The following is a 56614-nucleotide window of genomic DNA, read 5'->3' on the forward strand; positions in this document are numbered from 1 at the left end:
GACAAAAGAAAGTTCGGTCAAATAAGACAAAAGATAAATGTGAGGAGAATAACAGCAGCACTCACAAGAGCAATACTACACAACTTCTCAATGAAACACCTTTACAGCTGATTTTTGTCCCAAAGCCCCTGCATTCAATAAGAAATAAATACTGCCTTGAACTAATTCTTTTAAAGTGGTTTAATATATGGCAAAAAAACCCGCAACTGAACTAAGACATGTAGGCATTGGAAGGCTGCCTAGAACAAAAGCTGTTCCAAGCAGGGGAATGGCTGAATTGGGAATGGAATATTGGAAGACTCCTCTCACAGTAAAGATAAGGCGTTGGCCTAAGACACTTGAACCAGAAAAATTCGAGAAAAGAAAGTCTGAAACTTTAGGAATCAAAAGAGCAGTAACTAGAGAAATGCATATTCAAGGAAAAATAGAAAAAGAATTAATGAGAAACAGGCAAATAATCAAGAAACTGTTGTTAGATCGAAGAATAACTTCCCCTAAATTATACAGCAACAAAGAAATTCGAATAAAGGCCGCAAATGTCTTGGAAAAACAAATAAAAAGCATTGGAAAAATTGACGATAAATATAATAAAAAAATGGCTGAGGCAAGAGACTCAATAAAAAAAGCAATTGAAGCATTAAACAAAAACATGGTTGGAACAGCAAGAGACTACATTAAAAAAGCAGTAATTGGTTTAAAGGAGAGAAATATCAACTTAATTGATATGACGAGAATAGAGAGAGAAAGGGAGTTCCTGCTAAGAGCAAAAGACTTAGAGAATGCAAGAAATGCAAACAGCCAAGCATTAAATCTCATAAAATATAATGTCATAAATCAACTGCAAGAAAAAACTGTAATCCCAGAATCTCTGAGGAAAGAATACACAAAAAAAATCAGAGAAGCCATCACAAAAATAAGACCTCAATTAAGAAAGGAATGGATTGAAGAAATGAGCAGGATAGGAGAAAAAGAGTTCAGAGAAGAACAATTGCTTAGGCATGAAAAAGCAACAAGAATTTACAGGCATAGAACAAGAGGATTCTACTACCCTGAATACATCCAAATAAGAAAAAACATGTGGTACATACTTCAAGCAGTAAACAGGGGAGACATTAAAGCAGTTTTCAAATACTATGCTGAAGTACAGAAAAGATTGAATGCAATAAACGAAGAAATTAAAAATAGATTAGCATTGCCTAAAAATGCATGAAAAGAAATGATTTGAATGCCGTCGTTGATTCAAAGGGGAATTGCAAGAGAGGCTGGAGGCAAGCTTAAAATAACTGATTCTGCACTCAAAGAAAGATTCTGGCGCATTGCAAGGCTTCAGAGCAAAAGAAGAGCAAAAGAAAAAGCAAAGCATATTTCTTGGGGCAAGCAACTCCTCTTTCCATTGCTTGACATTGCCCTCAATAGAATCAACTCAGGAAAAAAATTTGACGCAAAAGAAATGTTCATTGAATACAGAAGCAAAGGCGGCAGAGCAGGAATACACCAATTCATTCATGCAATCGATTTATTCAAAAACGCCAAAACAAAAGAAGAATTGTTTCATTTAATGGAAAGGCACAGGACTTTCAGTGATGCAGCCAAAGACTATTGGGAAAGACTTCCAAAAGAATTAAAGATGTCAAGGTCAGGGCAGTTAGCGCAGGCGAGAATTGAATGGTGGGAGAACCTCTCCTTAGAAGAAAAAGAGGGATTAAAGAGAAAAATACTGGAAAGGCAAAACCTTTCATTTAATAGAATTGCCCTAGAAACAAGAGAAAAGATAAGGAAAGCAGTTGAGTTAGACAATAAAATCAAATTCATTGAAAACGCAAATTTTGCAGGAAAATTAAAGCATTATCCTGGCATTCCAGAATTAATGCGTTCAAGCTGGGAGGCAGCATATGCCAAAATGCTGATGAAGGCAGGAAGAACCTATATTTACGAGCCAATAGGCTTTCCGATGATTGACCCACGCAATGGAGCTATAATTGCGTATCACCCGGATTTCATTGAATTCAAGCCATTAAAAGAAAAGGGTTTTAGTGCAAGATTCACTGAAGTAAAAGGCTTCCTGACAGATTACGGACTAAAAAAAATTGAATTATTCAAAAAGTATTATGTTGATAATGACCTGAGTGGCTTGAATGAAGAGCAAAAAAGAAGGATGAGGCATTATATTAAAAGTCAAAGAAACCTTTTGTTTTCATATTACAGGATTCCAGTAAACCAGAAAATAAATTTTTCTGTTGTGGGAGAAAAGGCGTGGAACCCAAAAACAATGGAATTCAATAACAGGAAAGGATTAATTGAAAGAATAATAAATAGGTTTCCCGAGCTAAAAAAAGAAGTTTCCTTGATTCCCTCAAACACGCAGCTGGAAAAAGAGTCAAAGAAGGCCTCGAACGGGAAAATTAAGCTGAAAAAAGTTGAAGAATCAAAGGGAAGAACAAGGATTGGCAGAAAACAAACAAGAATATTCCAAGCGGGTGTAGCAAATCTCGTAGATAAATGCACCAATTCACTTATAACTATGTTGAATTCAGTGCGCTGGACAAAAAAAATAGAACCCCGTCAAATTGAATTGTGGGTGATGGCCCTAATAAAATTTTATGATTTGATGAGCAAGAAAGAAAAAAGATTCTATTTAAATCGTTTAAGAGAAGAAGCAGCAATAGCTGATACGCCGGCAGTTGTTTTGACTGGGTTAAGCCTTACAAAAGGGTTATGTAATCTATTTGAACAAGAAATAAGACACAGAGAAGAACCTTACATAAAAGAGGTAACAAAGCAATTAGAAATAATAAAAAATAATTGCGATAAAATTAACTCTGATATTAAAAACACTGTTAGCAACGAAACCTATGTAATCCAATATAGGATTGCACAAGGCATATCAAAGATGTATGAAGAAAGCTTAAAAGAAAAAGAAGAGGAAATAAAATGATTTCTTTTTCTGTCATAATTCCTGCATTCAATGCAGAGAAAACAATTGCAAGAACATTGGATTCTGTTCTGGCGCAGAAGGGAAAGGATTTTGAGGTTATTGTAGTAGATGATGCAAGCACTGATGGAACCAGAAGGATTCTTGAGGGATACAAAAAGAAAATTAAGATAGTTCGCAATGAAAGGAATAAGGGCAGGAGCTATACAAGGAATTCGGGGGCAAGAAAAGCAAGAGGGAAAACAATAGTATTCCTTGATAGCGATGTTACTGCGGAAAAGGGATGGCTCAAGAAACTGGTTGAGCCTTTTGAAGAAGAAAAAGAATTATTTGCAGTGAGCGGAGAGGTTTGCGGAACAAGTGACGGAAGCATTTCATCTGATTTCTTCTGCTTTGCGATTGGGGCATCAAAATTTCAAGGATATAATGTGGCGTTCGACAGGAAGAAGTTTCTTGAAATGAAAGGCTTTAATGAGAAACTAAGAAATTTCGAGGACCCTGAATTAACATGGAGGGCATTCAATAAAGGCCTTAAATTAAAGAAGGTTGAAGCAAAAGCATTCCATCAAGCGTATCATTTCACTGAAAGAATAAAATCAAACTTCTATTACGTTTTCTATGATGCAGCAGTAATAAAAAAATACTTTTATTCAGTAATTGAAAATTTAAGCAGTTTTGTTTTTAATGCGCCAAACAATCTGAGGCAGACAGTGGGCTTTTATGTGCTCTTCATTGCCTCACTGCTTCTTGCAGTTCTTTCGCTAATTGCCACGGAAAACATTTTTTCCCTGCTATTTTTTTTCCTGCCAAGCCTTTTCGGCGAGGTAAGAATTATTTCCTTGAGAAAAAGAGTTCAATACAAGAACAATTTTGCTTTGATTATGTTTTACGCTTTCTTTGCGTTGCTGGCTTTCTCTTTGGTGAAAGGCTTTGTTTTCCTTTACGCTTTGATTTACTCGCCTAAAATTTGAACTATTACTTCCCTGTTCCTTGGCCTGACATCCAATTCAATGAATGTAATCTGCTGCCAGGTGCCAGTTGCAAGCCTTCCTTCATTAAATGGAATGACAAGGTCTGTTTTAAGGAGGGAGGAGCGAACATGACTATGACCATTGCCGTCCTCCCAGGCAAGCTGATGTTCATAATGCCCTTTTTTTGGAATAATTCTTTCAAGAAAGCTCGGGAAGTCTTTGAGGAGGCCAGATTCAAATTCTATTGTGGTTAAGGCGCAGGTGCTTCCCACAGCAAAGAGGCAGGCAATGCCTTTTTTTAATTTTGAATTAGAGAGAATTTTTTCCAGTTGGTCTGAAATATTGGTTAATTCCAATTCCTTTTTTGTGTGGAGCTTAATTGAATCAGAATAAACCTTCATTTATTTCACTTTAATTAATCTTCCAAAAGCATTACTGGAATGCCGTCTTCAATTTTGTATTCGCGCTTGCATTTGACGCACTTGAGCTTGTTTTGTGCCTTCAAGTATTTTAGGTCTGACTTGCATGCAGGGCAGGCTAATACTTCCAATAATTCCTTGCTTAATTCTTTGTGTTTTTCTTTTTTTGCTTTCTTCATTTCCTTGCCTCCAGAACTTCCCTGTACAATGATTCAATTTTCCCTGCAATTATTTGTGCATCGAATTCCTTTAATGCCTTATGCCTTGCATTCCTGCCTAATTCTCTTGCTTTGCCTTCATCTTTGAGGAGCGCCTTAATTTTCTGCTTTAATTGTCTTGCATTCCCTTTCCTGAATATTAGCCCGTTTTTTTCATTGTCTATCTGGTCTCTTATGCCGAAGGCGTCTGAGGCGATTACAGCGCAACCTGAAGCCATTGCCTCTAATATTACTACAGGCATTACCTCGAAATAGGACGGAAGGACAAAAATTGAGGCAGAAGAGAAAAGTGCGGGAAGTTCCTTGTGCGGCACAAAGCCAAGGAATTTTGCTTTGATTTTGTTTCTTGAAGCCAATTGCTCTAAGGCCTTTCTTTCAGGGCCTTCGCCTGCAATTATTAATTCATAATCTTTTTCTGCTTTCAATGCGTTCAATAGGAGGTCAAGGCCTTTTTCTTTTGCCAGCCTTCCAGCAAAGAGAATCCTGTTTGGAATCTTTTTTTTTGGGGCAAAAATTTTTGTGTTCACAAAGTTTGGAATGAATTCAACTTTCTCTTTCTCCCGGACTTTGGATTGGATTATTTTTTTTATTTCAGAGCTCAATGCAATTATCCTGTCTGCTTTATCATAGACTTTTTTCTGGGCTGAATCAAATAAGTGCGTGAAGAAAGTCCTATGAAAATCCATACCTGGCAGGTTGTACCAATTATGCTCTGTGTACACTAAAGGCCTTAAGCCGAGGAAAGGCACTGCTGTGAGGGCGTAATGGCAGTGAATTATTTGGCCTTTTACAAGGGATTTTTTTGTGTGGCAGTTCAGCATTGAAGTTAAAGTATGAAGCCTTTCATTTCTGATCCAGTTGAATCCTATGTTCACTGAATTTGAAATTGAGCTGTGAGATGCAAATAATTGGCTTTCATGGCCTCTTCTTTTGAGTGCTTTGATTAATTCGAATTCTAATACTTCAATGCCTCCTCCTTTTGGGGGAAAGCAGTCAATTACTGTTCCTGTACTCACAAAAGTGATTTTCATTTCAGTCACTTGACTCTTTTCTCGTATAATTCTTTTAGTATCCTCACAATCATTGAGCTTACAATCAATTGGACTGCAATTGAGATGAAGAGCAGGCCTGTTATTGGGACAATCCAATGGAATCCAGGCCTTGTGAAGAAAATTATTGAGAGGCCTGCAATGAATAGAATTAATCCAATTACGATGTAGCGTGTGAGGAGGAATCTATCGTAAGCCCACTTGTAGGCTATTGCTGTGTGCAGTTGGTCATATAATAATTTCACTATGAAGTTTGCGAGAAAGCCGAAGAATATAAGGTTGACTCCAATCAAAAGGAATGCTATAATGAAAATAATTCTCCTTAAACCGAATTCAATGAATGGCACAGAATTGAAAATCAAGGGATGAAATAATGAGAGGCCTATTGCAATGAAAATTATTCCGAGGCCACCGAACAACCTGAAAGGATTGTATAATTTGGTTATATCAAGGATTGAAAGAAAGAATTTGAGGCCGTGGCCCACACTGCTTAGTTTAGAGGAGCCAATCCTGCCCTTGTAAGGAATTGCCTGAAATAAAATATTCCAGCCTTCATGGATTGCCTTTGTGGTCATTGCAGGCGTGAACTCCAAGCCGCCTGGAAGCGAAACAAGTTTTGGAATCAATTTTCTTTTGAAGACCCGCATTCCAGAAGCAGTGTCTTGTACTTGCCCTCCACCCAAAAGCTTCAGCATTAATACAAAGAGTTTGTTTCCGTAAAGCCTCTGCTTAGGCATTTTAGTGCCTTTCCCGAGCCTTGAGCCTATCACCATGTCTGCATTCTTTTTCTGCATTACCTGGACTAATTCATGCAGTCTGTTTATTGGATATGTTGCATCTGCATCATAAAATGCAATTATGTCTCCCTTGCTATGAGAGAAGCCTGTCTTGAGTGCAGAGCCGTAACCGGAATTTTTTTTGTGGGAAATAATTTTTACGCCTTTGCCCCTGAATTTCTTTGCTTTTTCTGCTGTTGAATCAGTGCTTCCATCATCAACCACAATAACTTCTGCTTCTCTTAATGGAAGAATTGCTTTTATTTTTTTTGTTTCAGTCAGGGTTTCTTTCAGGGTTTTCTCTATTGCTTTCTCTTCATTAAAGGCAGGGATTACGACAGACAATTTCATTTATTATTTTACCCCCAAAATAATTTTTCAGCGATTCATTTTAATATTAAATCAGCGTAATATTTAAAGAATTGTTTAAAAGTGTTAAAAATTGCAGAAGCCAATAATTGAATTAAAAAATGTGGTAAAGGAATTCCACAGCAGGATAAGGCCTCATTCTTCCATGGATGTTTTGTTTCCAAAATACAGGACAAACATTGCAGTAAACAACATTGGTCTGGACGTGTTTGAAGGAGAAATCTTTGGATTGCTTGGGCCTAACGGCGCAGGAAAAACCACCCTGATTAAATTAATTACAGGCATACTTTCTCCAACAGATGGAAGTATTTTAATTGAGGGAAGTTCGGTAGACAGCAAAAAGAGGGACATGGGCTTAATGCTGGGCTATGAAATGATTTATTACAGGATTACAGGCTATGACAACCTCAAGTATTTCGGGAGATTGTATGGAGTGCAAAAGCTTGAGGACAGGATTGTTGAATTAAACAATCTGTTTGGATTAAAAGAATCACTCTTTGATTACGTTGAAAACTATTCTATTGGGATGAAGTCAAAGCTTGCGCTTGCAAGGGCTTTGATCCATAACCCTAAAATTCTTTTTTTGGATGAGCCTACCTTAGGCTTGGATCCTAATATTTCACAGAAAATAAGAGAGGAAATAAAGAACATGAAAAAAACTGTGATTCTTACAACGCATTACCTAGATGAAGCCCAGGAGCTCTGCGACAGGATTGCTTTAATGAGTGAAGGAAAAATTATTGCCTTGGAGAGAAAAGAAAATTTCGGCAAGATAATTGAATTGTTCTCTTCTTTGGGGGAAAAATAATGAAAAAGTTTGTTCTTGAAGTTTTTGCCATAATGGTAAAGGAATTAAGGCTTGCGATAAGATTTAAGTTGGGCTATTTCCTATCCAACCTCGTGAATCCTGTGATTGGAATGATTCCGGTTTTCCTTATATATTATGGGTTCCTTCATTACAGTGGAGCTCAAAACTTTGCCGACATAGGTTTAAATAATTACATAAACTTTCTTGTTTTTGGAATACTCGCACATGCTTTTTTTGCTGTAGGGGTAACAACTTTTTCTGCTAGGTTCAAGGAAGAAAAATACTGGAAGACTATTGAAGCAATATTTGTTGCCCCGATAAATTATGTTTCCATAATTATTGGAGCCGGCTTGAGCGAACTGCTAAGACTCACCCCCACAATGTTTCTCTTTTTGGGCATAGCAAGCATTTTTATTTCTCCAACACTAATTACTTTTGTTCTTGTTATAATAATTCTTCTTTTAATGTTTCTCTTATGCTTGAGCGTTGGCTTGATTAATGGAAGCATTGGCTTAAGCAATGAAAATTACGATCCCTTGTTCAACTATTTCTTTGCTGGCTGGTCTTTGATAAGCTGTTTCATTTATCCTATAGGCATTGTACCAAAAGAGTTCCAGTTCATTATTTTGGTTAATCCAGTGTATCATGCAGTCAATTTCATTAGGGTGGCATGGATCAACAATGTTCTCTTATGGGATTCATTGATTTACTTGATTGGTTTTGCATTGATAATGCCAATAATAGCTGTTACTGTATTCAAGTTTGCCTGGAAGAGGCTTGGAGTGCACGGTTATTGAATTAAACCTTAAATACTGGTCATTGGAATAAATTAATCAGCATGAAGATATGCATTGTTTCCCTTTTTTATGAGAGAGATTACGGCCAAGGCCTGTGCGTAAAAGAAACTGCAGAAAATCTGGCTGAATTAGGCCATGAAGTTCTTGTACTGCACGGGCAGAGAAAGGCTTCAAAGCCTAATAACAAGAATATCAGGCTGCATTACATTAAGCACTCAGAGGCACCTGGCTTGAACATGGTTTCCTTTGCGTTCAATTTAAGGAAAAAAGTATATGAATTGAACAGGAAAGAAAAATTTGATTTGTTTTACCCTCAATCCTATGAGTTCGGCTTGGTTGAATTCAAGGAACTTAAAGCTCCTGTTGTGTACCACGCGCGGGGGACAGTGAAAGGTAACATTGTACACAGGCCCAAAACAAATGCTTTGAATGAATTGTTGCGCTCCATATCAATGCCTTTTTTTGTCGGCATGGACAGGAAATGCTACAGGAATTCTTCATTTATAATTGCTGATTCAAGGAAAGTGAAAAAAGAAATTGCAGGCTATTACGGTGTAAAGCCTGAAAAGATTTTTGTTGTGCCTGACGGGATTGACCTCAAAGAATTCAATCCAAAAATTAGTGGAAATAAAATCAGGGGGGAGTACGGCTTGAAAAGCAGCAGGGTAATGCTTTTTGCAGGCCGCATGGTGCCCCAGAAAGGCCTGCAGTATTTAATCCAAGCAATGCCCTCAATAGTTAAAAGAATTCCAAACGCAAAACTGTTGGTTGCAGGGGCAAATACTGCTGAACCTTACTGTGAAAAAATAAAAAAATTGGTTGAAGAGAGAGAATTAAAAGAAAAAGTTGTTTTTGCAGGCTTTGTTGAACACAAAAAAATGCCTGAATTCATTGCTGCAGCCGACGTGGTTGCTGTGCCTTCAACCTATGAGCCATTCGGGATAATTAACCTTGAGGCAATGGCCATGGGAAAGCCTTTGATCACAACAAGCGCTGTAGGCTCAATTGATGTAGTTAAAGGCTACGCTGAGATAATCAAGCCGAATTCAGTCAAGACAATTTCAAGGGCTGCAGTAAAAATTCTTTCAAGGAAAATTTTTAAGGCAAAGAAAAAAAACTTGAAAGAATATGAGTGGAGAAATTCAACAAAAAAAATCTACAAAATTATAAGGGAAGAATTATTTGCCAAGCAAATACTTTAATTTCAAATAAATTGCAGCAATTACTGCTTCATGAATGCCTTTGTGCTTTTTAAGGAAAACGTAATTGCTTTTAATAGTGTTTTCTTTAATGTATTCAAAGCCTTTTTTGTTTATGGCTCCGCCTTGAAAGTGAATTATTGAAGCGCTTGGAACATATAGGGTAAGAAGGCCTTTCTTCTTCGCCCTATAACAATAATCAACCTCTTCATTGTAGGTCTCAAAGCCTTCATCAAACAGGCCAATTTCTTTTATTGTCTTTCTTTTTATTAAAAAGCATGCCGCGCAAACCCAGTCAACAGCAAAAGGCTCATTTTTTTCCTTTAACCTGAAACCAAAAATATTCCTTTTAATAAAAGTTGAGAAGAAAGGGAAATAACCGAAAGTGAATTGCACTGAATTGTCTTTGTTCAAAAGCCTGCAGCCTGCAATTCCTGCCTTGCTGTTGCATTTCAGTGCAGAAATCATTCCATTAATTGAATGAGGCAGAAGCAAAGCATCAGAATTGAGAAACAAAACAAAACTGCCTTTGCTTTCTTTTATGCCCTTGTTCAAGGACTTTGAGAAACCCAAATTTTTTTCATTAGTTATTAATTTAACCTCCCTGAATTTTTTTTTAATCATTTCAACGCTGTTATCTCTTGAGGCATCATCAACCACAATTACTTCGTGAGAGCACGAGGGGGCATTCTTTTTTATTGAATTAAGGCATTTCTCCAGGTAACCTTTTGTATTGTAATTTGGGATTATTATTGAAAGCTCCATAATAGGAATTCTTGTGCTGGATTACTTTAAAAGACTAATCAAAACAAATTTTTATATGGAATTAGAGGAAGTAAATTGCCCGCTGTGCGATTCTAAATACTACAAAAAAATTTTTTCAGCAAAAGACATAAACAGCGGAATAAAAGGAAGATTCAGTTATGTTAAATGCAGCAACTGCGACCTTGTTTTCATGAATCCAAGACCAAAGAAAAAATTCATTCCCTTGCTTTACCCAAAAGATTATTATGCCTACAGCGAAAAACCCTCAAACTTGAAGCGTTCATTCAATTCTTTCGTTTACAGAAAAAAGCAAGAAGCTTTAAGGCTGTTTTCACAAGAAGGATTTTCATTAAGAAAAATAATCAATTATCCATTCTATGCCCTGCTCAAAGAATTTGACCATACCTTTATTGCATTAAAACAGAAAGGCAGTATACTGGACGTAGGTTGCGGTACAGGAACCTATTTGCTTGGCTGGCGAGAGCAGGGCTGGAATGTTACAGGAATTGAATTAAACAAAAGTGCAGCAGAATACGCCAGAAAAAAATAATTCTTCATAAGGTGGTTTTTGATGAATAAAGCCTTAACCTTTAATCCAATAATTGTCTTTCTTACCATAAAATAAAAATTTTTTGATTTATCTGCCAAGGTAATTGAGCCAACCTTCTCTGCGCTTGTAATTGAATCAACCAATCTGAATTCCCTGAATTTTTTTGAGCCCAAAATAATTTCATTAATTACTTTTCTTGGACCTCCAAACATTAAGGTGTCATGGAATGCTATCGTGCCTCCTTCAATCAAATGCTTGGACCAACTTAAAAAATCCTTTTTTGCGAATTCATATTTATGGCTGCCGTCAACGAAAAGAAGCTCTATTGGTTTATTCCAGCCTTTTACTGCTTCCATTGACTCTTTAACAATAGGTATTACAATTCCATTCAATTTTGCCTTCTGAATGTTTTTATTGAATTCACTTAAAGTATTCACTTTGCCGTAAACGTCTAGATCTGCGCCTGCATTGTGCGGGTCTATAGCATAAACCTTTGTTTTAGTGCCCTGATTTGACCCAAAACCAAGCCACACTGTAGATTTGCCCTTCCATGACCCTATCTCCACTATTACGCCTTTCCCAGTGCAGACCTTTGCTTTATTGTAAAGGAATTCACCTTCTATGTCGCTCAGCCAGCCGTCAATTTTTCTTGCAAGTAGTTTGACTGAATTAATATTATTATTTATTTTCCCTTCCTTTGGTTTCTTCATTATAAACTTTTATCATATTATTTGAAACAACATTCCAATTAAGTAATCTATTAAATTTATTTTTTGAATTTTTTTTAAGTTTTTGTAACTTTTTTCTGTGAGCAAACAATAAATTAATCTTTTCAGCTAATTCAATTGAATTGCCCGCCTTAAACAGAATTCCATCTGTTTTATCTTCAATTAAATCCTTGAAGCCCCCTATCCTTGAAGCAAGAATTGGAATGCTTGCACTCATGGCTTCTGTTACAATGGTGCTGCAGGGTTCAGGCCAGAGAGAAGGCAGCACAATTAAATCGCTTGCAGGAATGAATTTTCTTCTCACTTCCTTATTGGGAACCTTATAATGAAAATACACTTTATTTAAAATCTTTTCTTTATTAACGTAATGCTTTATTTTTTTCAAATAATCTATATCATAAAAATTGTAAATTAAATGAAGTTCAACATCATTGTTTTTGTCTAGAATATGTTTCGCTGCCTTCAGTAAAACCATTGCTCCCTTTTCCTCTAATAATGATCCTATGAATGTAATTATCTTATTTTTTTCATTCCACTTCAAAGCCTTCCTTGCAGCCATTTTGCTTAAGTCTTTTGCTTTAGAACTCACGTTTGGAATTACTTTAATGCGAGCTTTTTTGTTCAATTTAATTGAATTTTTTACATCAGAGCTTACAGCAATCAAGGCGTCACATTGCTCGGCCAAATTTCTCAATATGTATTGCTTTAATTTGATTTTTGTGGTCCCTTGGTTGAGGCATCTTGAGCAGCGTTTTGCATTGGAATAATCTTTTTTTGTGCATACTCTGCCTTCAAAGTATCTTCTCCCCTTAATGCAGTTAATCCAATTGCCGTGGATTGTTGTAATTGCTGGTATTCCATAAAAGAATTTTGCTGGAATGCATGCAGCTAGAGTGAACGGACAGTGGGCATGCAGTAAATCATAGTTTTCTTTTTCCATTAACTGGAAAAGCTTTTTTGTTAAAGGCCAAATCATCATGCTTCCTTTCAGTGCAAGGTCACTGTTATCTTTTAGTCCTGCTTTTACTCGGAAAATATTTATTCCATTAATTTCTTGTTTTTCCCTGAATTTTTTTAAGCCGACTTCTGTAGTCAGAACATCTGCATGTATCCCTTTTGCTTTTAATTCCTTGGCTAAATTGAATACGTGCTGTTCAATGCCTCCAATAGCAGGAGGAAAAACAGGTGTTACTAATAATATCTTCATCTTTTTTCAATCTTCCCAGAGCAAAGCCTGCAGATTTCAAGGTTGAATAAGCCTTTCCTTATGCCTCCCCTAATTTTTTGTAATTTTTACTTTTCCAAATGTCCATTAATTTATTTTTTTTCAGGTCACCTAAAACATGCTTGCAGAAATAATCGTTGCAGCAGAGGATGATCTCGCCCTTCCAGTTTATTACAATTGAAGTTGAGGGAAAAGAACAGAAATTAAATTTTTTGGAATCTAATTTCAGCAAGCCGCCTCTGTTGAATGTGAATGTATCTTTGTCGCCAAATACCCTTACAGTAATCCTTTTCTTTTCTTTTTCATTTAGAGAATTCATTAATCTTTTCAAGCCACTGCCTAATTCCTTGCCGTGTTGAGTGACAAAAAAATTGTCTGCACCTGACTTAATGAGCTCATCAAACAATTTTCTGTCCAATAAGTCTCCATTAGTGTAAATGCAAATAAAGGCTTCAGGCAATTTCTCTCTTGCATAATTTATGAGCAATGGAAGCCTTTCATCAAGTAATGGCTCATTATAAAAGTGGGGTGAAAGCCTTCCATTGAATTTTATTCGGCTTAATTCACCTATTATTTTCTTGTAGAGCCTTAATTCCATTGAATGTCTTCCTCTCCTGTAGAGGCTGTTTGGACAGTAAAGGCATTTCCTGTTGCATTCTGTGTTTGTCTCTATTTCCACTGCATCAAACATGTCCAATGTCCTGTATTTGAGTAACCTGTTGGCTCCAAGCAATACTTTTGCTTTTAATTTATTGAAATCAATAAGCAAATTCATTTTAATTCCCTGTAAACTTTCAAGTAATTTTTTGCTGTCTTACCCCAAGAAAACCTCCTTGCTGTTTTCAGGGCATTTCCACCCAACCTTTTTCTTTCACCGGCATTATCACGTAAGTACACTATTTTTTCCTTTAATTCATTCTCATTGAATGGATTGAATAGTAAGCCGTTTTTTCCGTCCTGGATTAATTCAGGAATTCCAGATACATTTGCTGCAATTACTGCCTTACCGCAGGCCATTGCCTCCAATACAACCAAAGGAAAGGGTTCATAGGTTGAAGGACAAACAAGGAAAGAGCATTCCTTGAATTGCCTTGCTAGTTTTTTTCCTTGAAGCCATCCAAGCAACTTAATTTTTTCTTGCAAATCGCTTTTTTTAGTGAATTCAATTATCTTTTGTTTTAGTTCGCCGTCTCCAATTATATGCAATCTTGCTTGTGCTCCTTTGATTGCTTTCAGTAAGTTAAATGTGCCTTTTCTTTGGCTTAGCCTTCCAACAAACAAAATGTAGCCTTCGTCTTTGCTTGAATAATTAAATAAGTCTTTGTTGAATCCGTTGTAAATTACTTCTGGCTTTTTTGATAAAAAATAATCTTTCTCAATTTCAATTGCAGTAGATTTACTTATGGCAATTATTCTTTTTGCCCTTTGATAAGAATACAATTCCAAGAAATAGGAATTAATCAAACGTTTTATTGATGAAAAATAAAAATTTTTTTCTTTTAACAATGTCTTTAATTCGCTTAAGGCACTGCCATTAGAGGTAATCAGCAATTTGTTTTTTGGCAAGAAAAAAGAGATTCCAGCAGAACACGAATGAATTACATCAAATTCTTTTCTTTCGATTTCTTTTGGAATTCTTTTAATAAATTCCAAAAACCCCACAGAACTTGAAGGGGAATTATTTAATTTAATTCTTTTTACTTCAAATTTTTCTTCTTTAATTTTTTTGCCTAAATCCATTGTAAAAACTGTCACATGGTGCTTTTCTGATAATTCTTTTGCTAGATTGTAGGCAAGCATTGTGCCACCCCCAGAAGAAAATGGCGGGAAACGGTCATTTACAATACATAAATTCATTTTCTCGCCTTCAAGACAAGATTTAAGGAAAGCGTTGGAAAGATTTTTGCAAGAATTTTTTCAAGAAAGTAGAGTGGAGCCACTTCAATTTTATCTGAAAGCCTTAATAAGTCTGCCTTTCTCTCTTCAACCTTAAATCCTTTCTGCTTTAACTGCTTTTCAAGTAATTCCATTGTGTATGCTCTTATGTGCCCCCCGCCTTTAGTGTAATCCAAATTCAATGGCTTTTTTCCCATCAGCAAAAGTATTCTGTTCGGCAGTGAAGCAGTGTTTGGAGTTGAGATTACAAGGAAGCCTTTTGGCTTAAGTATTCTGTGCAATTCATTCAAGAAATTTTCTGTGTCAAAAATATGTTCTATTACATCTCCAACTATTACTCCATCAAAGAAATTGTTTGGATAAGGAAACCTGCCTTCAAAGTCAAATTTTTTGCATTTAATGCCTTTTCTTTCGGCTTTCCTTATTGAATCTGAAATATCGCAGCCGTAGGCATTCCAGCCCTCTTTTTTGAATTCTAATGTAAAGCTTCCATCTAAGCAGCCTACATCGAGTATTCTGCCCTTCTTTTCTGTCTTCACTAAATCAAAAACCACTTTAAGCCTTTCATTTGAAAGCATGTCAGGGCTTAAATTTTCATATCTTTTGCCCTGAAATTCTTGTGCTTTAATAATATTCACCCGTTTTTTGAGCTCACTTCATTAAAAAATTCAATATATTTTTTTGATATGGCCTTCCAGTCGTAAAACCTTTCTATTTTCTTTTTTGCATTAATGCCCATTGCTTTTGCTTTTTCAGGGCTTTCAAGCATAAAAATTATTGCATCAACCAATTTTTCAATGTTGCCCGAAGGAATTTTAATTCCAACTTTTTCGTCTACAGCCTCTTTAATGCCGCCCACATTTGAAACAATCACAGGCTTAGAGCACGCCATTGCCTCAAGCACTGAAATAGGCATTGGGTCAAAAAGTGAAGACAAAACATACATACTGCACGAATGAAGTAGTGCTTTTTTCTCTGTGCCTTTCTTCCATCCAAGAACTTTTACTCTTTCAGTTAAATTTAATTTATGAATCTCTTTTTCAACTGCCTTTCTCATTGGACCATTGCCTGCAATCAAGAAGAAAGCCTTGTGCCTTTGAAGAACTTTTCCTGCAGCCCTTACAAAATCAAGGGGAGCTTTCTGAAGTTCAAGCCTTGCCATGAACAATACAATTGGCCCGGGAAATACCTTTTTTATTTTTTTTATTTCTTTTCGCGTATTTTTATCCAAGGAAAATTGCTTTGAATTCACTCCGTTTGGAATTGCCTTTGCCAGTGCCCTTGTTTTACCATTAAATTCTTTTTTTGATTCGTTGTTCACAAACACAATTCCATCTGCCTTTTTAAGGGAATTCAACTGAAAGAGGTAATCGATTTTAACGCCAATTTTAGTGTACTCAGGCAAGGGAATAAAACCATATTTTATTTTAAACATGCCAAACCACGGCGTGAACTGAATCCTTTTTTTTAAGTCATCTTGCAACATGACAATTTTAGGTATCTTTAAGTCGCCCAAAAAACAAATGGATTCAGGGAATGAACCAAAAATAAGGTCTATATTCATCTTTTCAATTATTTGCCTTGCTTTGGCGCTGAATAAAATTTTATTGAATGCCCCTGAAGGATAATCTGTCACGTGCGCCGGAGTGCACTTGATTGCTTTCAAATTTCCAAAAGAGCCATTCTCATTCAGTACAATTATCTCGTGACCTTGCCTTTTCATTTCATTGACTAACTCAAAATAGCAGGGCGAAACAATCTCATTCAATGATTCTCTAATCAAATAAGCTATTTTCGTTGAAAATCACCTCAAAACAATTCCCTTAATAAATCTGTTTAATTTAAGCGAATTTTTCTTTAAATCAAAATCTTTTTCAGCGATCTCACAAGCTTTATTTGAAAGTTTCCTTCTGAAATTTTCTGAAAGCAGTGAATTGATTTTTTGAGCATTTTCTTCACTGTCTTCACTTAAAACAATTCCAGCACGTCCTGCCTGTTTGATTGGTCCTGACATTTCAGGAACAATTACTGGCAGCCCGGAAGCCATGTATTCAGAGATCTTTACCATAAAGCTTGCGTCGCCCAAAGGCAGATTAAATTTTTTGAGGTAGACACCAGCCTTGCAGTAGCTCATTAAAGGTATTACCTCTCCATCAGGGATTTTTCCAATGAATTTTACTCTTTCAGCAACCTTCTTTTTTTCTGCAATCAAAAGCAATTTTGGTGTTGGGTTTGAATTTATAATCAAATTAACTTCCTTGGAGGTCAATGCAAGAACATCAAAAAACCTTTCAAGTTCTTTTCCGTCTGCAGTTGAACTAAAATAAAGCAGACAGAATTCAGGCAAATAATATTTTTGTTTTATGAAATTATTTCTTTTAATTTTCCTAAATTTTTGTGTATCAACGCTTGGGGGAAATGCAAGGAATTCATTGCTAACATTATATTTTTCTTGCAATATCCTGTCCTGGGCTTTGCTTAAGGTGACTATCCCATCGCATTTGTTCAGTTCATTTAAATGGGCTTCCTTTGTGGAACCAGCAAAAAAGGCAGGGAAAGAATTCCTTTCAGTTATGCCTTCAATCCTGTAAAAAAGCTTTATGCCTTTCTCTTTTGCCTTCATTCTAATATGCTTTAGGTGTGCTGATTCCTTTAATGTGAAGGGCTGAGGAAGCCTGTACCAAAAGTTGTCTCCAGTGCAAATGAGGTTGCAGACAAATAATGCATCAAAATTTTTCTGATTTATTATTGCATCAACATTTTTTTTGACCAGGTGATTGGCTACAGGAATTGTTTTAATTTGAGTGAAATATTTAAAAGACCCCGGAGAGTGCATTTTTATTCCTTTTAATTTGCCGTGCGCAATGCACTCAATTTGATTGCCTGCTTCTTTTAATCCGTAAATAAATCTCTTGCAGTAGACGGAGTCGCCTTGAAGTAGACTGAAGTTCACTCTCTCGAGAAGAAACAATAAATTCATTCAACCACTATAATAACCTTGAACCAAAAAAGAATAAAAATCACTGCACAAGCGATTTATAAAGCGCAAGAAATTTCCTTGAATTTTTTGCTATAGAATGGTATTTCACTATCCTCCGCCTGCTTTTTCTTCCCAAAGCCCTGCACAAGATTTTGTTGTCAATCAAAAAAGAAATTTTTTCTGCAAGTTCATCAGAATTTCCTGCAGTGAAATGCAGTTCAAGCGGGGCTATTTCAGCCATTCCCTCAACCCTTGAAGCAATTACAGGCTTGCCGCAGGACATTCCCTCAAGCAACACGTAACACGCAGACTCAGAGAAGGAAGGCACCACAATCAAGTCAGCTTCATTGTATGCATGAATTAAATCTTTCTCTTTAATAAAGCCCAAAAAATTAATTGAATGCTTTTTGTTTTCTTTAATGCTTTCAATTATTTTTTTGTGGTAAGGAAGTTCTTTGTTGAGTCTGCCTCCAGCTACAGACAATTCAATGCTTTCATTCAATTGCTTTAATGCTTCAAGCAATACCTTCAATCCTTTTTTTGGTTCAATCCTTCCAACATACAGTAATCTTTTTTTGTTTTGCTTGAAAAACATTTTTTCTTTTGTTTTAATTGGCTTGAATTTGCTTGTTTCAATGCTTTGACGTACGAGCAAACAATTCTCTTTCCTGCCATAATAGTTCTTTATTAGTTCATTCAGAGTAAATTTTGAGTTGGCAATAATTTTGGCTGAATTCTTCAATAAACTTTTTTCTGCATTGAAAACAAGCGTTCTATCCAAAAACATGGAATCAATGCCAAAAACAGAAAAAGCGCCTTTCAATTGTTTCGAAGCAGGAGAAACCACATCAGTCATAACAGGAATTTTGCCTTCCTTTGCAATGTAATAGGCATCCAGCGAAGACAGCGGCGCCTCAATTAAATCACACCCTATTTTTTTTGATTTGTCATAAAAGTTTTTCGCGAATGCAAGGTTTGTTGTAATACAACTGAGTGGCCAAAAAGAACCTTTTGCACCATCAATTCTGTGAAAAAAAATTCTATTGTTGTTCTCGATATCATCACAGCAAAAAACATTCACTTCAATCTCTTTTTTCAAGGCATTGATCAATGTTTCGTAATACCTTGCAATTCCCCCTCCAAAACTATCTTGTTTCAGGGTTCTAACCAGAAACCCTATCCTCATTTTTTTGCCTCTCCTTTAATTCGCATACACAGAAGATTGTTTCAGTTAAACCAAAAAAAGAAATTATGCTGTGAAGGAATCCCTTAAAAGGGTTTTTCCTTATAATGCCGTAATCATAAACTGTAGGGAACTTAATTGATTTCACCCTGAAACCTGCGTCATTCAAAACCATAGAAATGCTTTTTGAATCAAAATGAAACAAGTGCTCTTGGGGTGAAAGCAGATACCAGTCCTTTCCTTTAAATAACCTGAAGATGCTGTTAAAATTGGGGACGTCAATTACGATTATTGAGTTCTTGTGCATAAAATTCCTTAATTTTTTTAATAATACAGAAGGCTCCTGTATGTGCTCGAAAACAGACTGCATGAATACGACATCAAACTTTTGCTTTGGCAGTTCATCTAACGAGGGATAAACCTTCAAATTAAATTTTTTTTTTGCCTTTCCCGCCATTAACCTTGAAGAATCAACGCATGTTACCTTCCAGCCTTCTTTTTTTGCATTGAAAAAGAATATGCCTATCCCGCAGCCAAAATCCAGCAATTTCCCTTTCTTAGGGAAAATTTTGTTCAGCTCGTTAATATAATACAAAGCAATCTTCGAAAACAATTCAACCCTTCCGGAATAATAATCATATTCTTCTGAACCGTAAAAACTCCTCAACTTCTGAAGCGAAGGCTGAGGGAAAGAAAAAACAAGCCCGCAACGGCTGCACTTGGCAATGCTTGTTCTGTCAAACCGCACTCCCTTAAGCCTTCTTTTGCCAAACTCATAAAAAATTTTGCTGTCAATTGAACCGCAGTAAGTGCAGCAGACCCTGTTTTCTGTTTTGTTGAAGAACTTGAATTTTAATGCCTTAAAATTTTTAAGCAGGCCAAAGTAGATGACAACAAAACAAAAATACGCCGCATCAAAGTTCCTGGGAATTTTTTTCTCTGTAATAATCTCTCTGAACTTGTCATAAGAAAGCATTATTAACTCAAACAGCATTTTCTGCAGAATAAACAAATAATCTTTTTTTGATAACTCTATTGCATTTATTTCTGTATAAAAATTATTTTTTTTAAAACACTCCCTCCAAGAAGAGTAAGTGAAATGAAGGAGGGGTGCCGAAAGAGAACCTGTTTTTCCTTCTACCTTTACTGCTTCATGAACCTTGCCTGCAAAAAAACCCTTGGTTTTTTTAAATAATCTTACGTGCCTGCTTATATAAAAAGGCCTGTTTCCAACAAAACTTTTACGCGAAATAACAAAGGCATCACTGCCAGATCTTGGCGAATTGATTGCTTCAAGTATTTCTTTCTTTAAATCATCTGAAACAACTTCATCTGCGTCAATGCTTAAAACCCATTCACTTTTTGCCTTTGAAATTCCAAAATTTTTGGAACTCGAATAATCAATAAATTCTTTAAGGAAAACCTTTGCTCCAAGGCTCTCTGCTATATGCACAGTGTCATCACAGCTGAAGCTGTCCACTAAAATAATTTCATCTGCCCAGGAAACGCTTTTAATGCAGCCAGCGATTTTTTCTTCTTCATTTTTTGTTATTATTACAGCCGATAGACTCAAAAAAATCACTTTTTTTCAGCCAAAATAATTATAACAGAACTGAACTGTTTTGCTAAAATGCAGGATAAAAGATTGCTGAAAACAAGAACCCCGTTATAAATAAAGGCTCTTAATGTTTGAAGGGAAAAAGAAGGATTATAAAGTCTTGTTTCAGCGCCAATTCCTTTCACTTTTATTATTCTAAAATTGCTGTTTTCAATCAAGGATTTAAGCTCCTTTAAAGAAAAAAAACTTATGTGGGTCGAGTGCCCAAAAGCACTACTTAAACTTAATCCTTTCCTGTAATATTGCTTGAAAAAATAATTTGGCCACCAGTCTTTATTTGGAGTTGAAATAATCAGCCGGCCGCCTTTTTTTATTATTTTTTTTGTCTCTAAAATAAATTTTTTTGGTTCAGGCAGGTGCTCTAAAAGTTCTCCGACCAAAACCAAATCAAATTTCTGGCTTAATTTTCCTGAAAAATTTTTGCTTAAATCCAGTTTTATTACATTGAAACCTTCCTTGGAAAGATTTTTTACTGCTGTCTGACTGTAGTCCACCCCATACAAATTATAAAATCCCATTTCCTTTAATTTCTTTAAAAAGACGCCATTGCCGCAACCCAAATCAATAACCCTGGCCGCCTTATTTCCGCCAGCCATAGACACCATTAAATTAACCCTAAAACTTTCTTCTGCAATCCAGTGCTTAGCCCACCACCTATCAAAAAAAATTTCATCCTTATTCACTGCATTACTCAAGCCAATCACTTAATTTAGTTTATTAAAATACCAGACAAATTTACTTACCTGCCTTTCAAGAGCGAATTTTTCTTCCGCTGTTTTTCTTGAATTCAAGCAGAAGGCAGTTCTCTTGTTCTCGTCTTCAATTAATTCGTGCATTCTCATCGTAAGCTCTTTTTGGTCTCCCTGCTTTACAACAAAACCATTCCGGTTGTTTTCAATTATTTCCCTTGTTGCCCCTGCATCAAATGCAATGCAAGGTGTCCAGCATGCCATTGCTTCTATTAACACTAACCCGAATGCTTCATTTGAAGAAGGCAGCACAAGAACAGAGGAAGTGCTCACCTCTCTTATTAATTCGCTTCTTGAAATCTGGCCTTTAAACAAAACCTTTCCTTTTAGGGAATAATCCTTAATCATCTTTTTTATTCTGAGAAAATAGTCTCTGTGTTCTTTATTGAATTCCCCTTTAGGTCCAATTACAACCAAAACCCATTCAGGATTCTTTGCATTAAATTCTTTCATTGACTCAATCAAGTAATGCAATCCCTTGTGCTCAAGGAGCCTTCCAACAAAAACAATCTTTTTTTCTTTTTTCGGAATTCTTACAGGAAATTCTTTCAAGTCAAGAGAGTGATGAATTGCAACAACCTTTTTCCTTGCCGAAGAAATTTTTCCAGTAATTTTATTCTTGATGAAGTCTGACGGCGTTATAACCAAGTCAGCTGATTCAATGCTCTTCTTGGCCAGCCAGTCAAACAAAAAGCTTTTTCCTCTAACCCAAGGATTGTGATTGAATTCATGGTAAAGCAAAGGGAGCCTCTTAACCTTTGCCAAAAGAAATGCTGCGGGAAGCACTGAACAACCACTAAAATAAACCAAATCAAAATCTCTTGTTAACGCACTAAAAAAAACAAACAGGTTGAAGATAAAACCATTAATTCTTCTTGCTGGAAATCTTACAACACGCAAATTTTTTAATTGAATTTTTTCATTTCTTTCAGTTAAAACAGAATAATAGGTTATACAGTAACCTTTCTCTGAAAGAACTTTAGCCAATTCAAAAGAGAGATACTCGATTGCCCCTCCTTTTCGGGGTGGAACACCAAGGTAAGGAGTTCCAATCATGCAAACCTTTTTCATACAACCAATCTAATTAAGGGCAAAAAAATTCTTTAAACAAACAGTTAAGGCTGCATTCTTGCCAGATCAGCTGACCTGATAAGGTATGCATTGACCTGTTCATTTCTATAAACCAGTTTACCTATCCCCCCAATCCTTGCCATGTCATCGCATCTTATAAGCAAATAATCAAAATAGATTTCTTTTGGTTTGCCATAAGAGCAGGGGACAATATAATCTGAGGCGGGATTTACTTTAATTATGTTCTCGCTTTCATTTACTACAATCAAGTTTTGCCCCAAAAATTTCTCGTTAGAAAGATACTGCCCTAACTCAACAGATGATTCACCATAATAATTGTTTGCATAATAGCTTATCCCTGTATAACCTACAAGCATAAATAAAATTAAGAAAATTAACAGAAAGCTTCTCTTGAACAAAGCAATCAAACACACACTAAAACTCAAGGTAAGCATTTCAAGTGTTGCATGAACACCTTCCTGGAACCTTATGACAAGCAAGCCGCCTGCAAGCATAATTACGGCCAGACTGTAAATTAATACATTCTTATAATTAGATTTCTCTAAAAAGAAAAACAACAATAAAATGACCAAAACAAATAAATAATAAACCAGCCTGTGATAGAATTGCCTGAAACCAAAAACAGCTATATAAGAAGAAATGAAATCTCTGATCCTGCTTGAAGGAATTATGTAAATCAAAGGGGCACTAAAATTCCTTAAGCTTTCCTCTGAAATAACTGCAACCTCCTGTTTTTTAGGCGGCTCAATCACTATTGCCTTTGCTCGAACGATCTGTTCCCCTGAAACAGGCTCTGCAGTAATTGTTCCCTCCGCCATCACAGGCTGCTCCTGCTGGAATCCAGGAATCCTTTCAGAAGAAACCTCCAGAAGATTAATTGAGGTAAGATAAGTAAAAACAAGCAATACAAACAAGCCCAAGGTAACCAAGTCAATCAAATACATCTTCTTCTTTATTACCCCAAAAAAGAAATAAAACCAGACAAAAAAACCGAACAAAATCAGGGAAAGATATAAAGTAGTGAGATTAATGTATACAAGCAATACCATAAGCAAAATTAAAAGTATCCTGGAAGAATTGCTCTTTAAATATTTCAAGTAAATGTAAAGGAAAACCATAAGCAAACCATATTTTCCAATCATTTGAGGGGCAAAATGCAAGTTCATCAAAGGGAAAAAAGCAATTAAAGCAGCAAGCAACCCTGTTCTCCTATCAGATAAAAGAGATGCAATCAAATAAATTCCAATAAAAATCAATAGAACGAAAAGCAGCTTCAAAGCAAAAAATACTTCAATAACAGAAGTGCCAAGAAGCTTTGCAATTATCGCCAAATAATAAAAGTAAACAAAACTTACATTCACATAATTCCCTGCCCCAAAATCTGAAGGTTTATATAATCCTGTCTCAAGAGCTCCCAAGTTCTGCAGATGGCCTCTTTCGTCGCCAATGGGAATCCTAAGCGTTAGAGGGATAGCAGAAGCAGCGATTACCGCAAGCAAAGCCAACCAGAAAACAGTATATTTCTCTTTTATTACTGCATTAACAGCTGAACCAAAAAATATGCCGAAGCCAATATAATAAGGCAAGGTCAAGTTAACACCCAAAGAAAAGTCCTGATTCCAGAAAGAGTGAAACAAGAGAAAAGAAGAAAGACCAATAAAAGGAAAATAATATTTTGATTTTGATTGAACAAAAAAAACGATTAAGGCAACAGCAAAAGCAAACAAACCCAAGAGCACTTTCTGCATTACCCCGCCGAAAAAAAGCAGGTCAAGGAACTGCATGACAATTGCAGCAAAAAACAATGGCAGCAAATACTTTGATGCAATCCTCCTGCCAATTGACTCCCTTAAATTATAAATCCTTGATTTTAATGACATCAAACTCCACCAGCGCTAACGCTATAATAATTATAATAATGGCAAAACCGAGGTACGGGCTGTAATCAGTTCTGACCACAAAAGAAGTGAAATAAAAGTCGTTCTTGTCTGCATCCAGCACAACCTTCACCAAATAATTCCCTGGCCTGGCATTAATTAAAGTGATTTTATGTTCTTCTCCGGATTGAACGCTCAACGATTGGTTATCAAAGAAAGGGCAGGTGGAAGGCTTGCATTCAACCAATTCCTTCAAATTATAGTAAGCGTAAATGGAAATCTTCTGGTAAGGCTCATCTGCATGCATGACCAGTTTACCGTTAGGCACTGAAACAAAAGGCTCAATGCTCACTTCAGCGCTCACAAAACAAATAAATAAAACAAGAAACAACAAGACAAAAAATTTTTTCATTGCAGGGCCCACCTCACGTAATGAATGCCCAAAAGAATCACACAAGGAAGCAGTGAAGCCTCCACAATTGTCCCCCTGTCCAAAGGAAAGCCAAGCAAGGTCTGCAAGAAGAGTGTACTAAAAGCAATGAGACCCATGCTCAGGAAAACACTCAAAGCAATTACCTCAAATATGTTCATCTTCTCAATTATAAGGCCTGCAAGAAGATAGCCTGGAAGAAAGAGGGCAGTGGCAACATAAAATAGGGGGCCGAAAAAAAGATTGAAATACAAGCTAAGGGCAGTCAGGATAATCCACAAGAAAATCCAGAAATACCTGTTGGTTTTCTTCAAGAACAGCAAAAAATTCTTGTAATTCATAATCCAGTAAAGAATATGCTTAAACTATTTAAATTATTTCTTATTTATAGAGTCAATTCTTTGATTGTACCAATCTTTGCGAATTGTACCAAAAAGCCTTTATAAATACGCAAAAGCATTATATGCAGAAAGAGGCTTTATCTCTCCTCCATTTCACCTCACATTTTTGCCCTCTTTCTTTTTCTTTTTTATCCTCTTTCTTTAAATTCTTTTTCAACTCTAAATTAATTAACCTAATCAAAGGAGGAATTAATGTGGAATGGCATTGGTGGGACATGCTAAGGCCTGTAACAGAACACGCGGAAGCCTTGGACATATATACAAGATACTTAGTTCTAATTTTTTCTTTCATAATTTTTGTAATAGCACTAAAAGCATACTTGAAGAAGAAAAACCAGAAACTGCTCTTAGTGCTAACAGCATTCACTTTATTCTTTGTGAGAGGCCTGCTGAGAGTTTTAGACTTGTACTTGAGCCCTGGAGACTTCTTCTCAAAGGCATCACAAAACGTATTCGAATTATTAATTCTATTGGCATTGGTGATGGCAATCTTCCGCAAGTAAAGGTGCTCCAATGCAATACCAAGACGAACTAGAACAATCACTGCAGCTGGAAACAAGAAAAAAATTGTATGAAGCAATAGAAGAAAACCCAGGCCTGCATTTCAGAGAGCTTCAGAGAAGGGTGAACCTTGCCACAGGCAGCCTTCAATACCATCTTGAATTCCTCCAGAAAAAACATTTAGTGAGAATAGAAAAGCAAGGAAAATTCAACAGATACTACACTGTAAGGGGAAGGCAGTTCGGAGAAGACAGCAAACTCATGTCCATCCTCAGGCAGGAAAGCATGAGAAAAATAATTGTTTTTTTGCTCCAGAAAAAAGGTGCAAACAACTCAAAAATAGCAGAAAACATAAGCCTCTCGCCCTCAACAACCTCATCCCACCTAAAAAAACTGATTGAACTGAATTTAATCCAAAAGAAAAAGAAAGGAAAAGAGAAAGTATACTACATCACAGAACCAGACAAGATAGCCTTAATGCTTGTTGAGTACAAGAAAAGCTTCCTGGACGAAATGGTGGAAGGGTTTGCAGACATCTGGCAGCAACTATAAAAACAAAAAAAGAATTTATAAACATTTTACACTAAACTTTCATATTAAAAAGAAAAATGCCCTGGTAGCTCCAGCAGCCTTTTAAGAAAAGGCTGGCGAAAAGCTATCAGGCGAAAAACAGGCAAAGTGCCCTGGTAGCTCAGTGGTAGAGCAGCCGGCTGTTATTCCAAGCCTTTTTCTTTTTAGGAAAAAGAAAAAGTCTACGGTCTGTCCAAAAAGAAAAAACTTGGAGCCGGAACCGGCAGGTCGTCGGTTCGAGTCCGACCTAGGGCGTAACACCCACGGTATAAGAGCCCCAAAAACTTTTTATATTCCAAAGGGAGGGGTTCTTGTATGGAGAACCGAATTGATATTCATAATTACAGGAAACGCTTGAATTGCGCTCTTTCTTGGATTAAGTCAAAAGCAAAGCTTACCCCTGCTAACAGGACGCTTTTATTGAAGTGGTATGAGTGTTTGGTTAATGACGGATTGACTGTGCCTAGAATGGAGAAGCTTGTTTCTCAGGTTTGCAGGATCGGGGAATGGCTTGAAAAAGACTTTGAGAAGGCAGGACAGAATGACATTGAAAGGATCGTTTCAATCATTCAGTCTAACCAAAAGTATGCTGACTGGACCAAGCACGACTACAAGGTTACCGTAAAAAAGTTTTGGAAGTGGTTAAACGGAAACAAGGAGCTGCCTGAAATAGTTAAATGGGTTTCCACTAGAATGGGAGTAAAGAACAGGATGATTCCAGAAGAACTGCTTACAGAAGAAGAGGTATTAAAATTGATTGACTGCTGTGATCATCCTCGCGACAAAGCCTTGACTGCTTTACTTTACGAGACTGGAGCCAGAATAGGGGAAATAGGTTCTATTAGATTGAAGCATTTGACTTTTAATGGCTGTGAAGGCCAGGTTGTCTTGAACGGCAAGACTGGAATGAGGAAAGTATTCATTGTTACCAGCGTTCCTTTCCTGAAGAAATGGATTGAACTGCATCCCAGAAGGAAAGACAAGGAAGCCCCGTTATTTGTTCGAATTACTTCAGGCAAAGGCCAGGCAATGACCTATGCAGGAATAAAAAAGATTTTAGGCAATGCAATGAAAAAGTCTGGAGTAAACAAAAAGTATAATCCTCACTTGTTCAGGCATTCGAGAGCCACTTATTTGGCTGGATACTTGACTGAAAGCCAATTAAATTATGTTATGGGATGGATTCAAGGAAGCGAGATGGCTGCAACCTATGTTCACTTGAACGGAAAAGAAGTGAATGATGCTCTAAGGAGAATGTATGGCTTAGGAGAAGAAAAAAAGCTAGAGGAAAGCAAGTTTATTTCAAGGAAATGCCCTATATGCAATACAATGAATGAACCCAAAGCAGAATTATGCTGTAACTGCAGTAATCCTTTAACTTACAAGGCTGCAATAAAAAAGTTCCAGAAAACAGAAGATGAAAGGTTTGAAGAAATACTCAAAGAATTGTTCTGGGAGAAATTCAGAAACCAATTCAAAAACACTGTCTCACCAGAAGAAGCAAAACAACTAATAGAAGAAGCAGAAGAAAAAGCCCGTAGGACAAGAGAAAGTGAAAGCATTGCTGGAACGTAGTGCCTAAAAGAAAACATTAAAGCAACAACATTTATCTTTCATTTTTTAGGCACTACAAAGACTTTTTTGTTGGGTGGGGTTTAAATTTATTTACTCTTATAATATAAATGTTTCTATGCTGAAAGTAAAACCTACAACAACTTTGGAAAGAATTAATTTAAGCAGACAGCAAAAGAAAATAAATCCTTTAACTCCAATTGAATTCCTTGGAACAAAAAAGCATCGCCAATGGATTTTTGGTTATAAAACTAGAAAAGGAGAGAAAATTCTTGAAGGACTGGGATTAACAAAATTGGGTTTGATTGACAAGAAAAGAGAAAAATTCAAGTTAGGCGAATTTGAGGTCTGCTTAGATAAAGTTAAAGGAATTGGTTCTTTTGTTGAAGTTGAAACGCAGGGAAATACAAAGAATTGGAAGCAGAAGAGAATGGAATGCATTGAATTACTGAAAAAAATTGGCTTAAACGAAAAATCTCTTACTAATGAATTCTTGTGTGATATTGCTACAAGAAAAGTTTAATTTATTCCAAGTGTTTTTTCAGTTTTTCTTTGAGGAAGTTTGCAAGGACAGGATTGTATGCTGTTAACAAGATTATTTCTGTTTTTTTGTCGAAAAACTTCTTGTTGAATTCAACTAAATCCAGTTTTTTTATGCTTTGAGTTTTAGAGTAAATTTCTTCAAGGCCATCCATTAAGGTTTTCTCAAAGAAAGATTGAACGACATAATTTCCGTAAATGCTGAAACTGTAAGTGTCATCGAATTCTTTGCTTACGCCAACCTTTTCCCCCAGTCTTTTAAGGTAATTAATGCAGTATTTATCCAAAGGGTATTTGTCGCTGCACACAACAATTTTTTCTGTTTTGGTGGAAGAAGAGTAATCAATTATTTTTTCTGTGTGAATCAAAGGAAACCATACATGTTTTACGTAAGAATAAAATTCTTTTTCTTGGCTCATAAAACTTAATAGCAGGTCATCCAATTCCTTTATTGAATTCAGTTTGTTCACTACTACATGAGAGTCTGAATCGCTTAAGTACAAGAGTTTTTTCAGCAAATTCTTCTCTTTGGAGTATTTTAATTCAATGTTGTTGATGAAGCTTTTAACTGAACTGATCCAAGTAGGACTTATGCGGAAATTCTTTTCGGTTTTCTCCAGAACGCCAGCTCCAAGCAATTGCAGTACAGTTTTATGCACTGCCTGATAAGTTACATTAAGGCCGTGCTCTTTCAGGATCCTGTGATGAATTTGTTTTACGGTTAAAGGGAAATCAAAAGATAAAATGTAAATAATTAGGTCTTTAGCCTTCTTGCCTTCCCCTTCAATTCTAGGCAAAACAATTTTTATAGACATAAAAAGACTTGTACATAAAAGAATTTAAAAAAGCAACTTATTAGTTGAATTCCTTTCTACTTTAATTATATTAACTGCATTTGAAGAGTATTATTTATTTGGTGGGATTTTAAAGGCTGAGATAATTGGCCTTTGAGTTATTGTCTTCCGGCGGGGTGTTTTCTTGTAATGGAAGGGGAACTAGAGGAAATTAGGGATGTATTGAATTTTTATGATTCAAGGTTTGATCGAAGCCACGCTAAAATTTATTTGTGTTTGCTTTCAGGCGAAGTAAAGACAGGAAAACAGGTTGTAGAGGAAACAGGATTATACAAGCAGACCACCTACAATTACTTGAATCAGTTAATTAAGACAGAGCTGGTTAAGAAAACTAAAAGCATTCCAGCACATTTTTTTATTGAGAACCCTTTAAGGGAATTAAACTATTTTTTGACTCAGTACCTTAAAAAGCAAACGAAATTAATTGAAGAAAAAAAAGCTGTATTAAAGGAGATAATCAATCACAAAAACAGTGAATTCAACGAGCACTGGGAAATCAAAGCAAAAGAAGACAGCATAACAATAATAGACAAAAAAGAAAACAGGGCTTTAAGCGACAAATTTGAGGCAAGACAAGTAAAAGAAACAATAGAAAAATTCATTAAATCATTACCAGAAGAAAACAAATACCTGATAGCATACGCAAGAAAAAGATAATAATTAGGGTTCTTCTATTGGATGGCCCAAACAAGGCTCCTTGAAAGTCTTTGAAACAATGTACTGGCACATGTTTTTGTCATTGTTTTTCACGGCAAAATCAAGGTAACATCTATCTTTTAGGGCTTGAGAGTTTAGAATCTCGCATTGCGAATAATTAGTAATTATTGACATTTTGTCAACACAGGTGTTTTCAAAACAACTGCAACCGTAACTCTGCCCATCGCACATTGCTCCAATCAAAGAATTAAAGACGTCACCAAAAGTAAATGAACCCTTGCCCCCGCAACCCCTACACATTTTAAGCTCACAATCAGAATCTTTATTGCAATACCTTGAGGAAGACTCTAATAAGCCCCCAGCAATAATAATTAAAACAATCAAAACAAACCCTACAACAATAACTATTTTTGCTTTTTTTTCAATCATTAATTATTATCTACTACCTATACACATAGGTTAAATTAATAAAAATATTCTTTTTTTCATTTATTTTTTTAGAAAAAATAGCTTGCATATTTTATTAGTAACTTCGTTGATTAGCGTAAGCATTTCTTTAAGTATTCTTTCTTACTTATTTTTATTGTTTCTGTTGGGGGAACTTATTGATTTTCAATAATAAATTATTAATAATGGGATTCATTTTTATTCTGTTTTTTGGATTAGGTCATGCTGTTTATTCTTTGGTTGACAATGGTTCTTTTGAAGAAGGATGTAAACCCAATAGTGAATTTAATAATTGTTTAATTGAAAATTCTGATCCTATTGATTGGTCTTATTCTAGTACTATTGATGGTTGTAGGTTTTATGTAGCAAGTGATACTAAAGGCTACATTTCATCTACAAAGTGCAATGGATTTCACACTCATGGAACTTATTGCTGGACATCTCTTCCGTATTGGAATGCCCCCGCATCATGTGAGTACTGGAGTGATTACTTTAAACTAGAAGAGGGGGGAATATTACTTTTCGACCTTAATGTGCAGGCCATGACTGATTGTAATCAATGCATTGGTCACATAGGGCTCAGTATAGGAACAATTGCTAACCAAGACATGAATACTTATTATTGCCAAAATTACGAACAAGTTTTCTATAATGAAAAAATAATTGTTGTTTTTTGGAGCAACATTAATTCTATTATTGGTTATGGGGTGCACTCAGCAAACAGGACAAGTTGTATTAACTAACTCTAATAAACAAATGCATGTTTGTTCAACCGGGGATGTTGTCTCTAATCCTGCCCTTTGCCCTACTGTGACGGCTCAGCAAACTGAAGAACCAAAAGTAGGTAATGATGGTGCATTAACTGAAACGCCTCAAAGCGAATTCAAAGTTTCCGAAGTTTTAGACGGCGATTCTATTGTTTTGGAAAATGGTAGCGAAGTGCGACTAATTGGCATCAATGCCTCTGAAGCTGGCCAGCAATGTTACAGTGAGGCAAAAAGCAAATTGGAAGAGCTTGTGAAAGGAAAAACTGTTCGCTTGGAAAAAGACATTTCAAATAAAGACCAGTATGAACGCCAATTAAGGTATGTTTATGTCGGCAACGTTTTTGTAAACAAGGAGATGGTGCGACTTGGTTATGCAACTGCTTACGAATATCCACCAGATACTAAATACTCACCACAGATAGCCCAAGCAGAGAAAGAAGCAAAGCAAAACAAGGGCTGCCTGTGGCAAACCTCTGAAGCAAATTACATTAAGGACAAGTGTATTCAAATCATGAATTTTCATTTCAATGCTTCAGGTAATGATAACTATAATTTGAATGATGAATATGTTTCCTTCAAAAATGCTTGTGCCTATCCTATTGAAATGAGTGGCTGGTCAATAAAAGATGAAGCAACTAATACATACACCTTCCCTTCTTTCATCCTTAAGCCAAATTCCATATTTACTTTATACACTGGTTCTGGAACGAATACCGAAACACAACTGTTTTGGAGGAGAAGCGGTTATGCTGTCTGGAACAATACGGGAGACACTATGTATGTGAGGAATTCAAGTGGGGGTTTAGTGCTAAATTATAGCTATGCAGGATACGATTAAATAAACTGGGCTTAAAATAAGTGTTTTGTTTCTTCTCATCTTTTTTTGCCTTCTTTTTTAAGCTTTAAATAAAGGAGTAAAATGTGCAAAAAAATGAACTCCTACTGAAAGTCTTACGCCACAATATGGTTGTTGTAATTCACGAAATGTATGAACTCAGAATAGAAGCAAAATTTAGAAACAATATATCTTAAAAACCACATATTTAAATATCTTACTATTTATATAACTATATAACAAACTACTGGGGGGTGGAATTATGAAAAATCATGAAATGCCAATGGAAGAATTTTATAAATTAGAAGATACTCCAAAAAACCGAATAATAGACAAAATAGTCAGAGCTCTCAAAAAAGAACAGAAAGCAATGAGGGTGCGACACCTTGCTCACAAAATAGGAATCCAAAACGTGGGAATGGTTAGCAACGTAGTTAAGCAACACAATGGAAAGGAAGTTCTAAAAAAACGGGTTGGCAAAGAAGCTTGGGTAGGACTAAACCCAAGCTACAAACCAAAAAAGAAATAGTATGTAAAAAGTATTGCTTCTGTGTAAAAAGTCACAAAAAAGTAAGACTATTTATACAAAGCTAATTTCCCCTAAAACTTTTTATATAACTTACTGCATTATTTTAGTATAAGGTTTGGGTGTTTGAACCATAACGCCTAATATTTTTTGTAAAAAAAGAGGGACAGACCTAGGGCGTAATAATATTAAAATTATTTTTCTTTAAGCCTTGCCTTCTTTATTATGAAGACGCCGGAATTATGTTTTACTTTAATTTCGGATTCAATTACTTCAATCCTCTTTTTGAAGAAGGGGGTATCCAATACTGTCGTCTCTATTTCTCCTCCTTCGCCTGAAGGGCTTAACTTGAATTTCTCTTGCAGTCCAACCAATTCCTTTACTGTCCATTCATCTAATTCTCTTCCCAGCCATTTCTCGTTTAAAGGGAAGGCAAAGATGCCGGAAATGATTACCTTGAAATTGTTCTCCAAAAGTTCTTCAAGCAATTGCTTCTGGCTTTTCTTCCACAAAGGATTAATGCACTTCAAATTCAATTCACTGCAAATCTTCTGGATCCTCTGAGACTGATAAACAGACTCTATTGCACCAGTAACAATTCCCTCAAGCTTAAATTTCTTTTTTGCCTTTTCAATTGCCTTCTTTAAGTCCTTTAATTCCTCTTCCTTTACACCTGCAGTCTCCTGCTTTACCAAAGGCAGCCCAATAGCTTGAGCCTGAAGTTCTGTAACCCAAATGTTTGGAGTGTGAAACATGAAGCTCTCGGGATTTCTGGATATAATTGAAATAAGGCAGACTACCATGCTCTCTTTTTCTTGCATTGCCTTGAACAAGGCATAACAGGAATCCTTTCCCCCAGAAAATAAAACCCCAACATTCATAAAAAAACCTTAGGAAGGCTTTCATTATTCAGAATGCACTTGTAGAAAGACTCATAATTCAAGGCAATCTTATCCCAAGTCAAATTCTTTAATACATGCTCTCTTGCCTTCAGACCGGCAGAAATCCTTGCTTTTTTGTCTTCAATGAATTCACTTAAAGCAGAAGCCAGCTTTCGACTGTCTGCGGCAGGAACAATGCTTGTTTCAGTGGCAGCAATTTCCTTCATTCCTCCAGCATCAGTGATAACGCAAGGCAGCGCGCAAGCCATTGCCTCAACAAAAGCAATTCCCAAAGGCTCCCAGATAGAAGGCATTACAAAAAGGTCAGCAGCATTATAGTATTGGAGAAGTTCTTCATCAAATTTTCCTGCTCCAGCAAAAATTATTTCCTTCTCTACACCCAAAGATTTTGCCTGCGCCTTCAATTCATTCAATAAATTGCCGTGCCCAATAATTATAATGGAGAAACTTCTTCCATCAGCCTTCAGTTTGCATGCAGCATCAATCAAGTAATTCAAGCCTTTCTGCTTGACAAGCCTTGCATTCGCTAGAATAATTATGTCAGAATCAATTGAATGCTTTCCCCTGATTTCAGCGACAGCCCTCTCTTTTTCTGTCTTGCTGAAAGGCCTGAAGACCTTTTCTTCAATTCCATTGTATATTACAGTAGTCCTTGCAAGGCAGTCTCTTGGAACAGTAATGTCTCTGGTGTTAAGGCTTACAGCGCTTATGCCATCACAGGAACGCATTACCTGCTTTCCCCACACGTCATCGTAAATTCCCCCAAAGAAATCTGTTGCCTTTGAAATGCCCTTAGGCCTTGCGTTATGCAAAGTCAAAGCCAATTCCTTTTTTTTTGCCTTGAGTGCAGCAAGGGTGAAAAAATAATACCAAAAGCGGTTATGCAAGTGAAATATGTCTGCTTCTGCTTTAAGCACAGCAAGAGAGGTTGTTGGAGTGAAAGTGTAAGGAGGAGGCAGGGGATAAGGCAGTTTCGCCAGGTAAAGGCTTGAAATCCTTTTTACTTTAATTCCCTCAATTAATTCCTCTTTTTTTGTGTTAGGAATCCTTGAAGTAAGAACTTGAATTTCATGGCCTCTCGCAGCAAGCCTTTTCCCTACATGAAACACAACCTTCTCTGTCCCGCCCATATAAGGATAGAATAAAGGGTCCAGCATGCACACCCTAAAAGAATCCATAACCAATCCATAAAGCGCAAAGAAAATTTAAATTTATTTAATCTCCATCCAAAAAAAGAAAAAAAAAAGAAGAAAGGTTTATTAAGAAGGAAAGACCTTAATGATAAATAAAGGTGAAATGAATGCCTTTACCGAAAAGAGGAACAACAAGAAAAAGGAATCCAAGAATAAGAGATACCTATAAAGGGCATGTTTTATTTTATATCCCAGAAACAGGAGAATTTTTTAGAGGAGTACCAGAACGCAGAGAGATAAAAGAAGTTTATAAACACGGTCTTAAAAGAAACCAATGGATATTCGACACTATGCCTGTAAAAGCATTAGCTACAAAACCCACTTCATCTTTATTCATGCATACTGCCCCAACACTTGAAAATGAAAAGGTTATTAAGTTAAGAAAAAAGAAAATACATATAGGGAAGAAAAGATAATTTCACCCACAATTTGTAATTCTATATAAGCATACATCTTATTAAGGTTGATCAGAACGTAAACTTTTTATTTATATTTGAGTATAATGTATTACGGTGATTGCATGGAAACTGTTATCGTATCACAAAAGTTTCAGATAGTCCTGCCCAAGCTTATTAGGAGGAGTTTGGGGATTGAGCCGAAAGAAAAGTTAGTTGTTATAGAGAAAAAAGGGGTAATAGAATTAATTCCAGTAGGGAAAATGAGTGAAGCCAAAGGTTTAGCCAAAGGAGTTACAACAAAAAAGCTGAGGGATGAAAGTGAACGTTTTAGTTGATTCTTTTGGATGGATTGAATATTTTGGGGAAGGAAGGTTGTCAGAAAAATACGGCCAGTACATTGAAAAAGCAAACAAATCTGAATTCTTTACCCCTTCAATTGTTCTCTTTGAAGTGTACAAGCAAATAAAGCGAATGCAGAATGAAACCAAGGCATTGGAAGCAATTGCTTACATAGTGTCTTATACAACAGTAATCATATTAGATGAAAATATTGCAATAGAAGCTGCAGAAAAAAGCATTGAAACAGGCCTCGGAATGGCTGATTCAATAATTAAAGCCACAGCAGAAAAAACAAAAGCAAAAATAATTACCTCAGACAAACACTTCAGAGGAATGAAAGAAATAATACTCGTAGAGTAATTCTACATAAGAATACATAACATAATGCTGCTGAAACAATGCTTCCGCAGGGCAATCAATGAAATGGGCGCAAATAAAAGACCTAAAACAATTCCAATTAATATAAAGTGCCGTTAATACACCTGTTTTTTTGTTTTGAGCCTGAAAATTGCTTTTCTTGCTTTTAGCCTCTTTTTTTGAATAACTCCAGTTTAAGGGATGTCGGATTCCTAAAGGAAATTGCTTTATACATAAAGATTTCCGGGTTTTCTATGCAATAACAGAGTGTTATTTTTGCTCTGTTTTGTTAACAAAAGCCTTTTAAAGCCCTAAAGCAGAATATATTACTGAATTGAATTCTATTAATTCAATTTTTCTATATATTTTTTATGGGGTGGTAAAATTTGAAGTCAGTAATAGAGGAAGCAGTAAATAAAAGCGTTGCAGTCAAAGCAGAAGACAAAATAGAGGAATTCGGCGCTCCTAAAATCATGGTGATAGGTACAGGGGGAGCAGGCTGCAATGCAGCAAACAGGCTGGCAAACATGGGCGTTTCAGGAGCCCAATTGGTTGCAGTGAACACAGACAAACAGCACTTATCAATTATTAATGATGAATTAACCAAAATCCTGATAGGGAAGAGCGTTACAAGGGGTTTAGGAGCAGGAGGATATCCAGACATTGGAGCAAAGGCAGCAGAAGTGTCAAGGCAGGCCCTAGAAGAGGTTTTAAGCGGGGTAGACATGCTTTTTCTTTCAGCTGGAATGGGGGGAGGAACAGGAACTGGAAGTGCGCCAATTATAGCACAAATAGCAAAAGAGCAGGGCGCAATAGTAATAGCAATAGTAACCTATCCTTTTGCCTTAGAGAAAGCAAGACTAATAAAAGCAGAAGAAGGAATAGAAGAACTAAGGAAAAGCACAGACACAGTGGTGGTAATAGACAACAACAGGCTAGTAGAATTGGTTCCAAACCTTCCAATACAAGACGCATTCAAGGTAGCAGACGAAGTCACAGCACGGACAGTAAGGGGCATAACAGAAACAATAACCCAGCCTTCTTTGATCAACTTGGACTTTGCTGATGTTAGGGCAGTAATGGGAAACAAAGGCCTTTCAGTAATTGCAGTAGGGGAAAGCAAGTCAGTCAACAAAGTAGATGAAGTAGTGGAAGACACTTTAAAGAATGTCCTCTTGGACGTGGACTTTACTGGAGCTTCAGGAGCCTTAATTCACATTACAGGAGGACCTGAACTGACCTTGGGCGAAGCAAACGCTGTAGGCGAAATGCTCACAGAAAGCATTGACCCTAAATCTGTAGTCATCTGGGGCGCAAGGGTTGACCCGACATTTGAAAACAAAATAGAAGTAATAAGCATTTTCACAGGAGTGCACAGCCCTTACATTAAAAGCCCAGAAGAAACCTCTGAGTCAAGAGCCATGAGCTCCAGAGCAAAAGGAAAAAGCGAACTAGGCCTAGGATACGCGTAAATCCTCCTTTCCTTTCTTTTTCTTTTTTTTTTGATTTTTTTATGAGCAAAGCTTATTAAGAGGGAAAGACTTACTATTGAATAGAGATGATAAAAAAATGCCAAAACCAGCAAGAATAAAAGTAGGAAAACCAAGACTACAAGATAATAGGAGAAAAAAGATTATTTACATTACAGAAGGAAAAGGAAAAGAATTTTTGGCAGAACTGTCCAGTCATAAAATTCCAGCATTTCATGGTTATAAACATGGGCCTTTTACTGTAGTGAATAGCTTACGCGGAAGAGAAAGAAGAACTCTTAGGGAAGATGCTCCAATAGCAAACCGCAGTGAACTCAGAGGCACAACTTTTGAAAAAGGATTTAAGGGCACGGCACAACAACTTTATGTTGGAACAAAAGAATCCAGGAAAAAAAGCCCTAAAAAATAATTTTTTGCATAGGTTTAAATAGGATTGAATTGAATTAATTTAGGATGAAGAAAATTCTCTTGCTTGCCGGGTTTTTGGCTTTAGTGATTGCAGCTGGCTGCATAAAGCAGCCCTTGAGCAGTGCAGAACTCACAAAAATCTATTTCTATAAAAGCGACGGCACCATGACAATAAAACACATATATTACGGCGAATTAAGTGCTGACAGCACTGAATGGGAGCAGAACTGCACCGAGGCCCTGCAAGGCCAGATTGATTCAATAATAGAAGACGCAAAATCAAAGAGGACTACAGCAAAAAGCGAAGAAGAATTCAAGAAACTCAACAATTCAATTGCAGCACTCGAACTAATAAAGGGAAGGATTGAATGCAGCCTGCAGAGAGACAATGCCTTGAACTTGGAAGAGAAAGCAAAAATAACAGCAACAATTGAAATGGACAAAGACTTCATAAAAAAAATAAGAGACCTGAATGCAGGGGAAACAGACTACGGCATAACAAGAGAGGAAGGGGGAGGCTTCACTGCAAGAATTCCATTAAAAGAAAACATAAGCGCAATAGACCTTTTCGCAGAAAACATCACCAAAAAAACAATTAAAATAAAAGTTGAAGGGGATGTCTCATCAATAAAGCCCGAAGGTTATACAATAGAAGATAATTATTATGTCTTCAGGAACCCGGAAAAATTCAAGGAAGAATTCATTGAATTAAATTACAAGCTTAACGCATACTATTTCCTTGTGGGCTACTTCCTTCCTGCAGCAGTGCTCATAGGATTAATGGTAATACTTATAATAGTCGCATTATCGTTCTCAGGCAAAAAAAAGGTGGGCACAACAAAAACAAAAGAGGAAATAGCAAAGCCTGTGAAAATTGAAGACGAGAGAAGGCAGATGATAGCAGAAAAAATAGAGCAAGAAAAAAAATTAAGGGAAAAAATATCAGGCGAAACAGAAAAAGAAAAGAAACCTCAAAAGCCATTGAGCCCAGAAGACCAAATGGAACAACTCAAAATAAAACTTACAGAAGTGCTAAGAAAAGAGATAGGCTCAAGCGACATAAAAATAATGTCCTTCACCAAAGTAAGGGACAATTACCTCGCAAAAGTGGAGATAGTGAACGAATTATACTTCATGGACTTGGACTCAAAGTTCAGGATAATAGACTTCAAGAAAATGTGATTAATGCATATATTTAAATTATCTGCCTCAGCCAATTAATACATAGAATATGCAATCAACTCTGCTTCTCGCATGAATGTTGCTTTGTGTACTCTATTACACAAGAATTATAAAGAAAGGTGAAAAATTAAATGGCTTTCAGAAGTTTTTCTGGCGGCGAAAGGAAAATGTACAAGGCTGTCTGCTCTGACTGCGGACAAGACTGCGAGGTTCCATTCCAGCCAACAGAAGGAAAACCTGTCTACTGCAGGGAATGCTACCAAAAGCACAGAAGATACTAATTAGTTGGAATTAAACAAGACAAACAAACCAATTTTATTCTTTTTCTATTTTATTTTTATTAAGTCACTCACCAGAACAGGCGGGGGTCGGATAGCGGTCTATTCCACCAGCTTGAGGGGCTGGCGCCTCAGTGGCTTCGAGAGTTCGAATCTCTCCCCCCGCAAATCAGAACCTTGCGGTTCCGATACCTCCAAACCGCCGCTGCCGGTTTACGTCAGACCTTATAACACAAATTTTTTATTAATTTTGCTGTTTTTTCTTTGTTTATGAGAAAATCTTTGAATCAGTACAGGAATATTGTTGGGGATGAAAGCATTGACAAGCTTTACGAGGCTGCAGCCCCCTTAAGCGAAAAACATTTCGTTCACATTAATTCAACTCATTACGGTGGAGGCGTTGTTGAAATACTAAACAGCCTAATCCCTTTAATGAATGATGCGGGCATTAGCACTGGATGGAGGGTCCTCAAGGGAACATCAGAATTTTTTACTGTAACCAAAAAATTTCATAATGCCTTGCAAGGAGAAAAAATTAATTTTTCTGAAATGAAAAAAAAGATTTACATTGACTTTAATGAACAGAATTCTTTTATTACCCACATAAGCCATCATGATTGCATAATAATTCATGACATTCAGCCACTGCCTTTTATAACCTTCTATAAAAAAACACAGCCTTGGATTTGGCGCTGCCATGTCGATTTATCAAGGCCTAACAAAGAAGTCTGGAATTACCTGAAAAAATTTATTTTAAGGTATGATGCAGTCATTGTTTCAGCAAAAAAGTTTAAGAAAAGTATGCCTATACCAACGCGCATAATTGTCCCATCAATAGATCCTTTAAGCGCAAAAAATGAAGAAATACCGCAAAATAAAATCGAAAAATTTCTGGCAAAAAAAGGCGTTGAATGCAATAAGCCTATTATCTCACAGATCTCCCGCTTTGATAAATGGAAGGACCCATTAGGGGTAATTAAAGTGTTTAAGCTCATTAAAAAGAAAGTGGACTGCAAACTGGTTTTAATGGGGAGCATGGCAGGAGATGACCCTGAAGGACCTATTATATATGGAAAAATACTTAAAGAGGTTGAAGGCGAAAAAGACATTATTTTATTAACAGAAGACAATGCCTTTCTGGTTAATGCATTGCAAAGGGCGTCTTCTGTTGTTTTACAAAAATCTATCAAGGAAGGCTTTGGCCTTTCAGTCAGTGAAGCCTTATGGAAAGAAAAGCCAGTAATAGGAAGCAATGTGGGGGGCATTCCATTGCAGATAATCAACGGAAAAACAGGCTATCTGGTTGACGGCATAAAAGATTGCGCAGACAAAACAATTAAACTGTTAAAAAATGAGAAAATGGCCAAAAAAATGGGTGCCCAAGGAAAAGAATTCGTGAAAAACAATTTTCTGATTACAAGACACTTAAAAGATTATTTTGAATTATTTAAAGAAAAAAGATTTGGGCTAATAAAATAGAAATTTGCGGGTTGCATTTCAAGCAAATGAACAATAAATTTTTATAGTTTTCTAGATACTTCTCTACCGTATGCCAGCAATAGAAACATTAATCCAGAATGATTACCTTAGATTCCTGCTTATTTTGGTAGCTTCATTCATAATTGCCAGAACAGCGCATTTTATCCTCAAGAATTATTTGAAGAAACTGACTGAAAAAACAAAAAGCGACATTGATGACATTTTAGTTGACTTGATTACAAGGCCATTATATGTTCTGGTTATGCTTGGAGGCTTTTATCTTGCCTTGAAATCCTTGGCTGTATTAAATCCTTACTATTTATGGTTGGACGGAATATTCTTTCTTTTATTTGTGTTCATAATTGCAAGGCTTGTTTCAAGGGCTCTTGCTATATTTGTAAGCAAGGGTCTTAAAGTACAAAAAAAATTTGAGAAAACACCTCAGTTGATAAACAAAATAGTTTCTGCGGTAATCTACTTATTTGCCATACTGATTGCATTGGATTATTTTGGAATCGAAATAACGCCGGTTATTGCTGCTTTGGGCATTGGAGGACTAGCTGTGGGCCTTGCACTTCAAAGCACTCTCTCAAACTTTTTTGCAGGCCTAAGCATAATTTCAGCCAAGCCAATCAATATAGGGGACCACATTGAAATTCCGGATGCAAATATTTCCGGTTACGTGGAAGACATAAGCTGGAGGGCAACAAGAATCAAAACCCTTCCCAACACTATTGTAATAGTGCCTAACTCAAAGCTAGCTGAAAGCATTATAGTGAATAATTCTCTTCCACAAAAAGAGATGGCTGCATTAGTTCAGTGCGGTGTTGCCTACAATTCTGACCTCAAAAAAGTCGAAAAGGTCACAGTGGATGTAGCAAGGAAAATCCAGAAGACAGTGCCTGGAGCAGTAAAAGAATTTGAGCCTTTCATAAGATACCATACCTTCGCGGACTCAAACATTAATTTTACTGTTATCCTTAGAGTGGAAACCTTTGTGGATAAGTACCTTGTAATGCACGAATTCATTAAAGCGCTTAAAGAGAGATACGACAAGGAAGGCATTGAAATCTCCTGGCCTGTAAGAAAAATATATTACGGGAAATGAATCATCTGCCTAACGCCAAGAAAAGGAAAAGAAAATAAGACAACAATAGCACAAAGCCTTTTGCCCTTGAAATCCTAAAACCAAAGAAGGTAAATATCACTAACAAAAGGGAAACAAAAAACATGAATGGAATTAAGAGCAGTTCAAATTTTAATGGCACGAGCAATGGCGAAACAATTCCTGCTGCCCCCACTACCATGAGAATGTTCACTGTATTGCTTCCAATAATGTTTCCAACCATGATATTGTTTAATCCTTTTTTTATTGCAGTAATTGAAACAAAGAGTTCAGGCACTGTAGTGCCCAAGGACATGAGGGTTGCGGCAATAAGGCTTTCATGAAAGCCAAAAGAAAAAGCAATCCCCTTGATTCCATCAATTAAAATTAATGCCCCTAAATACAATCCTATCAGTCCTATGCCAAAAACACCTAACTCAAGCAAAAGGGCCTTCTTGAAGCTTTTCGCTATTGACCTAATTAAGGTTTCAGGTTTGAAGAGGTTAAGGTAAGTGTGAAAGCTGAAGAAGTCCGCAACCCTTATCTGAATTTTAAGCAGGAAAAACATGTACGCAATAAAACCAGCAAACAAAAGCAGGGACTCATAAAATGAAATCACCCCGTCAAAAGCAAAACCCATAAAAATAAAAGAAGCCAGGAACATGATCATTAATTCCCTGCTGAAAACCTCTCTTGGAATTAAAATTGCCCCTGCAATAACAGAGCTCAAGCCAAGAATAAGGCTTATGTTTGCAATGTTCGCCCCAACAATGTTTCCTACAGCAATGCCCCCTGAACCAGCAAAAGAAGAAATAAGAGAAGAGGAAAGCTCTGGCAGAGAGGTTCCAATTGCAATAATTGTAAGGCCTATCACCAATTCGCTTATTCCGTAGATTCTTGCAATCCTTGAAGCGCTTCCTACAATTAAATCAGAGCTCTTCATCAATAAAAAGAAAGCCGCAAAAACAAACAAAAAATACAAAATCATGGTGCTCCACAAAATAAAAAGCGAAAAATTATTTAATGACTTCAGGCATTAAACTAAAAGTGGTTCAAAAATGATTGATGTAGGCTTCATTATCGGGCTCATAGGCCTAATAATATTCTTTGGATTCTTTGCTTCGGTGTTCTTCCAGAGGACGAAAATCCCTGACGTCCTTCTGCTCATATTTATTGGAATGCTTATAGGGCCTATTTTAGGCTATATTAGCTCTGCTTCGCTGATGGCTTTCGCGCCGTTGATTGGGACAATAGCATTAATCATAATAGTGTTTGAAGGCGGAGCAAAACTGGATTTGGAGACAGTGATAAAGCAGCTGCCCCAAGCAAGCATATTCACTGTAATAGTGTGCATTCTTACAGCAATCATTTCAATGGTCTTCACCATATTTTTGGGGATGCCCTTAATCTACGGCCTTCTCTTGGGGTTCATTATTGCGGGAACCAGCTATGAAATAATCGCTTCACTTGTTTCAAAGCTTTCTGTTTCAGAGGAAATAAAAACTTTATTGAGCTTGGAGTCAGCGTTCAACACAGCAATAACCATTGTTGCGGCTATTGCTTTAGTGCAATTGATTTCGCTTAAAACATTTGATGTAATAAACCCTTTCCAGAAGATTGCAAGCGCTTTCTCTATCGCAATAGTTTTAGGCATTATTGCAGCATTCCTTTGGGCAAAAATAATGAAAATTCTTAAAGGGCAGCCATACCATTACCTTCTCAGCCTCTCAAGCTCTTTTGTTTTATATGTTGTTACAGAAATACTTGGAGGCAACGGGATTACCTCCATCCTCATATTCGGGCTAGTGCTTGCCAACTACAACACAATAACAAGGGCATTGAACCTGCGAAGCTACTTCAAGATAGACTATTCTGTCAAAACCCTCCAGACAGAAGTGAGCTTTTTTGTGAGGACAATGTTTTTCGTTTACTTGGGCGCAGTATTCAATTTCAGTGAATTCACCCAGCAAATCATCATAACTTCCCTTGTAGTTTTTCTGGCAATAATCATTGCAAGATATGCTTCAATTAAAATCTTATTGAAATTAAACAATTCACTGAAAGAATCTGATACAGTTATTATGTCCATGCTGCCGAGAGGCCTTGGCACAGCAGTTTTAGCCTCACTTCCATTATCCTTTGGCCTGAAACTGGACTTCACAAACATTGTGCTAATGATTGTAATCCTCTCAAATGTTTTCGCCACAATAACAGTATTCTATTTCGAGAGAGCATACAAAAAGAACTTGATTGCAACAACCCAACTATAAATTTTTAATTAATTTAGAGCTTAAATTTATGCATTCTTCTTACCCTTTCAAGCTTTCCTGTTTTCAGATTGTAATGTAAAGGCCTCTTCCAGAAACGCCTCCATTCCTTTCCCCTCAAACCTTTTTCTGTTGCTATAACTTGAAGAATGAATTGTCTTGTTTTAGGTCCTCTTATTCTTAGAATATTAAAAGCATCATATAATGTTCCCTTGAATTCTGGTTTAAGCTTTTTAACAGCATTTAAAATATTTTCTTCTGTTTCGGAATACCTGCGCTTTCTCAAAACCTTTCTCTGTCCAATAAGCCTTATTTCCTTGTAATATATTTCTCCGCTTTTACGCATTCCAAAACACTAAAAAACAATTAGTGCATAACTTAATTATAATTCTATCTTTTTCCTTTTTGGGCAACTTTCCCTTTCTTTTTTGGGATAACGTAACACTTTTTTCTTTCGGGAAAGAAAAAAGGGTCCGACGCGGAGGACGAGATTCGAACTCGCGTGAGCTTTTGCTCGCCAGCTTTCCTGCCGCCATTTTTTTCTCTTTGGGGCAACTTACCACTTTCTCTTTTTTCTAAAAAGAGAAAGGGGCAGGCTCAAGGCTGGTGCGTTGGACCACTCCGCCACCTCCGCAAATCAGAAACTACGTTTCCGATACCTTCCTTGTATTACATTCGCTTGCGCTCAGTAATACTTATCAGAACCTTGCGGTTCCGATACCTTCCAACCGGTCCGTCAGTTGACGCCGGTGCACTACATTCGCTACGCTCAGTAGTGCTTCCACAGCTTTTGTGTGGTTATAGTTTTATTGCAGGAAAACATTTAATAAAAAAAGGTTTTAGTTTAAGAAAAATTAGAGCGAAGAATTGAGGAAGGGCAGACCAGGGATCTGCTGCAGCCTTTAAGGAAAAGGCCGGCGAAGAAAATGCTCCGCAGTGCAGTATGGCCTGCCTCCTTTAACTCCCAATACCCGATACTATCTTTTAAGAGCATTAATTTAAATATTTTTTTATTTTATTTTTCAATCAATTGAATTAAACATAAAAAAAGGCTCTTTAAAGCAGAATATTTTTAAATTCAAGTTCAATAATAATTAAAGCATGAAAGGAAAATTCTGTTTAATTGCAGTTCTGGTTGTATTTGCTTTGCTTACTGCTGGATGCACTTTAAGCCCAGGCAAGCCTCCTGAAGAAAAGCCAGGGGAAACGCCCAGCCTTCTTACCCCGCCTTCAAGTGTTACAGCTGAAGTGAAAGGCAGTACTGCAAGGATTACCTGGAGCAAGAGCACTGAAACTGGGGTAAAAGGATACAATGTGTTCAGGAGCCTTCTAAAAGGAAAGAATTACATGAAATTGACTGAAGAGCCTTTGGATGTAAACGAATTCACTGACAAGGAATTGGCTGAAGGCCTTACATACTATTATGCTGTAACAGTAGTTAACTCGCAGGGAACAGACAGTGAGTTCTCTCAGGAGGCAAGCGCCCTGGTTTTAGGGATTGAATTGATTATAGACAAAAATAACTCAATTTATGCGGGCTTATGCGAGGAAAAGGAAAGCCAGTTCAAGAAAGACTTGTGCTTGTCTAATTATGCAATAGAGCACTTGGATGGCCTTGTATGCAATTTCATTGAAGGCCTCTCAAAAGACAACTGCTTCAATGAAGTGGCAACAAAAAAGAATGAAGCAGCCTTCTGCGCTTTTATCACTGTGCTGAATCCTTCAATGAAAGATGCTTGTTACAAGACAATTGCAGTAGCATTGAATGACGCAAAGATTTGCCTGCAGATAAAAGATAAGACAGTTTCAGATGAATGCACTAAAACAATAGCCTTAAGCCAGTCTTCGGCAACTGAATGCAATTCAATTGCAGGCGTCACAGAAAGGGATGACTGCTTTACCCAACTGGCGCAAAAACTCAAGGACTACAAGGTGTGCAATAATATTTCTTCTTCTCGCTCTTTCACTGCATTCAAGAAAGACGAATGCCTTAATTCCCTTCTATCAAGCGCAACAGACGAAAAGATATGCGCTTTATACATTGACAAAACCTTGGCAGACAACTGCTACAATTCAATTGCAGTCAATACAGGCAATTTCGATTTATGCGAAAAGATAGTCAGCGACTATAATTCCGATGTATGCGTCTTCAACGTAGACAAAAATGTCCTAAAATTAGAGTACTGCACCATAATAAAGGATGCAAACATACAGCAGGACTGCTTTACATATTTAGGGGAGAAGAACCCTTCAATTGAGGCGTGCGAATTAATACTCAATTTCCCTGACAAGGAAACCTGCTACTATAATTTGGCAGTCAAAAACCTTTCATTCGAGCAATGCAAAAACATTGCGGCAGACATGAACAAAAGGGATTCATGCTACAGCCAGATTGCAGCAGACCTGAACCAGAGCAGTGCCTGCATTAGAATAAGAGACAACACAATAAGAAACAACTGCTATGCCTTAGTGGCATTGAATTCGCTTAGCCCTGAAGTGTGCGAAAAAATTACTACTGGAACAGGATACATTTCATGCATTAGCGAAATAGCAATAAAATTAAAGGACTACAGTGTCTGCAAGCAGGTAACAAAAGACTATCCTGCCTTCATTTACAACAGAACAGACTATTGTTATTATGATTTCGGCGTTGAATTGAAAAGCCATGACGCCTGCGCAAAAATATTCAATCCTGCATACAGGGTTGCATGCGACGGCAATGCCTCAATTTAAATCAGAACCTTGCGGTTCCGATACCTCCCTTTGGTGGTTCAAATACCTCCCTTAAAATTCGGATTCCTTAATTTACTGATTGTTTCAATCAAATTCTTTGACTTGAAGATGGTTGAACCGCTCACAAGAATTGTTGCTCCCCCATCAATTACCTTGCGCGCATTCAATTCATTTATGCCACCGTCAACCTCTAACTCAAAATTCAATCCCCTTTCTTCCTTCAATTCATTCAATTCCCTTATTTTCTGGATTGATTCCTCAAGGAATTTCTGGCCTCCAAAGCCTGCATTAACGCTCATAACCAGAACCATATCAACAGAATCAAGGAAAGCAAGAACTTCTTTCACTGGCGTTAAAGCATTCACTGCAATCCCTGCCTTAACATTATTTGATTTAATCAATTCAATTAATTCATCCTGCTTTTTTGTTGCCTCAACATGAAAGGAAAGGAATTCAGGCTTAAAAGAAAGAAATCTTTCAATCAGCTTTTCAGGCTCTGAAATCATCAAGTGAATATCCAAAGGCACTCTTGTCCTGCCGCAAATTGATTCAATTACAGGCAGGCCGAAAGAAATGTTTTGTACAAACAAACCGTCCATTACGTCCAAGTGCAGCAAGTCAGCTCCAGCCTCTTCCACCCTCTTGATTTCTTCTCCCAGCACAGAAAAATCAGCTGAAAGAATTGAAGGCGCAATTAAAACCATTTTTTATTACCCCCAATGTTTAAGTCTCCTGAGAATTGCTCCCTTTCTTCTGTGATAAGTTATTCTCCGCGGACTTGATTTAGCCATGCTTTTTATTCGAGTTGAAACCACTTCACTCATTTTATTAAATTCTTCAAGTTTTCTTGTTTGCCCTGTCCTGACCATAAATTCTCTGATTACTTTAACTGAATCATTAAATTGTTTCATCCTGCTTTCAACATGTTTTTGTATTGTCTGAATGGCTGGCTTTTCGTGCTCAAACCTCCTATTAGGAATTGCAATACATTTAAATTTCAAGCCAAGTGCTAATGCCACAACAGGCCTTATGGGCTCTTTGCCCCACATGCCAAGAGAATCTTTTATTTCTTTTCTTGAATTCTTAAAAATTTCTTTTATGAAAGAATTGATTTTATTATGTGCTTGAGGAGTCAAACAAATCATTCCCGAAAATGTCTGAAAAGAAAACGGATTGCTTAAAAAAGGATTTGCCTTAAATTTGCTTGGCTCAAAAGCAGGGTTTGCATAACTTGCAAACCTTGAAACCCATATTTCATTGAGATACTGCGGTTTAGGGAAACTTAAAATGTTTCTGTGCCTGAAAGCCCAGCCAGCAGTAACAAATTCTGCTTCCCTTTTCAGTACAGGCTTTATTAAACGGTCCAATTGTTTTGAAGAGTAAAGGAAATCATCACAGCAGGAAAGCATTGCAAAAACATTATTCCTTTCAGCTAACTCAAAGCCTCTATCTATTGCATCATTTAACCCCAAATTTTGTGCTCTTTCTAATGTAATTCTCTCTCCTGTTGCCTTAAGCCTTCTTCTAACTTTATCATTCAAGCCATTCTCTGAAGTGTCTTCAATAATGAAGCTGGGTTTGATACCAATTCTTTTCAGTGAAAGAGCAGCATTTTTTATGGTAGCTGGAAGTGTTTCAATAACATATTTCCTTCCAATGGTAGGAATTATCACCGCAACAGTATTCTTCATTTTCTTCAATTGAATTCACCCCTTTTTTTCATCCAACAAAAACTGTTATTCATCAGTTACCCTTGTGGACCGGTCGGGATTTGAACCCGAATTCTCTCGGATGCGAACCGAGCGCATTGCCAGGTTGTGCTACCGGCCCAAACAAATAATGAATTAATTATAAAAAAAAGGTTAAATTATAATGCATTGAGTCATTTTTCCTGCTTTTCTTTTTTTATGTGAAATAATATCATTATGCCTCTCGCGGCACCAGTAAGCCAGGGCTTTATGTGGAAGAATATTTTAACTAGCCTTGCAAGGCCTGTGAGCACTGGCTTGATTATAGCAAGAATGCCTACTGTCTTAACAAATATGAGATAGGGAATGAAAGAGAGAATGAGAAGCCAGTTTTCTTTCACAAATTCTTCTTTCCGTTTTGCCTTAAAATAATGATTGACTAAATCAACGCCCAAAATTATTACTGCAATAATGTCAATTACCTCAACCCAAAAAAGGCTTTCTTCAGAAATAGAGTGCCTGAAAAACAATTCAATAATTAAAGTAATAAAAATTACGAGTGTTGCATTGAACACTATTACCTTCCAGGTCTTGGCGTGCTGTTCAGGAATCATATAAACCATAAATTAAAGGCATTTAAGTTAAAAAAACCTGCTGGAAAAAATCCAAAAAAGCAACAAATTAATATAAGTTTAACCTTAAGTTTTAAGAGTGAACTAAATGAGCGAAGAAGAGGAAAAGCCAAGGGCTGAAAGCGGGGAAGAAAAGCACAGGGTGGAGAAGAGCATTGTGAAGGAAGACAACGACATATTTGATGAAGTGTTTGAGGGAAAAAAGGAAAAGAGGGTGGAGCAAAGAATTGAAGAGACTGAAGAAGAGGAAAAAGAAATGAATGAAAAGGAAGGAAAGGAATTAGGAGGGGAAGAGGAATTAATTCCAATTAAAGAAAAAAAGAAGAAAAAAGAAAAGGAAAAGAAGTTGAAGGGCGTTGAAGGCGCAAGGCAGGAAATGCTCCAAGAAAAAGAGAAAGACAAACTCAAGAGGGAGATAATAAAAAAGGCATTGAAGTCTGCAACAATAGAGCCAGAGATAATGGAACCTGAAATTGAAGAAGTAGAATTAGAGCCTGAAGAGATAAGCCCTGAAGACATTGAAGGCCTGGGAGAAAAATACCTTAAAGAAGAATTAGGAGAAAAAGAAAGCGAAGTAGAATTAATTGAGCCTGCAACAGTGCCTTTAAGGTTTCTGGAGTATGAAGCAAAAAATTCTGTTTTCATTGGAAGAAAAAAATCAGTCTTCCAGTCCTACAAGGACGAGGCAGGCCTCTTGATTGGGAGAGTGGAAGAAGACGGAAAACATAAAGAAAAAACAGTATTATTAGACGGACTGAACCCTCACGTAATATTTGTTTGCGGCGCGAGAGGATCGGGAAAATGCCTTACAGGCGATTCACTGATAACATTAGAAGACGGATCAATTATACCTATAAAAGAATTAGAATACAACAACAAAAGGGTCTTGGGATTAAATCATGAACTAAAAATAGTTCCATTAAAAAAAGAGGGCTTTTACAAAAGAAAAGTAGACAAATTGTTTTCTCTCCTGTTAAGGAGTGGAAGAGAAATAAAATTGACTCCAGAACACCCTCTCCTTACAATTAATGGGTGGGTGCAGGCACAAGAACTAAAAAGAAAAGACAGTATAGCAACTCCAAGAATTCTTAATGTGTTTGGAAACAGTAAAATGAAAGAAGGGGATGTAAAGCTTTTAGCTTATTTTATAGCAGAAGGCCATCTTGGAAATGCCTTTGTATTGTTTAGTAATCAAGACAAAAAAATAATTGAAGATTTCTCTAAAAGCATAAGGGAATTTGACGAAAACCTGAGGATCGAAGTGCACAGCAAAAGCTGGTGCTATAGAATAGCACAAAAAAAGAAAGGCATTGATTTAAGAAATATTGTAAGAAATGAAAAAGGGCAGTTTACAAACAAGGGTTTTGTCATTACACAAAAAAGCTCTCTGGCTAAATGGTTTGAAAGCATTGGCTTATACGGAAAGCTTTCAAAAGAGAAATTTATTCCGGAAGAAATATTAAAGCTTTCAAAAGAACAACTGGCCTTATTTCTTAACAGGCTTTTCAGCTGTGATGGAAGCATTCACAAGGTAAGCGGAAGCGAAAAAAACTGGCTGATTTCTTATGCTAGTTCCTCAGAGAAACTAATAAGGCAAGTGCAACACCTTCTGCTTAGATTTGGGATAATCTCAAAGATTAAACCAAAAAAAACAAAATTTAAAGAGAAAATATTTGATTCTTTTGAATTGGTTATTTCATCTGAAAGCGTAATCAAATTCATTCAAGAAATAGGCTTTTTTGGAATAAAAGAATTAAGACAAGAAACTGCAATAAAAAACATGCTTGAAATTAACAGAAACCCCAACATAGATACAATTCCAAAAGACATTTGGGATATTTATAGGCCAAAGAATTGGACGGCAACAGCCAGAGCTATGGGTTACAGCCAAAAGTCATTAAAGTCATTGCATAATGCCATAAATTATGCTCCTTCAAGAGAAAAGCTATTGAAAATTGCCCAAATAGATGAAAATAAGGGAGTACAACTGATAGCAGAATCAGACATTTTTTGGGATGAGGTAGTTGAATTAAAAGAAATAGAAGGGGAAGAAGTGTATGATATTTCTGTCCCAGAATACCACAATTTTATTGCAAACGATATAATTGTTCATAATTCTTACGTCCTTGGAGTCATAGCAGAGGAACTGGCTCTAAGAAACAAGAACATTGGCACAATAGTAATTGACCCTGTGGGAGTATTCTGGAGCATGAGGTATCCAAACAAAGAGGAAAAAGAATTAAAGGAATTAATTGAATGGAATTTAATGCCTCAAGGCCTGGAGAACTTAAAGGTATTCGTGCCAGAAGGCATTAAAGCAGAAATTCCAAGGAATACTTACGATGCAACATTTGCAGTACTGCCTTCAATGCTTTCAGTGGAAGACTGGTGCCTTACGTTTGGAATGGAGCGCTTTGGGCCGACAGGCCTTCTGTTAGACAAAGTACTCAAAAAAATAGAGCATGGTTATAAGACAACAGAAGCAAAATACATTAAAGCAAAGAAAGGAAACTACAGCTTGGAGGAATTGATTCAATGCCTTGAAACAGAAGAAGAATTAAATTCAAAAGAGAGAGGCTACAAGCAAGATTCCATCAGGGCTCTGGCTTCAAGGCTTGAAGCAGCAAAGAACTGGGGCATATTCTCAGAGAAAGGCACTCCATTAAGCGAATTAAGCAGGGAAAACCAGCTTACTGTTTTAGACACAAGCTTTTTAGAGGACAATGTCGGGGCATTAGTAATAGGGATTCTGGCTAGAAGAATCCTTTCAGCAAGAAAGATTTCTACAAGAAAAGAGAGCGCAAAAAAATTGAAGGCAAGCATGGACGAAATGCTTGAACTGGAGATTCCTCCAACATGGCTGTTCATAGATGAAGCCCACACTTTAATTCCCTCAGGGAATGTAAAAACGCCTGCAACAGAGGCTTTAGTGGAATACGTAAAGCAGGGAAGGAGGCCTGGCTGCAGCATTGTTTTTGCAACACAGCAGCCCAGCGCAATAGACACAAAGGTTTTATCCCAATTGGATATTCTTATTTCGCATAAACTGGTTTTTGACGACGACATAAAAGCAATATACAAGAGGATTCCGACAATAATTCCATTCAAATACAAGAAAAGCAATTTCATTAGGACTCTCCCAATTGGAAAAGCATTAGTAGGAGACAGGAGAGAGGAAACAAGCAGGGCTTTCGTGCTGAGCATTAGGCCCAGGATAAGCCAGCACGAAGGAAGGGATGTAGAGGCAACATCAATTGAATCAAAAATGAGCGAAGAACAAGTCCAAAAACTTGCAGTGGAAATGCTTATCTCAAAATTGAACAGGGAAGGAGAAATAGAATTGCCTCAAGTGAATTCGCTTATTGACACGCTGAACAGCAAGTATAAAACAAAGGTAATGCTCTCCTCAGTTCTTGACGCCCTTGAAGACAAGATGGTTTCAATTGATTCAGAGAAAATATTCCTGCCTTCAGCAATAAAAAAAGAGGAAGAAATAGCAGAAAGAAAGGAATTAATTGAAGAAAAAGGAATTGAAAGGGGAATTGAAGGCAAAGCAGAAGAAATGGCAGAAGCATTTCATTCGTTCCCGATCAGATTCAGTGAAGAGAGAGCCAGAAGGATTGCTGAAAGCGCAAGGAAGAAGAAAAAATTGGGTTTGATTGGAAGGGAAGAGCAATTGAAATCTTTGAATCTGTACTACGAAAAAATATTCAAGATTCAATACAATGACTTTAACCAAAGACAGGAATTCTTTTCCAACAACTGTTATGTGAGTTCTGAGACCGGTGAATTTCTGCATGCAACAGACAGAGAATTCATTGAATCAAAAGGATTCTCAAAAGTCATTCCCTTAGGAAGGGATGAAGCAAGCACTCTCGGAAGGCTTATTGAAAGAAAAAACCTGAAAGAATTAATTGGGCTGGGAGGCATAAGCGAAGAGAAAGCAAAGAAAGTGCTCGAAGAACTTACAAGAAAAGGATTCGTGAAAAAAGAATTAAAAGAGGGGAAGGCATCCTATTTCCTCAACTCGCAATTAGAGCTTCCGCCAAACCCAAGGCACAAAATTGTCAATTCACTGGATGAACTGCCTTTAACAGAAATAAAAGCAGGGCAAGTCAAGAAAGAAAACTTCACTGAAAGCCAGGTAATGCAGGCCCTGCAAAACTATTGGCCTTCAATTGTAATCAAAAAGCTTTCATTAATACTGAAGCCCTACTTTGAGGCTGTCCTAGAAGAAGCAGGAAAAGAAAGAAGGCTTAAGATAGACGCAATCACGGGAAAAATAATTTAATTAATTTAATTTTTTTATGGCTCAAGCTTTTTCTTTAAGGGAAGGAATAAAGGAATTAAAAGAAAGAATTATTGAACTAAAAAAAAGAGGCAAATTTGTTATTGTAGGGATTGCGGGGGCAAGCTGTTCAGGAAAGACATTCACTGCAAGAAAAATAAAGGCAAAAGTAATTCCATTCGACGACTACTACATAGGACTGAAAAAAATGAACAAAAAAAAAGTGAAGAACTTCGATGAACCCAAAGCGCTCGACCTCAAACTACTTAAAAAGCACTTGAAAGAACTAAAAAAAGGCAGGGCAGTCAGAAAACCTATTTATGACATGAAAACACATGAAAGGAAAGGGATTGAAAAATTTATTCCCTCAAAAATAATGATACTCGAAGGCCTTTACGCCCTCAGGCATGAAATACTAAAATTCATTGACTTGAAGGTTTTTGTTGAATCACCAAAAAAATTAAGGCTGAAGAGAAGGATTGAACGAGATGAAAAAGAAAGAGCATGGAGCAAAAAAGAAGCAATCCAATACTTCAATCAAGTAGTTGAGCCAAACTATAAAAAATACGTTCTGCCAACAATAAAAAATACTGAAATCATAATAAAAAATTAGGGCTGAATCAAATGATAAAAGAATTTTACCTGAAAAACGGAATTAATCTCTTGGTTGAAGAAAGAAAGGAAAGCAAGTCTGTTGCAATAGTCGTGGCAGTGAACTTCGGGTCACTCTACGAAAACAGAAAGCAGGCAGGCATAGCCCATTTAATTGAACACCTCATGTTTTCAGGCACAAAAAAAAGAAACAAAAAACAGATATCAGAAGAAATAGACAATATAGGGGGAAAAATAAACGCATTCACATCCAATGACATGACAGCCTATTATGTTGAATTACAGGACAAGCACTTAGACATAGGCTTGGGGGTATTGAGCGACTGCCTGCAGAACTCCTTGTTCGAAGAAAAAAACACGGAATTGGAAAAGCAAATAATACTAAAAGAAATAAACCAGCTTAAGGATAATCTGCCTTACTACTCAATTGACTTATTCCAGAAATTATGCTTCAAAGACAACAAAATGGAAAGCGTCATAGGAACAAAAGAAACTGTAGGAAATATAAAAAGAGAAGACATACTGAACTATTACTCGAGATTTTATGCCCCAAAGAACTTCATTGTATCAGTTGTAGGAAACGTGAAAGCACAAGAAGTAAAAGAAAAAGTAAAGCAGAAGTTCTTGAACAAAAAATTGCCTGAAACCAAAAGAATCGAATTAAAGAAGGAAAGGCAAGAAAAAAGAGAGAAAATAATTAAAAGGCAGGTAAACCAAGCGCACCTAGCCTTTGGTGTTAGGGCCCCAAAAAGCAATGAGAAAAGCGTTTTTGCAATGGAGGTAATTAATGCCTTCCTTGGCGGAGGCCTAAGCTCAAGGCTTGTCCAGGAAATAAGGGAGAAGAGAGGCCTTGCATATGTCGTGCACTCTATTTACGAAAGCAATCCATTCTTCGGCTTCTTTTTGCTGTATGTAGGGACAGGCAAGAAAAACCTCGGGCTAGTAAAAGAATTGATAGGAAAAGAATTGCTTGAACTCAAAGAAAAGAAATTGGGTGAAACTGAATTAAAGAACGCAAAACAGTACATTGAAGGAAAGCTTTTGCTCAACGAAGAAAACAATTACGAGAAAGCGATTAACACAGTGAAATACAAGCAGAACAGAATAAAGTCAACAGAAGAATACCTGAAAAAAATCAAGGAAGTAACAGCAAGAGAAGTAATGGATACAGCAAAAAAATATTTTGGGGAAGAGAAGATTGTGAGCGTTGAAATAAGGCCTAAATAATTAGCTCTGCTTTTTTGATTTGCATTTATTTAAAACATTCATTAGCATTTTCTTTCCTTTCAAAAGCCCTTTTTTGTTTAGTGCATCAACAGCGAAATGCACCACTTTTGGCTGGCTTTTTGATTTTCTGACAAAAAAACCGTATTCATTATAGAAGGCTCTTATGCCGTCAAATTCGCTGAATTCAACTGCATTGGACTGAAGAAGGTCTTTTAATTTTGAGAAATCAATTTCTGCCTCAATCCCGCCTTTGTAGTAGAGGGTCTTGAATTGCGAGGAAAAATCTTCAAGGCTTTTTGAATCAATTGAGGAGAGAAGGCCTGCAACGTAAATAGCATCAGAGTAATTCATGTGCTTTACGAAAGAATAATGGCCTGAGTATTCTGCTGCAAGCTTTGCCCTGGTTTCCTTTATTTTCTGGATTACTCTCACCTGGCCCATCTTGGAGTAATAAACCTTGAAGCCCTTGTCTTTCAAGAAAAATTCTGCTTCCCTGCTCAAATCAACAGTCAAAACAACACTATCTTTTTCTTTGAGGTAATTTTCTGCCAAGAGGCAGGCAATAATATTGGAGGAAACAATTTTCCCCTTGTTTGCAACCAGAAGCCTGTCAGCATCAAAGTCAAAGGCAAAGCCCACCTTGCCTTTCTCTGCTGTAAGCCTTTTCAATTCATTCAATGTTGAGTCCTTTGGCTCAGGGTCGACCCTTGAAAGAAGAGGGTCAGGAACAGAATTAACTGTTTCAGGGAAAACCTGCTTTAGAGAGCAAGCGCTGCCATTCCTTAAATCAAATATCCCTCCATTAAATTCAGGCAGTGCCTCAATGTATTCACGAAAATCACAGTTAATTTTAGGCTCAAAAAACTTTTTAGGCATTTTAAGGCCTGAACCATTAATTGAAACAAATTCCTCCTCCAGTTTCAGCAAATAACCAGAAGAAAAGAACTCCCTTCCATTAAAAATTTTTGCTCCATTGAATTCGAAAGGGTTGTGCGAGGCTGTAATGCACGCTCCAAGCTTCCTTGCCATAAAAGCAACTGCAGTGGTTGGCGCCAAACCCAAAAAATTTTTTTCTCCATCAAAGCCCTCCATCAAAGAACTGCACAAGCTTAAGCCATGCTTTCTCGGGTCATGCCCCAAAACAATTCCATCAGAAAAAGAATTAAGGGCCCTGCCCAAAGCAAAGAAATTCTTTTCTGTAACCGCTTTACCGTAAAGCCCTCTCACATCATAAGAACCGAACATTCCATCCATTCAATTCACTTAAACTAATCTTTTCGTAAGCAAATTATAAAACAGTAACGCTTAAATATAGGGAAAAGCAAGATATTAAAGCAAAAGGAATTAAAGGATTGGAATGGAAGACTACCTTAAAAGAAAAGAAGAAGAAGAAAAGCTGATGAGTAAGAACCCTGTGCTGCTCCAGATACTCCTCTCAAAAGAGCAGACCATAGAATCAAAGCTTAGGACAGCCTTCTCTTTGATCCAGACAGCAATAGGCCTTGCAGCCTTCGGCCTTGCAATAATAACCTTCTTTAAAGGCGAACTTGGATACCTGATTATTGGGGCATTCTTAATTCTTATTGCATTAATTTTGGTGTGGTTCGCAATAAAACGCTACTTCCATTACGCCCAAGAAAGCCAGATAATAAAAGAGCACAGGGCAGACTTAAGGGAATTAATAGGACAAGAATAATTAAACAAAAAAGCTGATTGAATGGAATTAAAGGATTTT

General features: G+C 36.8%; 60 protein-coding genes and 4 tRNA genes (1 of these 64 cut by a window edge). 33 read left to right on the forward strand and 31 right to left on the reverse strand.

The window, feature by feature from the left end; translation table 11 throughout:
- Positions 1 to 187 precede the first annotated feature (187 nt).
- The 3 genes from AB1467_06075 to AB1467_06085 are packed head-to-tail and all read left to right on the forward strand — an operon-like array spanning position 188 to position 3903.
- Entirely contained in the window at positions 188 to 1210 is a 1023-nt protein-coding gene (locus AB1467_06075; protein ID MEW6295825.1) for a hypothetical protein, read from the forward strand.
- Between the two features lie 15 nt (positions 1211 to 1225).
- Entirely contained in the window at positions 1226 to 2935 is a 1710-nt protein-coding gene (locus AB1467_06080) for a hypothetical protein (protein MEW6295826.1), read from the forward strand.
- Complete coding sequence (locus tag AB1467_06085; protein MEW6295827.1) at positions 2932 to 3903, forward strand: glycosyltransferase family 2 protein; 972 nt, start codon at positions 2932 to 2934, stop codon at positions 3901 to 3903. The genes AB1467_06080 and AB1467_06085 overlap by 4 nt, the downstream gene beginning before the upstream one ends.
- On the opposite strand, the gene AB1467_06090 is transcribed toward AB1467_06085, so the two are convergent.
- The 4 genes from AB1467_06090 to AB1467_06105 are packed head-to-tail and all read right to left on the reverse strand — an operon-like array spanning position 3885 to position 6716.
- Positions 3885 to 4304 (reverse strand): secondary thiamine-phosphate synthase enzyme YjbQ, encoded by a 420-nt coding sequence (locus AB1467_06090; GenBank protein ID MEW6295828.1) that lies wholly within the window; start codon positions 4302 to 4304, stop codon positions 3885 to 3887. The genes AB1467_06085 and AB1467_06090 overlap by 19 nt on opposite strands.
- Positions 4305 to 4318: 14 nt before the next feature.
- The gene (locus AB1467_06095) at positions 4319 to 4501 is read right to left on the reverse strand and encodes a Trm112 family protein (protein MEW6295829.1); all 183 of its coding nucleotides are present in this window, start codon (positions 4499 to 4501) and stop codon (positions 4319 to 4321) included.
- Positions 4498 to 5571, reverse strand: coding sequence for a glycosyltransferase family 4 protein (locus tag AB1467_06100; GenBank protein ID MEW6295830.1), 1074 nt, complete (start codon positions 5569 to 5571; stop codon positions 4498 to 4500). The genes AB1467_06095 and AB1467_06100 overlap by 4 nt, the downstream gene beginning before the upstream one ends.
- 5 nt (positions 5572 to 5576) lie before the next feature.
- Positions 5577 to 6716 (reverse strand): DPM/DPG synthase family glycosyltransferase, encoded by a 1140-nt coding sequence (locus AB1467_06105; GenBank protein MEW6295831.1) that lies wholly within the window; start codon positions 6714 to 6716, stop codon positions 5577 to 5579.
- 91 nt (positions 6717 to 6807) lie between these two features.
- Between AB1467_06105 and AB1467_06110 the strand changes: the two genes are divergently transcribed.
- Genes AB1467_06110 through AB1467_06120 form a run of 3 tightly spaced genes read left to right on the forward strand, consistent with a single transcriptional unit; the run spans position 6808 to position 9541 of the window.
- Positions 6808 to 7542, forward strand: a complete 735-nt coding sequence (locus AB1467_06110; GenBank protein ID MEW6295832.1) for an ABC transporter ATP-binding protein — start codon at positions 6808 to 6810, stop codon at positions 7540 to 7542.
- On the forward strand, positions 7542 to 8339 hold the full coding sequence (locus AB1467_06115; protein MEW6295833.1) for an ABC transporter permease: 798 nt from the start codon (positions 7542 to 7544) through the stop codon (positions 8337 to 8339). Before AB1467_06110 ends, AB1467_06115 begins: the two co-directional genes overlap by 1 nt.
- A 41-nt stretch (positions 8340 to 8380) precedes the next feature.
- Positions 8381 to 9541: a glycosyltransferase family 4 protein gene (locus AB1467_06120; GenBank protein ID MEW6295834.1), complete on the forward strand. Its 1161-nt coding sequence runs from the start codon at positions 8381 to 8383 to the stop codon at positions 9539 to 9541.
- On the opposite strand, the gene AB1467_06125 is transcribed toward AB1467_06120, so the two are convergent.
- The gene (locus AB1467_06125) at positions 9518 to 10303 is read right to left on the reverse strand and encodes a glycosyltransferase family 2 protein (protein ID MEW6295835.1); all 786 of its coding nucleotides are present in this window, start codon (positions 10301 to 10303) and stop codon (positions 9518 to 9520) included. The genes AB1467_06120 and AB1467_06125 overlap by 24 nt on opposite strands.
- A 55-nt stretch (positions 10304 to 10358) precedes the next feature.
- On the opposite strand from AB1467_06125, the gene AB1467_06130 reads away from it, so the two are divergent.
- On the forward strand, positions 10359 to 10853 hold the full coding sequence (locus AB1467_06130; GenBank protein ID MEW6295836.1) for a methyltransferase domain-containing protein: 495 nt from the start codon (positions 10359 to 10361) through the stop codon (positions 10851 to 10853).
- On the opposite strand, the gene AB1467_06135 is transcribed toward AB1467_06130, so the two are convergent.
- Genes AB1467_06135 through AB1467_06200 form a run of 14 tightly spaced genes read right to left on the reverse strand, consistent with a single transcriptional unit; the run spans position 10766 to position 24972 of the window.
- A complete protein-coding gene (locus tag AB1467_06135) occupies positions 10766 to 11563 on the reverse strand; it encodes a class I SAM-dependent methyltransferase (GenBank protein ID MEW6295837.1) in 798 nt (265 codons plus the stop codon). The genes AB1467_06130 and AB1467_06135 overlap by 88 nt on opposite strands.
- The gene (locus tag AB1467_06140; protein MEW6295838.1) at positions 11532 to 12788 is read right to left on the reverse strand and encodes a glycosyltransferase family 4 protein; all 1257 of its coding nucleotides are present in this window, start codon (positions 12786 to 12788) and stop codon (positions 11532 to 11534) included. The genes AB1467_06135 and AB1467_06140 overlap by 32 nt, the downstream gene beginning before the upstream one ends.
- 58 nt (positions 12789 to 12846) lie before the next feature.
- Positions 12847 to 13581, reverse strand: a complete 735-nt coding sequence (locus AB1467_06145) for an SPASM domain-containing protein (protein ID MEW6295839.1) — start codon at positions 13579 to 13581, stop codon at positions 12847 to 12849.
- Entirely contained in the window at positions 13578 to 14663 is a 1086-nt protein-coding gene (locus AB1467_06150) for a glycosyltransferase family 4 protein (GenBank protein ID MEW6295840.1), read from the reverse strand. The genes AB1467_06145 and AB1467_06150 overlap by 4 nt, the downstream gene beginning before the upstream one ends.
- Positions 14660 to 15340, reverse strand: coding sequence for a class I SAM-dependent methyltransferase (locus AB1467_06155; GenBank protein MEW6295841.1), 681 nt, complete (start codon positions 15338 to 15340; stop codon positions 14660 to 14662). The genes AB1467_06150 and AB1467_06155 overlap by 4 nt, the downstream gene beginning before the upstream one ends.
- Positions 15337 to 16470 (reverse strand): glycosyltransferase family 4 protein, encoded by a 1134-nt coding sequence (locus AB1467_06160; protein ID MEW6295842.1) that lies wholly within the window; start codon positions 16468 to 16470, stop codon positions 15337 to 15339. The genes AB1467_06155 and AB1467_06160 overlap by 4 nt, the downstream gene beginning before the upstream one ends.
- Positions 16471 to 16506: 36 nt before the next feature.
- A complete protein-coding gene (locus AB1467_06165) occupies positions 16507 to 17682 on the reverse strand; it encodes a glycosyltransferase (GenBank protein MEW6295843.1) in 1176 nt (391 codons plus the stop codon).
- Between the two features lie 40 nt (positions 17683 to 17722).
- The gene (locus AB1467_06170; protein MEW6295844.1) at positions 17723 to 18868 is read right to left on the reverse strand and encodes a glycosyltransferase family 4 protein; all 1146 of its coding nucleotides are present in this window, start codon (positions 18866 to 18868) and stop codon (positions 17723 to 17725) included.
- Positions 18846 to 20447, reverse strand: coding sequence for a methyltransferase domain-containing protein (locus AB1467_06175; GenBank protein ID MEW6295845.1), 1602 nt, complete (start codon positions 20445 to 20447; stop codon positions 18846 to 18848). The genes AB1467_06170 and AB1467_06175 overlap by 23 nt, the downstream gene beginning before the upstream one ends.
- Positions 20444 to 21166, reverse strand: coding sequence for a class I SAM-dependent methyltransferase (locus tag AB1467_06180; GenBank protein ID MEW6295846.1), 723 nt, complete (start codon positions 21164 to 21166; stop codon positions 20444 to 20446). The genes AB1467_06175 and AB1467_06180 overlap by 4 nt, the downstream gene beginning before the upstream one ends.
- Positions 21167 to 21187: 21 nt before the next feature.
- A complete protein-coding gene (locus AB1467_06185; protein MEW6295847.1) occupies positions 21188 to 22303 on the reverse strand; it encodes a glycosyltransferase family 4 protein in 1116 nt (371 codons plus the stop codon).
- Between the two features lie 44 nt (positions 22304 to 22347).
- Positions 22348 to 24204 (reverse strand): hypothetical protein, encoded by a 1857-nt coding sequence (locus AB1467_06190; protein ID MEW6295848.1) that lies wholly within the window; start codon positions 24202 to 24204, stop codon positions 22348 to 22350.
- Positions 24179 to 24613, reverse strand: coding sequence for a hypothetical protein (locus AB1467_06195; protein ID MEW6295849.1), 435 nt, complete (start codon positions 24611 to 24613; stop codon positions 24179 to 24181). The genes AB1467_06190 and AB1467_06195 overlap by 26 nt, the downstream gene beginning before the upstream one ends.
- Entirely contained in the window at positions 24610 to 24972 is a 363-nt protein-coding gene (locus tag AB1467_06200; protein ID MEW6295850.1) for a hypothetical protein, read from the reverse strand. The genes AB1467_06195 and AB1467_06200 overlap by 4 nt, the downstream gene beginning before the upstream one ends.
- A 254-nt stretch (positions 24973 to 25226) precedes the next feature.
- Here AB1467_06200 and AB1467_06205 point away from each other — a divergent pair, with 254 nt between their 5' ends.
- The 5 genes from AB1467_06205 to AB1467_06225 all read left to right on the forward strand — a co-directional run bounded on the left by AB1467_06205 (position 25227) and on the right by AB1467_06225 (position 28198).
- A complete protein-coding gene (locus AB1467_06205; protein MEW6295851.1) occupies positions 25227 to 25535 on the forward strand; it encodes a hypothetical protein in 309 nt (102 codons plus the stop codon).
- Between the two features lie 10 nt (positions 25536 to 25545).
- Positions 25546 to 26085, forward strand: a complete 540-nt coding sequence (locus tag AB1467_06210) for a winged helix-turn-helix transcriptional regulator (GenBank protein MEW6295852.1) — start codon at positions 25546 to 25548, stop codon at positions 26083 to 26085.
- 128 nt (positions 26086 to 26213) lie between these two features.
- Positions 26214 to 26358: transfer RNA gene (locus AB1467_06215), tRNA-Asn, on the forward strand.
- A gap of 60 nt (positions 26359 to 26418) precedes the next feature.
- On the forward strand, positions 26419 to 27678 hold the full coding sequence (locus AB1467_06220; protein MEW6295853.1) for a tyrosine-type recombinase/integrase: 1260 nt from the start codon (positions 26419 to 26421) through the stop codon (positions 27676 to 27678).
- 115 nt (positions 27679 to 27793) lie between these two features.
- The gene (locus AB1467_06225; protein MEW6295854.1) at positions 27794 to 28198 is read left to right on the forward strand and encodes a CYTH domain-containing protein; all 405 of its coding nucleotides are present in this window, start codon (positions 27794 to 27796) and stop codon (positions 28196 to 28198) included.
- A gap of 1 nt (position 28199) precedes the next feature.
- Here AB1467_06225 and AB1467_06230 read toward each other — a convergent pair whose 3' ends face one another.
- Positions 28200 to 29030: a hypothetical protein gene (locus AB1467_06230; protein MEW6295855.1), complete on the reverse strand. Its 831-nt coding sequence runs from the start codon at positions 29028 to 29030 to the stop codon at positions 28200 to 28202.
- Positions 29031 to 29198: 168 nt separating this feature from the next.
- Here AB1467_06230 and AB1467_06235 point away from each other — a divergent pair, with 168 nt between their 5' ends.
- Positions 29199 to 29726 carry a helix-turn-helix domain-containing protein gene (locus tag AB1467_06235; GenBank protein ID MEW6295856.1) on the forward strand — a complete coding sequence of 176 codons (528 nt, stop codon included), beginning with the start codon at positions 29199 to 29201 and terminating at the stop codon, positions 29724 to 29726.
- A gap of 3 nt (positions 29727 to 29729) precedes the next feature.
- On the opposite strand, the gene AB1467_06240 is transcribed toward AB1467_06235, so the two are convergent.
- Positions 29730 to 30155 (reverse strand): hypothetical protein, encoded by a 426-nt coding sequence (locus AB1467_06240; GenBank protein MEW6295857.1) that lies wholly within the window; start codon positions 30153 to 30155, stop codon positions 29730 to 29732.
- 203 nt (positions 30156 to 30358) lie between these two features.
- Between AB1467_06240 and AB1467_06245 the strand changes: the two genes are divergently transcribed.
- From AB1467_06245 to AB1467_06255, 3 genes are all read left to right on the forward strand, one after another.
- Positions 30359 to 30916, forward strand: a complete 558-nt coding sequence (locus tag AB1467_06245) for a hypothetical protein (GenBank protein MEW6295858.1) — start codon at positions 30359 to 30361, stop codon at positions 30914 to 30916.
- Positions 30876 to 31778 (forward strand): lamin tail domain-containing protein, encoded by a 903-nt coding sequence (locus tag AB1467_06250; GenBank protein ID MEW6295859.1) that lies wholly within the window; start codon positions 30876 to 30878, stop codon positions 31776 to 31778. Before AB1467_06245 ends, AB1467_06250 begins: the two co-directional genes overlap by 41 nt.
- A gap of 259 nt (positions 31779 to 32037) precedes the next feature.
- A complete protein-coding gene (locus tag AB1467_06255) occupies positions 32038 to 32304 on the forward strand; it encodes a hypothetical protein (protein MEW6295860.1) in 267 nt (88 codons plus the stop codon).
- Between the two features lie 191 nt (positions 32305 to 32495).
- Here the strand turns inward: AB1467_06255 and AB1467_06260 are convergent, their stop codons facing one another.
- Positions 32496 to 33182, reverse strand: coding sequence for a diphthine--ammonia ligase (locus AB1467_06260; protein MEW6295861.1), 687 nt, complete (start codon positions 33180 to 33182; stop codon positions 32496 to 32498).
- Positions 33179 to 34381 (reverse strand): glycosyltransferase family 4 protein, encoded by a 1203-nt coding sequence (locus AB1467_06265; GenBank protein MEW6295862.1) that lies wholly within the window; start codon positions 34379 to 34381, stop codon positions 33179 to 33181. Before AB1467_06265 ends, AB1467_06260 begins: the two co-directional genes overlap by 4 nt.
- Before the next feature lie 122 nt (positions 34382 to 34503).
- Between AB1467_06265 and AB1467_06270 the strand changes: the two genes are divergently transcribed.
- From AB1467_06270 to AB1467_06315, 10 genes are all read left to right on the forward strand, one after another.
- Complete coding sequence (locus tag AB1467_06270) at positions 34504 to 34812, forward strand: hypothetical protein (protein MEW6295863.1); 309 nt, start codon at positions 34504 to 34506, stop codon at positions 34810 to 34812.
- 104 nt (positions 34813 to 34916) lie between these two features.
- Positions 34917 to 35129 (forward strand): AbrB/MazE/SpoVT family DNA-binding domain-containing protein, encoded by a 213-nt coding sequence (locus tag AB1467_06275; protein ID MEW6295864.1) that lies wholly within the window; start codon positions 34917 to 34919, stop codon positions 35127 to 35129.
- Positions 35113 to 35493 carry a type II toxin-antitoxin system VapC family toxin gene (locus AB1467_06280; GenBank protein ID MEW6295865.1) on the forward strand — a complete coding sequence of 127 codons (381 nt, stop codon included), beginning with the start codon at positions 35113 to 35115 and terminating at the stop codon, positions 35491 to 35493. The genes AB1467_06275 and AB1467_06280 overlap by 17 nt, the downstream gene beginning before the upstream one ends.
- A gap of 383 nt (positions 35494 to 35876) precedes the next feature.
- On the forward strand, positions 35877 to 36962 hold the full coding sequence (gene ftsZ / locus AB1467_06285; GenBank protein MEW6295866.1) for a cell division protein FtsZ: 1086 nt from the start codon (positions 35877 to 35879) through the stop codon (positions 36960 to 36962).
- 97 nt (positions 36963 to 37059) lie between these two features.
- Complete coding sequence (locus AB1467_06290; protein MEW6295867.1) at positions 37060 to 37389, forward strand: hypothetical protein; 330 nt, start codon at positions 37060 to 37062, stop codon at positions 37387 to 37389.
- 44 nt (positions 37390 to 37433) lie between these two features.
- Positions 37434 to 38570 (forward strand): hypothetical protein, encoded by a 1137-nt coding sequence (locus AB1467_06295; protein ID MEW6295868.1) that lies wholly within the window; start codon positions 37434 to 37436, stop codon positions 38568 to 38570.
- 131 nt (positions 38571 to 38701) lie between these two features.
- A complete protein-coding gene (locus tag AB1467_06300) occupies positions 38702 to 38851 on the forward strand; it encodes a CxxC-x17-CxxC domain-containing protein (GenBank protein ID MEW6295869.1) in 150 nt (49 codons plus the stop codon).
- An 80-nt stretch (positions 38852 to 38931) separates the two neighbouring features.
- A tRNA-Leu gene (locus AB1467_06305) sits at positions 38932 to 39015 on the forward strand.
- A gap of 103 nt (positions 39016 to 39118) precedes the next feature.
- Positions 39119 to 40327 carry a glycosyltransferase gene (locus tag AB1467_06310; protein ID MEW6295870.1) on the forward strand — a complete coding sequence of 403 codons (1209 nt, stop codon included), beginning with the start codon at positions 39119 to 39121 and terminating at the stop codon, positions 40325 to 40327.
- Positions 40328 to 40397: 70 nt separating this feature from the next.
- On the forward strand, positions 40398 to 41435 hold the full coding sequence (locus AB1467_06315) for a mechanosensitive ion channel domain-containing protein (GenBank protein MEW6295871.1): 1038 nt from the start codon (positions 40398 to 40400) through the stop codon (positions 41433 to 41435).
- Position 41436: 1 nt separating this feature from the next.
- Here the strand turns inward: AB1467_06315 and AB1467_06320 are convergent, their stop codons facing one another.
- On the reverse strand, positions 41437 to 42420 hold the full coding sequence (locus tag AB1467_06320; GenBank protein ID MEW6295872.1) for a calcium/sodium antiporter: 984 nt from the start codon (positions 42418 to 42420) through the stop codon (positions 41437 to 41439).
- A 70-nt stretch (positions 42421 to 42490) separates the two neighbouring features.
- On the opposite strand from AB1467_06320, the gene AB1467_06325 reads away from it, so the two are divergent.
- Positions 42491 to 43702, forward strand: a complete 1212-nt coding sequence (locus AB1467_06325) for a cation:proton antiporter (GenBank protein ID MEW6295873.1) — start codon at positions 42491 to 42493, stop codon at positions 43700 to 43702.
- A 13-nt stretch (positions 43703 to 43715) separates the two neighbouring features.
- Here the strand turns inward: AB1467_06325 and AB1467_06330 are convergent, their stop codons facing one another.
- A complete protein-coding gene (locus AB1467_06330; GenBank protein MEW6295874.1) occupies positions 43716 to 44045 on the reverse strand; it encodes a hypothetical protein in 330 nt (109 codons plus the stop codon).
- 131 nt (positions 44046 to 44176) lie between these two features.
- Positions 44177 to 44333, reverse strand: a tRNA-Ser gene (locus AB1467_06335).
- Positions 44334 to 44800: 467 nt separating this feature from the next.
- Here AB1467_06335 and AB1467_06340 point away from each other — a divergent pair.
- Positions 44801 to 46432 (forward strand): fibronectin type III domain-containing protein, encoded by a 1632-nt coding sequence (locus AB1467_06340; GenBank protein ID MEW6295875.1) that lies wholly within the window; start codon positions 44801 to 44803, stop codon positions 46430 to 46432.
- Positions 46433 to 46470: 38 nt separating this feature from the next.
- Here the strand turns inward: AB1467_06340 and rpe are convergent, their stop codons facing one another.
- From rpe to AB1467_06360, 4 genes are all read right to left on the reverse strand, one after another.
- Positions 46471 to 47136, reverse strand: a complete 666-nt coding sequence (rpe, locus tag AB1467_06345; protein MEW6295876.1) for a ribulose-phosphate 3-epimerase — start codon at positions 47134 to 47136, stop codon at positions 46471 to 46473.
- Between the two features lie 6 nt (positions 47137 to 47142).
- On the reverse strand, positions 47143 to 48132 hold the full coding sequence (locus AB1467_06350; GenBank protein MEW6295877.1) for a hypothetical protein: 990 nt from the start codon (positions 48130 to 48132) through the stop codon (positions 47143 to 47145).
- A gap of 56 nt (positions 48133 to 48188) precedes the next feature.
- Positions 48189 to 48262: transfer RNA gene (locus tag AB1467_06355), tRNA-Ala, on the reverse strand.
- Between the two features lie 52 nt (positions 48263 to 48314).
- Positions 48315 to 48743, reverse strand: coding sequence for a hypothetical protein (locus AB1467_06360; protein MEW6295878.1), 429 nt, complete (start codon positions 48741 to 48743; stop codon positions 48315 to 48317).
- 97 nt (positions 48744 to 48840) lie between these two features.
- Between AB1467_06360 and AB1467_06365 the strand changes: the two genes are divergently transcribed.
- From AB1467_06365 to AB1467_06375, 3 genes are read left to right on the forward strand one after another with little or no spacing between them, the layout of a single operon-like run.
- Complete coding sequence (locus AB1467_06365; GenBank protein MEW6295879.1) at positions 48841 to 53043, forward strand: helicase HerA-like domain-containing protein; 4203 nt, start codon at positions 48841 to 48843, stop codon at positions 53041 to 53043.
- Positions 53044 to 53059: 16 nt separating this feature from the next.
- A complete protein-coding gene (locus AB1467_06370) occupies positions 53060 to 53653 on the forward strand; it encodes a hypothetical protein (protein MEW6295880.1) in 594 nt (197 codons plus the stop codon).
- An 11-nt stretch (positions 53654 to 53664) separates the two neighbouring features.
- A complete protein-coding gene (locus AB1467_06375) occupies positions 53665 to 54879 on the forward strand; it encodes a pitrilysin family protein (GenBank protein MEW6295881.1) in 1215 nt (404 codons plus the stop codon).
- On the opposite strand, the gene AB1467_06380 is transcribed toward AB1467_06375, so the two are convergent.
- Positions 54880 to 56133 carry a hypothetical protein gene (locus tag AB1467_06380; protein ID MEW6295882.1) on the reverse strand — a complete coding sequence of 418 codons (1254 nt, stop codon included), beginning with the start codon at positions 56131 to 56133 and terminating at the stop codon, positions 54880 to 54882. It lies immediately after the preceding gene.
- A 103-nt stretch (positions 56134 to 56236) separates the two neighbouring features.
- Between AB1467_06380 and AB1467_06385 the strand changes: the two genes are divergently transcribed.
- Positions 56237 to 56575: a DUF202 domain-containing protein gene (locus AB1467_06385; protein ID MEW6295883.1), complete on the forward strand. Its 339-nt coding sequence runs from the start codon at positions 56237 to 56239 to the stop codon at positions 56573 to 56575.
- A gap of 21 nt (positions 56576 to 56596) precedes the next feature.
- Positions 56597 to 56614, forward strand: partial view of a hypothetical protein gene (locus tag AB1467_06390; GenBank protein ID MEW6295884.1) — the 5' portion only. It continues 264 nt past the right edge of the window; only the first 18 of its 282 coding nucleotides appear in the window; it begins with the start codon at positions 56597 to 56599; its stop codon lies beyond the right edge, outside the window.

It is taken from the genome of Candidatus Diapherotrites archaeon (assembly GCA_040755695.1).
Lineage (GTDB): Archaea > Iainarchaeota > Iainarchaeia > Iainarchaeales > 1-14-0-10-31-34 > JBFMAK01.

Bases quoted from the DNA above. Each gene is read 5' to 3' on its own strand.
- AB1467_06320 (MEW6295872.1), bottom strand. From the start codon at position 42,420: ATGATTTTGTATTTTTTGTTTGTTTTTGCGGCTTTCTTTTTATTGATG.
- AB1467_06260 (MEW6295861.1), bottom strand. From the start codon at position 33,182: ATGAATGTTGGGGTTTTATTTTCTGGGGGAAAGGATTCCTGTTATGCC.
- AB1467_06340 (MEW6295875.1), top strand. From the start codon at position 44,801: ATGAAAGGAAAATTCTGTTTAATTGCAGTTCTGGTTGTATTTGCTTTG.
- AB1467_06240 (MEW6295857.1), bottom strand. From the start codon at position 30,155: ATGATTGAAAAAAAAGCAAAAATAGTTATTGTTGTAGGGTTTGTTTTG.
- AB1467_06315 (MEW6295871.1), top strand. From the start codon at position 40,398: ATGCCAGCAATAGAAACATTAATCCAGAATGATTACCTTAGATTCCTG.
- AB1467_06275 (MEW6295864.1), top strand. From the start codon at position 34,917: ATGGAAACTGTTATCGTATCACAAAAGTTTCAGATAGTCCTGCCCAAG.
- AB1467_06145 (MEW6295839.1), bottom strand. From the start codon at position 13,581: ATGAATTTGCTTATTGATTTCAATAAATTAAAAGCAAAAGTATTGCTT.
- AB1467_06270 (MEW6295863.1), top strand. From the start codon at position 34,504: ATGCCTTTACCGAAAAGAGGAACAACAAGAAAAAGGAATCCAAGAATA.
- AB1467_06310 (MEW6295870.1), top strand. From the start codon at position 39,119: ATGAGAAAATCTTTGAATCAGTACAGGAATATTGTTGGGGATGAAAGC.
- AB1467_06330 (MEW6295874.1), bottom strand. From the start codon at position 44,045: ATGCGTAAAAGCGGAGAAATATATTACAAGGAAATAAGGCTTATTGGA.
- AB1467_06325 (MEW6295873.1), top strand. From the start codon at position 42,491: ATGATTGATGTAGGCTTCATTATCGGGCTCATAGGCCTAATAATATTC.
- AB1467_06210 (MEW6295852.1), top strand. From the start codon at position 25,546: ATGCAATACCAAGACGAACTAGAACAATCACTGCAGCTGGAAACAAGA.
- AB1467_06195 (MEW6295849.1), bottom strand. From the start codon at position 24,613: ATGAAAAAATTTTTTGTCTTGTTGTTTCTTGTTTTATTTATTTGTTTT.
- AB1467_06115 (MEW6295833.1), top strand. From the start codon at position 7,542: ATGAAAAAGTTTGTTCTTGAAGTTTTTGCCATAATGGTAAAGGAATTA.
- AB1467_06185 (MEW6295847.1), bottom strand. From the start codon at position 22,303: ATGAAAAAGGTTTGCATGATTGGAACTCCTTACCTTGGTGTTCCACCC.
- AB1467_06245 (MEW6295858.1), top strand. From the start codon at position 30,359: ATGGGATTCATTTTTATTCTGTTTTTTGGATTAGGTCATGCTGTTTAT.
- AB1467_06385 (MEW6295883.1), top strand. From the start codon at position 56,237: ATGGAAGACTACCTTAAAAGAAAAGAAGAAGAAGAAAAGCTGATGAGT.
- AB1467_06130 (MEW6295836.1), top strand. From the start codon at position 10,359: ATGGAATTAGAGGAAGTAAATTGCCCGCTGTGCGATTCTAAATACTAC.
- AB1467_06265 (MEW6295862.1), bottom strand. From the start codon at position 34,381: ATGGATTCTTTTAGGGTGTGCATGCTGGACCCTTTATTCTATCCTTAT.
- AB1467_06135 (MEW6295837.1), bottom strand. From the start codon at position 11,563: ATGAAGAAACCAAAGGAAGGGAAAATAAATAATAATATTAATTCAGTC.
- AB1467_06300 (MEW6295869.1), top strand. From the start codon at position 38,702: ATGGCTTTCAGAAGTTTTTCTGGCGGCGAAAGGAAAATGTACAAGGCT.
- AB1467_06230 (MEW6295855.1), bottom strand. From the start codon at position 29,030: ATGTCTATAAAAATTGTTTTGCCTAGAATTGAAGGGGAAGGCAAGAAG.
- AB1467_06250 (MEW6295859.1), top strand. From the start codon at position 30,876: ATGGGGTGCACTCAGCAAACAGGACAAGTTGTATTAACTAACTCTAAT.
- AB1467_06120 (MEW6295834.1), top strand. From the start codon at position 8,381: ATGAAGATATGCATTGTTTCCCTTTTTTATGAGAGAGATTACGGCCAA.
- AB1467_06150 (MEW6295840.1), bottom strand. From the start codon at position 14,663: ATGAATTTATGTATTGTAAATGACCGTTTCCCGCCATTTTCTTCTGGG.
- AB1467_06170 (MEW6295844.1), bottom strand. From the start codon at position 18,868: ATGAGGATAGGGTTTCTGGTTAGAACCCTGAAACAAGATAGTTTTGGA.
- AB1467_06075 (MEW6295825.1), top strand. From the start codon at position 188: ATGGCAAAAAAACCCGCAACTGAACTAAGACATGTAGGCATTGGAAGG.
- AB1467_06235 (MEW6295856.1), top strand. From the start codon at position 29,199: ATGGAAGGGGAACTAGAGGAAATTAGGGATGTATTGAATTTTTATGAT.
- AB1467_06225 (MEW6295854.1), top strand. From the start codon at position 27,794: ATGCTGAAAGTAAAACCTACAACAACTTTGGAAAGAATTAATTTAAGC.
- AB1467_06220 (MEW6295853.1), top strand. From the start codon at position 26,419: ATGGAGAACCGAATTGATATTCATAATTACAGGAAACGCTTGAATTGC.
- AB1467_06165 (MEW6295843.1), bottom strand. From the start codon at position 17,682: ATGAATTTATTGTTTCTTCTCGAGAGAGTGAACTTCAGTCTACTTCAA.
- AB1467_06095 (MEW6295829.1), bottom strand. From the start codon at position 4,501: ATGAAGAAAGCAAAAAAAGAAAAACACAAAGAATTAAGCAAGGAATTA.
- AB1467_06360 (MEW6295878.1), bottom strand. From the start codon at position 48,743: ATGGTTTATATGATTCCTGAACAGCACGCCAAGACCTGGAAGGTAATA.
- AB1467_06140 (MEW6295838.1), bottom strand. From the start codon at position 12,788: ATGAAGATATTATTAGTAACACCTGTTTTTCCTCCTGCTATTGGAGGC.
- AB1467_06290 (MEW6295867.1), top strand. From the start codon at position 37,060: ATGCCAAAACCAGCAAGAATAAAAGTAGGAAAACCAAGACTACAAGAT.
- rpe (MEW6295876.1), bottom strand. From the start codon at position 47,136: ATGGTTTTAATTGCGCCTTCAATTCTTTCAGCTGATTTTTCTGTGCTG.
- AB1467_06375 (MEW6295881.1), top strand. From the start codon at position 53,665: ATGATAAAAGAATTTTACCTGAAAAACGGAATTAATCTCTTGGTTGAA.
- AB1467_06200 (MEW6295850.1), bottom strand. From the start codon at position 24,972: ATGAATTACAAGAATTTTTTGCTGTTCTTGAAGAAAACCAACAGGTAT.
- AB1467_06085 (MEW6295827.1), top strand. From the start codon at position 2,932: ATGATTTCTTTTTCTGTCATAATTCCTGCATTCAATGCAGAGAAAACA.
- AB1467_06365 (MEW6295879.1), top strand. From the start codon at position 48,841: ATGAGCGAAGAAGAGGAAAAGCCAAGGGCTGAAAGCGGGGAAGAAAAG.
- AB1467_06080 (MEW6295826.1), top strand. From the start codon at position 1,226: ATGCCGTCGTTGATTCAAAGGGGAATTGCAAGAGAGGCTGGAGGCAAG.
- AB1467_06370 (MEW6295880.1), top strand. From the start codon at position 53,060: ATGGCTCAAGCTTTTTCTTTAAGGGAAGGAATAAAGGAATTAAAAGAA.
- AB1467_06255 (MEW6295860.1), top strand. From the start codon at position 32,038: ATGAAAAATCATGAAATGCCAATGGAAGAATTTTATAAATTAGAAGAT.
- AB1467_06190 (MEW6295848.1), bottom strand. From the start codon at position 24,204: ATGTCATTAAAATCAAGGATTTATAATTTAAGGGAGTCAATTGGCAGG.
- AB1467_06125 (MEW6295835.1), bottom strand. From the start codon at position 10,303: ATGGAGCTTTCAATAATAATCCCAAATTACAATACAAAAGGTTACCTG.
- AB1467_06090 (MEW6295828.1), bottom strand. From the start codon at position 4,304: ATGAAGGTTTATTCTGATTCAATTAAGCTCCACACAAAAAAGGAATTG.
- AB1467_06100 (MEW6295830.1), bottom strand. From the start codon at position 5,571: ATGAAAATCACTTTTGTGAGTACAGGAACAGTAATTGACTGCTTTCCC.
- AB1467_06105 (MEW6295831.1), bottom strand. From the start codon at position 6,716: ATGAAATTGTCTGTCGTAATCCCTGCCTTTAATGAAGAGAAAGCAATA.
- AB1467_06380 (MEW6295882.1), bottom strand. From the start codon at position 56,133: ATGGATGGAATGTTCGGTTCTTATGATGTGAGAGGGCTTTACGGTAAA.
- AB1467_06295 (MEW6295868.1), top strand. From the start codon at position 37,434: ATGAAGAAAATTCTCTTGCTTGCCGGGTTTTTGGCTTTAGTGATTGCA.